Annotated in this window: 47 protein-coding genes and 1 pseudogene (2 of these 48 cut by a window edge); 20 read left to right on the top strand and 28 right to left on the bottom strand. The window is 69.5% G+C overall.

Annotated features, from left to right (window positions below; all coding sequences use genetic code 11):
• Together SACCYDRAFT_RS08405 and SACCYDRAFT_RS08400 are read right to left on the bottom strand one after the other, a co-directional pair.
• A protein-coding gene (locus SACCYDRAFT_RS08405; protein ID WP_005455376.1) for a M20 family metallopeptidase crosses the window boundary here: on the bottom strand, positions 1-136 show its 5' portion. It extends 1,010 nt beyond the left edge of the window; the window shows 136 of its 1,146 coding nt (coding positions 1-136); it begins with the start codon at positions 134-136; the stop codon falls past the left edge of the window.
• 25 nt (positions 137-161) lie between these two features.
• Entirely contained in the window at positions 162-1,718 is a 1,557-nt protein-coding gene (locus tag SACCYDRAFT_RS08400) for an AbgT family transporter (RefSeq protein ID WP_005455374.1), read from the bottom strand.
• A 133-nt stretch (positions 1,719-1,851) separates the two neighbouring features.
• On the opposite strand from SACCYDRAFT_RS08400, the gene SACCYDRAFT_RS08395 reads away from it, so the two are divergent.
• Positions 1,852-2,829: an Lrp/AsnC family transcriptional regulator gene (locus SACCYDRAFT_RS08395; protein ID WP_005455372.1), complete on the top strand. Its 978-nt coding sequence runs from the start codon at positions 1,852-1,854 to the stop codon at positions 2,827-2,829.
• A gap of 22 nt (positions 2,830-2,851) precedes the next feature.
• On the opposite strand, the gene SACCYDRAFT_RS08390 is transcribed toward SACCYDRAFT_RS08395, so the two are convergent.
• On the bottom strand, positions 2,852-3,286 hold the full coding sequence (locus SACCYDRAFT_RS08390) for a hypothetical protein (protein WP_005455370.1): 435 nt from the start codon (positions 3,284-3,286) through the stop codon (positions 2,852-2,854).
• 57 nt (positions 3,287-3,343) lie between these two features.
• A complete protein-coding gene (locus tag SACCYDRAFT_RS08385) occupies positions 3,344-3,973 on the bottom strand; it encodes a hypothetical protein (RefSeq protein WP_005455368.1) in 630 nt (209 codons plus the stop codon).
• A 206-nt stretch (positions 3,974-4,179) separates the two neighbouring features.
• Here SACCYDRAFT_RS08385 and SACCYDRAFT_RS08380 point away from each other — a divergent pair, with 206 nt between their 5' ends.
• Positions 4,180-4,986: an aminotransferase class IV family protein gene (locus SACCYDRAFT_RS08380; RefSeq protein ID WP_005455366.1), complete on the top strand. Its 807-nt coding sequence runs from the start codon at positions 4,180-4,182 to the stop codon at positions 4,984-4,986.
• Between the two features lie 162 nt (positions 4,987-5,148).
• Here SACCYDRAFT_RS08380 and SACCYDRAFT_RS08375 read toward each other — a convergent pair whose 3' ends face one another.
• Positions 5,149-6,516, bottom strand: coding sequence for an MFS transporter (locus SACCYDRAFT_RS08375; RefSeq protein WP_005455364.1), 1,368 nt, complete (start codon positions 6,514-6,516; stop codon positions 5,149-5,151).
• Between the two features lie 73 nt (positions 6,517-6,589).
• Here SACCYDRAFT_RS08375 and SACCYDRAFT_RS08370 point away from each other — a divergent pair, with 73 nt between their 5' ends.
• Positions 6,590-7,564, top strand: a complete 975-nt coding sequence (locus SACCYDRAFT_RS08370) for a saccharopine dehydrogenase NADP-binding domain-containing protein (protein ID WP_005455362.1) — start codon at positions 6,590-6,592, stop codon at positions 7,562-7,564.
• Here SACCYDRAFT_RS08370 and SACCYDRAFT_RS08365 read toward each other — a convergent pair.
• Positions 7,550-8,167: a TetR/AcrR family transcriptional regulator gene (locus SACCYDRAFT_RS08365; RefSeq protein WP_005455360.1), complete on the bottom strand. Its 618-nt coding sequence runs from the start codon at positions 8,165-8,167 to the stop codon at positions 7,550-7,552. The genes SACCYDRAFT_RS08370 and SACCYDRAFT_RS08365 overlap by 15 nt on opposite strands.
• 88 nt (positions 8,168-8,255) lie before the next feature.
• The gene (locus SACCYDRAFT_RS08360; protein ID WP_005455358.1) at positions 8,256-9,131 is read right to left on the bottom strand and encodes an oxidoreductase; all 876 of its coding nucleotides are present in this window, start codon (positions 9,129-9,131) and stop codon (positions 8,256-8,258) included.
• Positions 9,132-9,304: 173 nt separating this feature from the next.
• Between SACCYDRAFT_RS08360 and SACCYDRAFT_RS08355 the strand changes: the two genes are divergently transcribed.
• The gene (locus SACCYDRAFT_RS08355; RefSeq protein ID WP_005455356.1) at positions 9,305-10,498 is read left to right on the top strand and encodes an SGNH/GDSL hydrolase family protein; all 1,194 of its coding nucleotides are present in this window, start codon (positions 9,305-9,307) and stop codon (positions 10,496-10,498) included.
• A gap of 24 nt (positions 10,499-10,522) precedes the next feature.
• Here the strand turns inward: SACCYDRAFT_RS08355 and SACCYDRAFT_RS08350 are convergent, their stop codons facing one another.
• A complete protein-coding gene (locus SACCYDRAFT_RS08350; RefSeq protein WP_052309082.1) occupies positions 10,523-12,460 on the bottom strand; it encodes an N-6 DNA methylase in 1,938 nt (645 codons plus the stop codon).
• A 134-nt stretch (positions 12,461-12,594) separates the two neighbouring features.
• On the opposite strand from SACCYDRAFT_RS08350, the gene shbA reads away from it, so the two are divergent.
• Positions 12,595-13,155: an RNA polymerase sigma factor ShbA gene (gene shbA / locus SACCYDRAFT_RS08345; protein ID WP_005455346.1), complete on the top strand. Its 561-nt coding sequence runs from the start codon at positions 12,595-12,597 to the stop codon at positions 13,153-13,155.
• A gap of 213 nt (positions 13,156-13,368) precedes the next feature.
• Entirely contained in the window at positions 13,369-13,617 is a 249-nt protein-coding gene (locus tag SACCYDRAFT_RS08340) for a hypothetical protein (protein WP_005455344.1), read from the top strand.
• 97 nt (positions 13,618-13,714) lie between these two features.
• Here the strand turns inward: SACCYDRAFT_RS08340 and SACCYDRAFT_RS08335 are convergent, their stop codons facing one another.
• From SACCYDRAFT_RS08335 to SACCYDRAFT_RS08315, 5 genes are all read right to left on the bottom strand, one after another.
• The gene (locus tag SACCYDRAFT_RS08335; RefSeq protein WP_005455342.1) at positions 13,715-15,877 is read right to left on the bottom strand and encodes a UvrD-helicase domain-containing protein; all 2,163 of its coding nucleotides are present in this window, start codon (positions 15,875-15,877) and stop codon (positions 13,715-13,717) included.
• Positions 15,878-16,180: 303 nt separating this feature from the next.
• The gene (locus SACCYDRAFT_RS08330) at positions 16,181-17,389 is read right to left on the bottom strand and encodes an McrC family protein (protein WP_005455340.1); all 1,209 of its coding nucleotides are present in this window, start codon (positions 17,387-17,389) and stop codon (positions 16,181-16,183) included.
• Complete coding sequence (locus tag SACCYDRAFT_RS08325) at positions 17,386-19,164, bottom strand: DUF4357 domain-containing protein (protein ID WP_232283800.1); 1,779 nt, start codon at positions 19,162-19,164, stop codon at positions 17,386-17,388. Before SACCYDRAFT_RS08325 ends, SACCYDRAFT_RS08330 begins: the two co-directional genes overlap by 4 nt.
• 259 nt (positions 19,165-19,423) lie before the next feature.
• The gene (locus tag SACCYDRAFT_RS08320) at positions 19,424-20,146 is read right to left on the bottom strand and encodes a GntR family transcriptional regulator (protein WP_005455337.1); all 723 of its coding nucleotides are present in this window, start codon (positions 20,144-20,146) and stop codon (positions 19,424-19,426) included.
• A 30-nt stretch (positions 20,147-20,176) separates the two neighbouring features.
• Entirely contained in the window at positions 20,177-20,710 is a 534-nt protein-coding gene (locus tag SACCYDRAFT_RS08315) for a UTRA domain-containing protein (RefSeq protein WP_005455335.1), read from the bottom strand.
• Positions 20,711-20,928: 218 nt separating this feature from the next.
• On the opposite strand from SACCYDRAFT_RS08315, the gene SACCYDRAFT_RS25750 reads away from it, so the two are divergent.
• Together SACCYDRAFT_RS25750 and SACCYDRAFT_RS08310 are read left to right on the top strand one after the other, a co-directional pair.
• Positions 20,929-21,186 carry a zinc finger protein gene (locus SACCYDRAFT_RS25750; protein WP_005455325.1) on the top strand — a complete coding sequence of 86 codons (258 nt, stop codon included), beginning with the start codon at positions 20,929-20,931 and terminating at the stop codon, positions 21,184-21,186.
• A complete protein-coding gene (locus SACCYDRAFT_RS08310; RefSeq protein WP_005455323.1) occupies positions 21,183-21,398 on the top strand; it encodes a hypothetical protein in 216 nt (71 codons plus the stop codon). Before SACCYDRAFT_RS25750 ends, SACCYDRAFT_RS08310 begins: the two co-directional genes overlap by 4 nt.
• Before the next feature lie 265 nt (positions 21,399-21,663).
• Here the strand turns inward: SACCYDRAFT_RS08310 and SACCYDRAFT_RS08305 are convergent, their stop codons facing one another.
• A complete protein-coding gene (locus SACCYDRAFT_RS08305; protein WP_043536295.1) occupies positions 21,664-22,299 on the bottom strand; it encodes a DUF3558 domain-containing protein in 636 nt (211 codons plus the stop codon).
• Positions 22,299-22,757 carry a hypothetical protein gene (locus tag SACCYDRAFT_RS25745; protein ID WP_005455319.1) on the bottom strand — a complete coding sequence of 153 codons (459 nt, stop codon included), beginning with the start codon at positions 22,755-22,757 and terminating at the stop codon, positions 22,299-22,301. The genes SACCYDRAFT_RS08305 and SACCYDRAFT_RS25745 overlap by 1 nt, the downstream gene beginning before the upstream one ends.
• Before the next feature lie 366 nt (positions 22,758-23,123).
• Between SACCYDRAFT_RS25745 and SACCYDRAFT_RS08300 the strand changes: the two genes are divergently transcribed.
• Positions 23,124-23,591 (top strand): NUDIX hydrolase, encoded by a 468-nt coding sequence (locus SACCYDRAFT_RS08300; RefSeq protein WP_043537153.1) that lies wholly within the window; start codon positions 23,124-23,126, stop codon positions 23,589-23,591.
• A 59-nt stretch (positions 23,592-23,650) separates the two neighbouring features.
• On the opposite strand, the gene SACCYDRAFT_RS08295 is transcribed toward SACCYDRAFT_RS08300, so the two are convergent.
• The 4 genes from SACCYDRAFT_RS08295 to SACCYDRAFT_RS08280 all read right to left on the bottom strand — a co-directional run bounded on the left by SACCYDRAFT_RS08295 (position 23,651) and on the right by SACCYDRAFT_RS08280 (position 37,506).
• On the bottom strand, positions 23,651-24,121 hold the full coding sequence (locus tag SACCYDRAFT_RS08295; RefSeq protein WP_005455315.1) for an Imm1 family immunity protein: 471 nt from the start codon (positions 24,119-24,121) through the stop codon (positions 23,651-23,653).
• 114 nt (positions 24,122-24,235) lie between these two features.
• A complete protein-coding gene (locus tag SACCYDRAFT_RS08290; protein WP_005455313.1) occupies positions 24,236-28,345 on the bottom strand; it encodes an Eco57I restriction-modification methylase domain-containing protein in 4,110 nt (1,369 codons plus the stop codon).
• A complete protein-coding gene (locus SACCYDRAFT_RS08285; protein ID WP_005455311.1) occupies positions 28,345-31,245 on the bottom strand; it encodes a DEAD/DEAH box helicase in 2,901 nt (966 codons plus the stop codon). Before SACCYDRAFT_RS08285 ends, SACCYDRAFT_RS08290 begins: the two co-directional genes overlap by 1 nt.
• Positions 31,246-31,266: 21 nt before the next feature.
• On the bottom strand, positions 31,267-37,506 hold the full coding sequence (locus SACCYDRAFT_RS08280; protein WP_005455309.1) for a protein kinase domain-containing protein: 6,240 nt from the start codon (positions 37,504-37,506) through the stop codon (positions 31,267-31,269).
• Between the two features lie 225 nt (positions 37,507-37,731).
• On the opposite strand from SACCYDRAFT_RS08280, the gene SACCYDRAFT_RS08275 reads away from it, so the two are divergent.
• Complete coding sequence (locus SACCYDRAFT_RS08275; protein ID WP_005455308.1) at positions 37,732-38,178, top strand: hypothetical protein; 447 nt, start codon at positions 37,732-37,734, stop codon at positions 38,176-38,178.
• 208 nt (positions 38,179-38,386) lie between these two features.
• Positions 38,387-38,860: an SRPBCC family protein gene (locus tag SACCYDRAFT_RS08270; protein ID WP_232283799.1), complete on the top strand. Its 474-nt coding sequence runs from the start codon at positions 38,387-38,389 to the stop codon at positions 38,858-38,860.
• 33 nt (positions 38,861-38,893) lie between these two features.
• Here the strand turns inward: SACCYDRAFT_RS08270 and SACCYDRAFT_RS08265 are convergent, their stop codons facing one another.
• From SACCYDRAFT_RS08265 to benA, 7 genes are all read right to left on the bottom strand, one after another.
• Positions 38,894-39,778: an NAD-dependent protein deacetylase gene (locus tag SACCYDRAFT_RS08265; protein WP_005455302.1), complete on the bottom strand. Its 885-nt coding sequence runs from the start codon at positions 39,776-39,778 to the stop codon at positions 38,894-38,896.
• A gap of 88 nt (positions 39,779-39,866) precedes the next feature.
• Entirely contained in the window at positions 39,867-40,160 is a 294-nt protein-coding gene (locus SACCYDRAFT_RS08260) for a hypothetical protein (RefSeq protein ID WP_043536291.1), read from the bottom strand.
• A 100-nt stretch (positions 40,161-40,260) separates the two neighbouring features.
• Positions 40,261-41,025 (bottom strand): 3-oxoadipate enol-lactonase, encoded by a 765-nt coding sequence (pcaD, locus tag SACCYDRAFT_RS08255; protein ID WP_005455299.1) that lies wholly within the window; start codon positions 41,023-41,025, stop codon positions 40,261-40,263.
• Positions 41,022-43,742: a helix-turn-helix transcriptional regulator gene (locus SACCYDRAFT_RS08250; protein ID WP_005455298.1), complete on the bottom strand. Its 2,721-nt coding sequence runs from the start codon at positions 43,740-43,742 to the stop codon at positions 41,022-41,024. The genes pcaD and SACCYDRAFT_RS08250 overlap by 4 nt, the downstream gene beginning before the upstream one ends.
• Before the next feature lie 146 nt (positions 43,743-43,888).
• Entirely contained in the window at positions 43,889-46,213 is a 2,325-nt protein-coding gene (gene benC / locus SACCYDRAFT_RS27170; protein ID WP_005455297.1) for a benzoate 1,2-dioxygenase electron transfer component BenC, read from the bottom strand.
• 20 nt (positions 46,214-46,233) lie between these two features.
• Positions 46,234-46,767 carry a benzoate 1,2-dioxygenase small subunit gene (gene benB, locus SACCYDRAFT_RS08240; protein WP_005455296.1) on the bottom strand — a complete coding sequence of 178 codons (534 nt, stop codon included), beginning with the start codon at positions 46,765-46,767 and terminating at the stop codon, positions 46,234-46,236.
• Positions 46,768-46,777: 10 nt separating this feature from the next.
• The gene (benA, locus tag SACCYDRAFT_RS08235) at positions 46,778-48,175 is read right to left on the bottom strand and encodes a benzoate 1,2-dioxygenase large subunit (protein ID WP_005455295.1); all 1,398 of its coding nucleotides are present in this window, start codon (positions 48,173-48,175) and stop codon (positions 46,778-46,780) included.
• 313 nt (positions 48,176-48,488) lie between these two features.
• On the opposite strand from benA, the gene SACCYDRAFT_RS08230 reads away from it, so the two are divergent.
• Genes SACCYDRAFT_RS08230 through SACCYDRAFT_RS08210 form a run of 5 tightly spaced genes read left to right on the top strand, consistent with a single transcriptional unit; the run spans position 48,489 to position 53,035 of the window.
• A complete protein-coding gene (locus tag SACCYDRAFT_RS08230) occupies positions 48,489-49,397 on the top strand; it encodes a LysR family transcriptional regulator (RefSeq protein ID WP_005455287.1) in 909 nt (302 codons plus the stop codon).
• On the top strand, positions 49,394-50,497 hold the full coding sequence (locus SACCYDRAFT_RS08225; RefSeq protein ID WP_005455286.1) for a mandelate racemase/muconate lactonizing enzyme family protein: 1,104 nt from the start codon (positions 49,394-49,396) through the stop codon (positions 50,495-50,497). The genes SACCYDRAFT_RS08230 and SACCYDRAFT_RS08225 overlap by 4 nt, the downstream gene beginning before the upstream one ends.
• A 29-nt stretch (positions 50,498-50,526) precedes the next feature.
• Positions 50,527-51,390 (top strand): catechol 1,2-dioxygenase, encoded by an 864-nt coding sequence (catA, locus tag SACCYDRAFT_RS08220; RefSeq protein ID WP_005455284.1) that lies wholly within the window; start codon positions 50,527-50,529, stop codon positions 51,388-51,390.
• 29 nt (positions 51,391-51,419) lie between these two features.
• Complete coding sequence (gene catC, locus SACCYDRAFT_RS08215; protein ID WP_005455282.1) at positions 51,420-51,695, top strand: muconolactone Delta-isomerase; 276 nt, start codon at positions 51,420-51,422, stop codon at positions 51,693-51,695.
• A 50-nt stretch (positions 51,696-51,745) separates the two neighbouring features.
• Complete coding sequence (locus SACCYDRAFT_RS08210) at positions 51,746-53,035, top strand: benzoate/H(+) symporter BenE family transporter (RefSeq protein ID WP_043537151.1); 1,290 nt, start codon at positions 51,746-51,748, stop codon at positions 53,033-53,035.
• 73 nt (positions 53,036-53,108) lie between these two features.
• Here the strand turns inward: SACCYDRAFT_RS08210 and SACCYDRAFT_RS08205 are convergent.
• A pseudogene (locus tag SACCYDRAFT_RS08205) lies at positions 53,109-53,464 on the bottom strand (ArsC/Spx/MgsR family protein).
• Positions 53,465-53,835: 371 nt separating this feature from the next.
• Here SACCYDRAFT_RS08205 and SACCYDRAFT_RS08200 point away from each other — a divergent pair.
• Positions 53,836-55,083, top strand: coding sequence for a PP2C family protein-serine/threonine phosphatase (locus SACCYDRAFT_RS08200; protein ID WP_005455277.1), 1,248 nt, complete (start codon positions 53,836-53,838; stop codon positions 55,081-55,083).
• 229 nt (positions 55,084-55,312) lie between these two features.
• Here the strand turns inward: SACCYDRAFT_RS08200 and SACCYDRAFT_RS08195 are convergent, their stop codons facing one another.
• Entirely contained in the window at positions 55,313-55,954 is a 642-nt protein-coding gene (locus SACCYDRAFT_RS08195) for a hypothetical protein (protein ID WP_005455276.1), read from the bottom strand.
• Positions 55,955-56,314: 360 nt separating this feature from the next.
• On the opposite strand from SACCYDRAFT_RS08195, the gene SACCYDRAFT_RS08190 reads away from it, so the two are divergent.
• The 3 genes from SACCYDRAFT_RS08190 to SACCYDRAFT_RS08180 form a co-directional block, all read left to right on the top strand.
• Entirely contained in the window at positions 56,315-56,680 is a 366-nt protein-coding gene (locus SACCYDRAFT_RS08190) for a nucleotide pyrophosphohydrolase (protein ID WP_043536288.1), read from the top strand.
• Positions 56,681-56,898: 218 nt separating this feature from the next.
• Positions 56,899-57,210: a DUF6403 family protein gene (locus tag SACCYDRAFT_RS08185; protein WP_005455274.1), complete on the top strand. Its 312-nt coding sequence runs from the start codon at positions 56,899-56,901 to the stop codon at positions 57,208-57,210.
• Positions 57,203-57,268, top strand: the 5' portion of a protein-coding gene (locus SACCYDRAFT_RS08180) for a hypothetical protein (protein ID WP_005455273.1). The gene runs 1,293 nt beyond the window's last position; the window shows 66 of its 1,359 coding nt (coding positions 1-66); it begins with the start codon at positions 57,203-57,205; its stop codon lies beyond the right edge, outside the window. Before SACCYDRAFT_RS08185 ends, SACCYDRAFT_RS08180 begins: the two co-directional genes overlap by 8 nt.

Below are 57,268 nucleotides of genomic sequence, written 5' to 3'. Positions count from 1 at the left end.
GTGACAACGCGTCGAGTCCGCGGTCCAGCAACACCTTGTCGTCGCTCGGGGTCTCCAGCTCCACGAGCATCCGCAGGTCGTCGGTCAGTTCGGGCAGCGCCTGCTTGGTCCAGGCGGCGACGGCGTCCAGCGACATCCGCATCCAACTCCTCACTCGAAACTCAACGCACGTCCACGCCCGGACCCAGCGGGACGCCGAGCCCCCACCAGGCGACGAAGAGCAGCGTCCACGACACCAGCACCACGATCGAGATCGGCAGTGTCAGCGACATCAGCGTGCCGATACCCGCCTGCTTGCGGTAGCGCTGCAGGAAGCCCAGCGCGATCACGAAGTACGGGCTCATGGGGCTGATCAGGTTGGTGCTGGAGTCGGCGATGCGGAACGCGGCGAGCGTGGTCTCCGGCGGCACGCTCAGCAACATGAACATCGGCACGAAGACCGGCGCGATGAGGGTCCACTGCGCCGAGCCGCTCGTGACGAAGATGTTCAGCACGCAGACCACGAGGATCATGCCCACGAGCATCACCAGCGGGTGCACGCCGAGGGTCTCCAGCAGGGCCGCGCCGCGGACGGCGAGCACCTCACCCATCGACGTCCACTTGAAGTAGGCGATGAACTGGCTCGCCGCGAAGAACAGCACCATCACCGGGGCCAGGTCGCGCACGCCGACGGCCATCGCCGACGGGACGTCGGCGGCCTTCGGCAGCGTGCCCACCACGCGCCCGTAGACGGTGCCCATCAGCAGGAAAGCGAGTCCGAGCACCACGGCGATGCCGGTGATGACCGGGGAGTCGAGCACACCGCCGTTCTCACCGCGCAGCGGGGACGCCGGCGGGATGAGCGCGGCCGCCACGAGAGCGATCAGCACCAGCAGCGCCAGGCCCGAGTAGCGCAGGCCCTTGCGCTCGCGCGCGGTCAACTCCATCTCGCCGAGGGTCTCGTCGACACCGTCGCCGTCGACCGGCATGGCGGCCGTGCGCTTGTTGAGCACGAACTCGGTGACCAGCGTGATGGCCAGCGCGAGGACGATCGCCGACGTGGCGGTGAAGAAGTAGTTCGCCAGCGGGTTGACCGTGTGGTTGGGGTCGATCATCGCGACGGCGCTCGTGGTGATGCCGGCGAACAGGACGTCGCTCGCGGTGACCAGCAACGACGCGTCGTAGCCCGCGGAGATGGAGCCGAACGCCACCACGGTGCCGAGGATGGGGCTGCGCCCGGCCGCCTTGAACACCAGTGCGCCCAGCGGGATGAGCACCACGTAGGCGGCGTCGGACAGCACGCTGGCGCAGACACCGGTCAGCGCGAGGGCGAAGGTGAGGTACTTCGGCGACACCCTCGTCACGGTGCGGCGCAGCAGCGCGGACAGCATTCCGCTGCGTTCGGCCACCGAGACGCCGAGCATCACCACGATGATCAGAGCCAGCGGCGGGAACGTCGCGAAGTTCTCCACCGCGTCGCCGATCATCATGCGCAGGCCCTCGCCGGAGAGCAGGCTCCTGATCTCGACGCGCTCACCGTCGGCGGGCGAGATGGCGAAGGCGCCCAGCGCGTCGAGGATCGCGCTGAGCGCGACCACGACGCCGGCCATGATCACGAACAGCCAGAAGGGGTGCGGCAGCTTGTTACCCAGCCGCTCGATGCCCGCGAGTACGCGCAGTGTCACGCGCACGGTGCGGGAGGTCTTCTCTGCGGAGACCGTCTCAGTCGTCTCGGCCACGGTGAGTGCATCCGTTCGGTCGTACTGAAGGGAAGTTCCGAGAATTACAAGCGTAATGGGCGGATTAGTCAATAGTAGAGCAGAAATTGCTGCTTTCATTCGCAGAGTGGCGTAAGGGTGCTAGATTCCGTCCATGAGCGTGTCCCTCGACGCGGAGGATCTGGACCTGGTGGCGGCGCTCCAGGTGTCCCCCCGCGCCCCGCTGTCCCGTCTCGCGGAGGTCCTCGGCTGGTCGTCGAGCACCGTGAGCCGCAGGCTCGCCCGCCTGGAGTCGGCCCGCCTGCTGCGGGTGATCGGCCAGCTCGACTGGTCGATCACCGGGCACGGCAACCCGTGGCACGTGTGGGTCGAGACGGCTCCCGGGGAGGCGGACAAGGTCGCGCACGCGCTCAGTGACCTGCCCCAGACCCAGTTCGTGGCGACCACGGCCGGGCGCGCCGACGTCTTCTGCACGATGCAGGCGCTGCGGCAGGGCGGCGTCCACGATCTGCTGGGCCGCGTTCCCGCGATCGACGGGGTGCGCGCCACGCACACCGAACTCGTGTTGCGCGGTGTCACGAAGGCGGACTCGTGGCGGCTGCCCCGGCTCAGCGACGAGCAGGTGGCCGCGCTCGGCCAGGACGGTGGACCGGCTCCCGACGAGCCGACCGAACTCGACGACGACCTCTGGGCGACGCTGCGCCTGCTCCGGCGGAACGGGCGCATCGCGACGGCACAGGTGGCGCGCGAGCTCGGCGTCGGCCAGTCCACCGCCTACCGCATGGTGCAGTCACTGCTGCGCCGCGGTCTCGTCCGCCCCCGGGTGGAGATCGAACCGAGCCTGCTCGGCTACACGCTGGAAGCGATCGTGGCCCTCACCGTCACGCCCGCCTCCGTCAAGCAGGTCTCCGAAGCCCTGGCCGGACACCCCTCCGCCCGCTACGTCACCATCGTCGCGGGCACGTCCTCGGTGGTGCACCACGGCGTCTTCCAGCACGAGGACGCGCTCGCCGAACTGCTGACCGAGGACCTCGCGGACCTGCCCGGCATCGCGTCGTTCGACGTGTCCGTGGTGCGTGAGGTGCGCAAGCGCTACTGGCTCGGCCGCGCCGACGGCCGCCTCGGCGACTGAGCACCCCGAGGCGGCTTCGACGTCAGTCGGCCACCGGAGCGTCCTCCTCCTCCTCGGGCCACGGCTCCAGCCAGTCCGTCGACTCCGGGCGGAACACGTGGAACAGCACGAGGAAGGCCAGCACCAGTCCCACCACGGACTGCGGTGCACCCAGGAGAAGACCGGCGAGGCCGTTGACCATGCCGAACACCTCGACCGCCGCCACGACGGGACGCGCGGCCGAGTTCCGCCTCAGCAGCAGCACGACACACACCAGCAGCACCACGCCGATGATCACGGACACGGCGGCGAGCACGTACGTCAGCGTCGGCACCGTCCTGCCGTGCTCCGCGTCCTCCGCCGCGAAGACCAGCATCAGCACTCCGGCCGCCGTGTTGGCCAGTGTCTGGAACACCATGATGCCCACCGCGGTCCTCAACGCCAGGGGCATTCGCGGCCGACCGTTCTCGTTCCTCATCTCGACTCCCGTTCCCCGTCGGACGACGCCGCCGGACACTCCGGCGGCCTGGCGCCCTCACGATCCCGGGAGCCACATGAGGATTCGATGACACGCCTGAGGCCGGGGTAGCTCCGCCGCGACGTCCGCGACGCCGTCCAGGAAACCGGGGTGGGGATCGCCGCGTAGCGGCTCGACCTCGGCGATCACCACCAGGCTTCCCGAGCGCCTGGAGTCGTAGTACTTCCCGGTCCAGCGGATGTCACCCGCGCCGACGACCGCACCCGGCAACGGCGTGACGTTGCCGGTACCGTCCACATCGGCCAGTCCACGCAGTTCCCGCGCCGCCGCCGGGCCGCGCGTCTCCACCCAGGACACCGACACGGCGATCCGGTTGCCGGCACCGTCTCCCAGGGCGAACAGCATCCGCTTCAACGAGCGGCAGGGCGTGCGCGCGAAGAAGCGCTGGACCTGCCCGTAGGAGTGCAGCGCACAGCGACCGGCCCGATCCAACCGCTCGTCGATCCGCTTCAGGTCGAGTTGCTTCCACGTGGCGTTGCGGTGGCCCTTCGCCACGCTCCGCTTGCCCTTGACGAGCTTGCCGCGCACGACCTGGCTCAGTGCTGCCTGGCTCGACACCGCACCGCTGCTGCCGGACACACCCACCGGCCCGTAGGCCACCGTCACCGCCAACGTCGCCGAGACCACCAGAGCTCCGGACCGTGTCGCGAAGCGGCCCTGCGCATCACGTGGCTGTTCCTGTACCCCATCCGCCGTCCCCCTCTTCCGCAGTCGATCGCGTCGGTCACGGAGTGGGCCGGGCGCGGACGGGGAGGCTCGCTCCGACATCACCGGAACGTGGTGCGCGACCTCGGCTTGACCTTGACATTCATGTCAGGCCCTACGGTCACGCCATGACGTTCTTCACCGTTCAGCGCAGCGGCCGCACCGCGACCGCCGACGATCTGGCGCCGCTCGCCTTCGCGGGCCATGCCCACTTCACCGCCATGCAGGTCCGCGACGGCCGCGTGCGCGGTCTCGACCTGCACCTGCGGCGTCTGCGTGACGCCTCGCTGGAGTTGTTCGGGCGGGCCCTGCCCGACGAGCGGGTGCGGTCGTACCTGCGGACGGCGCTGGAATCCGGTCCCGCCGACGTGTCGCTCACAGCCACGGTGTACTCGGCGGCGGGTGAGTTCACCGCCGCCGAGCACACCGCGAAGGACCTCGACGTGCTCGTCCGCACCGGTCCGGCCGCGTACGCACCGACCGGACCGCTCACCCTGGCGACGGTGGAACACGAACGCTTCCTGCCCGGGGTCAAACACGTCGGCGAGGTGGCGAAGACCCACCTGCTGCGCCGCGCGGTGCGGCGGGGATTCGACGACACCGCCTTCGTCGACCGCCGGGGCAGGCTCAGCGAGGCCACGATCTGGAACCTGGCCTTCGCCGACGGTGACACGGTGGTGTGGCCGCAGGCCGACGTGCTCGGCGGAGTCACGATGGGCGTCGTCCGCAGGCAGCTCGACCGGCTGGGCGTGCCGCAGCGGGTACGGGACGTCACGCTCGCCGACCTGCCTCGGCTCACCGGTGCGGTGGTGCTGAACTCGTGGACCCCGGGTGTTCCCGTGAGCCGGATCGACGCGGTGGAGCTGCCCGACTCGCCGTCGCTGGCCTCGCTCCTGCACGACGCCTACGCGGCCGAACCCCCAGCCGCACCCTGACGACCGCGAGAGGCCGGGCGGCTCCCCCCACCGTCGTTGTCATGAACTCCCTCAGCACAGCGACGAGCAGCGGCACCGGGCGCATGGTCGGGGCTGGTTGCTGTCACCGGCCGCGACCTGGTCGGTCACGCTCTCGGCGGTGCTCCTGGCCGTCGTGCTGGCCTACCGGGCCACCGGACCGGCCTCACGCTGCGGCGTACGCAGCACGGCGAGGGTGAGGACGCAACCCAGCACGGCCAGCCCCGCGCTCGCGGCGAAGGACACCCGCAGCCCCACCGTCCCGCCGACGGACCCGGCCAGGGCGAGCAGCGCGGCGACACCGATGCCGGAGCCCACGCGCTGCGCGGTGTTGACCACACCGCCCACCACTCCCCTGTCGGACTCGGCCACGGCGTTCACCGCGGGTGCCGTGACCCCCACGAACGCCGCGGGCAGGCCGAATCCGAGCAACACGGCGGCGGGAAGCACGTCGACGAGGTAGTCGACGTGCTCCGGCAACCGCGCCAGCCAGCCCATCGCCGCCGCCTGGAGGGCCAACCCGACCGCGAGCGTGCCCGCGTGACCGAACCTTCTCACCATCGCCGGGATGACGGTCCTGGAGGCCGCGATGTTGACCAACGCCACCGGCAGCACCGCCAGCCCGGCCTGGGTCGGCCCGTAGCCCTGGCTGCCCTGCAAATACAGCGCCAGCAGCGCGAACACGGGGACGTGCGCGGCGCCCACCAGCACGTTCACCGCCGTCGAGCCGGACACCTCGCGGACCCGGAAAAGCCGCAACGGCACCAGCGCGTCGTCCGCGAGCCGCCTCTCCAGCACGACGAACACCACGAGCAGCACCACGGCCAGCCCCAGCAGCAGCCACGTCAGCGCCGACTGTCCCGGCTCCGCGAGCCCGCCGAGGGCGTATCCGGCCAGCAGCAGACCCGCCGTCGCGGTGACGGCACCGGAAACGTCGAGGCGTACCACGCGCACCGGTGGGTCCCCGGACAGCACCGCTCCGGTCAGGGCCAGCGCGACCACCCCCACGGGCACGTTGATCAGGAAGATCGAAGGCCATCCGAGGAACTCGGTCAGCGGCCCGCCCGCGGCCGTGCCGATGGCTGCACCCGCCGCTCCCATCGCGCTCCAGACCCCGAACGCCTTCCGGTTGTCCTCGGGATCGGAGTAGGTGCGGGCGATCAGAGCCAGCTGCGCCGGAATCACCACGGCGGCACCGACACCCTGCAGGGCCCTCGCCGCCACGAGCAGCCACGCCGTCTGCGCCAGACCCGCCACGGCGGAGGCGATCGTGAACAGCACCAGCCCGGCCACGAAAGCACGGCGGGCGCCGAACATGTCGGCCGCCCGCCCTCCGACCAGCAGGAACCCTCCGAAGGCCAGCAGGTAGGAGTTGACGACCCAGCCGAGGCCGGCCTCGTCGAGGCCGAGGTCGGCACCGATCGACGGCAGCGCCACGTTGATCACCGTCGTGTCGAGGAACACCACCAGCTCGACCACGGCGAGCAGCCAGATCACTCCGGCGTTGCGCATGTCCCCTCCTTCTTTCACTAGAGTTGAACTACAATCATTTTCACTAGAGTCCAGCTTTAGCCAAGGAGGTTCGATGCCGAACACCGTTCTCGTCGTCGGTGGCTACGGCGCTGTCGGCGACCAGCTCGCGGACGTCCTGCGACGGCGCCACGGCGTTCGGGTCCTGGTCGCGGGACGCACTCCGCCGCCAGGGCCCGACAGCGTGCGCGTCGACGTGCGCGACCGGGACAGCGTGACGCGGGTCCTCGACGGACACCGCATCGACGTCGTCGTGCTCAGCGTCCAGGCGCCGGACGCGACGGTGCTCACCACGTGCGCACAGCGCGGGGTCCACGTGGTGGATCTGGGCGCGGACCCGATCCCCGCCGAGGAACACGCCCGACTCCACGACCTCGCGAGCGACTCGACGTCGACCCTGGTGATCGGTGCCGGCCTCGCCCCCGGGCTGACGAACGTACTGGCACGCAAGGCTTTCGACGCGCTCGGAGGCGCGGACACCGTCGACGTCACCGTGTTGCTCGGCGCGGGCGACCACCACGGCACCCAGGCCGTGCGCTGGACACTGGACCGGCTCGCCGACAAGCCACCGGGCCGCGCGAAGAGCGTCTACCTGCCCGGCCTGGGACACCGGCGCGCCATCCCGTTCGGGTTCGCGGACCAGTACTCCCTGCGCCGCTCTCTCGGGGTGCGGGCGACCACGAGGCTGTGCCTGGACTCCCGTGTCGCGAACGCCGGACTGGCGGCGTTGCGACTGTCCGGAGTGGCCGGTCGCGTGCGTCCGGATCGACTGCCCGGCGGGCTGGGTGGAGACGCCTTCGTCGTACGGGCGGACGCGTGGCAGGGCTCCCGCCACGCCGCCTACGCCGTCGCCGGGCACGGCCAGAGCCGGGCCACCGCCGTCATCACCGCCCACGTGACGGCCGACCTGCTCGCGGGGCGGCTCCCACCGGGGGCCCACTGTCCCGAGCAGCTCACCCGGCTCGCCGACCTGCCCGAACGACTGACCGAGGACGGGATCACGCTCTGGCGCCGATCAGTCGTCCAGTAGCTGAGCGGACAGCGTGTCGAGGGTCCACCGCTGCCATCGGGCCGGTGACCAGCCACGGTCCCGCACCATGACGAGGTAGAGCTCGGGGCTGAGCAGGCCGAAGAGGACGTCGGCGACGTGACGCGCGCTCAGCCCGGCACGAGCGCCCGGCTTGCTCACGAACGCCTTCGCCGCCACCGACTGGACGGTGTGGCGCGCGTCCACGTTGGCGTCCCACAGCTCCGTCAGTTCCGGATCGGTGGCGGCGGCGACCCGCAGCACCTCCACGACGGGGGCGGCTCGGGCCGACACGTCGCGCACTCCCCTGACGTGCGCGGCCAACTGCGCGCGGGCCGTGGGCGCGTCGAGCACGGCACGGAACCACGGGCGTTCCATCGTCGCGGCCGGAGTGTCGTCCCCCGCGACCTCGTGGTCGAGCAACTCCTTGAGTACCGTGCGCTTGTTACCGAAGGTGAAGTAGATCGTCTGCACCGCCACGCCCGCGCGGTCGGCGATCTCCTGCAACCTGGTGGCGCCGTACCCGTGCGCGACGAACTGCTCCCTCGCCGCCTCCAGCATCCGCAGCCGTGTCTGTCGCGCCTTCTCCGCCCGGGTGGTGCTCACGCGAACGAAGCCTAACGGGACCGGCCTCCCCTCACGGCGGAAGCTCCGCGAACCGGGCGTTCGGATCGACGAGGAACGTCGCGGTCCGTCAGCCGGCGATGCCGTCGAGCTCCGCGAGCGCGTCGGAGGGCAGCTCCAGCGACGCCGCCGCGACGTTCTCGCGCAGGTGCGCCACCGAGGAGGTGCCGGGGATCAGCAGGATGTTCGGCGACTGGTGCAGCAGCCAGGCCAGCGCCACAGCCTGCGGCGAGACGCCGAGCCCCTTCGCCACGGTGTCCAGGGTCTCGGACTGGAGGGGGCTGAACCCACCCAGCGGCCAGAACGGCACGTAGGAGACACCCTGCTCCGCCAGCGACGCGATGAGCGGCTCGTCACCCCGGTGCGCGACGTTGTACCAGTTCTGCACGGTCACGATCGGCGCGATCGACTGCGCCTCACGCACCTGGTCGGCGTCGACCACGCTGACCCCGAGGTGCCTGATCAGGCCCTGCTCCCGCATCTCGGCCAGCGCGCCGAACGGCTCGGCGATCGAGCCGGGCACCGGCGAGTGCCCGTCCGGGCCGCCGCCGACCCTCAGGTTGACGACGTCGAGCACGTCCACGCCGAGCGTGCGGAGGTTCGACTCCACCTGCTGACGGAGCTGCTCGGGCGAGCGCGCGTGCGGCCAGCCGCCCTTCTCGTCACGCACGGCCCCGACCTTGGTGACGATGTGCAGGTCCTCACCGTAGGGCGACAGGGCCTCGCGGATCAGCTCGTTGGTCACGTGCGGGCCGTAGAAGTCGGCGGTGTCGATGTGGTCGACGCCGAGCTCGACGGCGGTGCGCAGCACGGCGATCGCCTCGTCGCGGTCCTTCGGCGGACCGAACACGCCCGGCCCCGCCAACTGCATCGCGCCGTATCCCATCCGCGCGACGGTGGGGCCGCCGGCCATCGTGAACGTCCCGCCGGGAGTGTTACTCGCCATGATCTCCGTCCTCTCCAGGCCGGTCCCGCCTCGCGCCCGGACCCGCGGTCGCATTATCCAACCCCGTTGCCCCACCTTCCCCGCCACCCGGTCACGTCCGTGAGCTGGGCCCCACGGCACAGGACGGGGAAACGAGATGCCGGTTCCACACCGGGTCTGACACGCTTGCGGCCATGAACCACAAGCCCGCCTCGCCCACCTGGATCACCACGCCCATCACCGAGGACCTGGTGTGCGGCGCGATCGAGCTGGAGCGCACCGACCACGGGCTGCTGCCCCATCGGCTGCCCGCCCGGGCCCGCGCACAGTGCCCCGACCGGCAGTTGCACCTGGCGGAGACCCAGCCCGCGGGTGTGCGGCTGGTGCTGCGCACCCGCGCCACAGCGGTCGAACTCGACACACTCCCCACCAGGATCGAGTACCGGGGCGCCCCTCCCCGCCCGGAAGGGGTCTACGACCTGCGCGTCGACGGCACCCTCACGGGTCAGGCGAGCGTGTCCGGCGGCAACGTCGTGAGTATCGACCCGAGCACCGGAACCGCCGAGACCCGGCCCGGCCCCGTCGGCACCGTGCGCTTCGCCGACCTGCCCGACCACGCGAAGGACGTGGAGATCTGGTTGCCGCACAACGAGATCACCCGCCTCGTCGCCCTACGCACGGACGCTCCCGTCGAACCCGTACCGAGCGGGAACCGCAGGGTGTGGCTGCACCACGGCAGCTCGATCAGCCAGGGCTCCAACGCCGCGAGTCCCAGCACGACCTGGCCCGCGCTCGCGGCCTCGCTCGGCGACGTGGACCTCGTCAACCTCGGGCTCAGCGGCAGTGCCCTGCTCGATCCGTTCACCGCCCGCACCCTGCGGGACACATCCGCCGACCTGATCAGCCTCGAACTCGGCATCAACGTGGTCAACAGCGACGTGATGCGCCTGCGCGCCTTCACCCCGGCGGTGCACGGCTTCCTCGACACCATCCGCGAGGGACATCCGACCACACCGCTGCTGGTCGTCTCCCCGTTCCTCTGCCCCATCCACGAGGACACTCCCGGCCCCGGCGAGTTCGACCTCGACGCCCTAAGCACGGGAACGGTGAGGTTCCGGGCCACGGGCGAGGTGGCGGAGCGCGCGGCGGGGAAACTCACGCTGAGCGTCATCCGTGACGAGCTCGCCCGCATCGTGACGCAGCGAGCGGTCGACGATCCCCACCTGCACCACCTCGACGGCCGCGACCTCTACGGCGAGCCGGACTTCGCCGAGCTGCCGTTGCCCGACGCGCTGCACCCGGACGCCGAGTCCCACCGCCGCATCGGTGACCGTTTCGCCGCGCTGGCCTTCGGCCCCGGCGGACCGTTCGCCGCCGAACGGGAGTGAGGCGGACTCCGGGGATCGGTACGACTACCCGCCCGGGACGTCGAGCACTCCGTCGGCCAAGCCGTCGACGAGCTGCCTGCCGAGCAGGTCCGCGAGCTCACCCGCTTCCCGCAACCGCTCGTGGAACAGGCGCACGGCGCGGAAGGCCCTGCCCAACCGCCGTTGCTCGGCGACGGGTAGCAGCGGCACGTCGACGCGCCGAACGTCGAGCCGCCGCGCCCCGGACACCGTGGCGCTGCTCGCTTCGGCCGTCCGGCTCGCGGAAAGGTAACCCGCGAGGAACTCGGCGTCGAGGCGGGCGGGGTCGACGCGGAGCAGGTGCAGGTTGGGGCCCAGAAGCAGGCCCGTCTCCCCGATGACTCTCGCCGTGGCGGGCGTGCCGCCCGCGACGAGAGTCGGAACGACGACGTCACCCGGCACGAGGTGCACGAGTTCGGCCTCCACGGGACCCGCCAACCGCAGTGTCGGCCCCACGCCGTCGGCGACGTCCCGCCCGGTCAGTACCAGCTCTCCGACAGCATCCTCCGAATCGGACAGTTCGAGCCTGCCGGTGTGCTGCCGCACCGTCAGCGCTCCGGCCCTGGCGAGTTCGGAGATCGTCAGCGTCGGGTGCGGCTCCGGCGACCGCTCGGTCACAGCGGGCAGTAGTTCGGCCAGCGGCCCCACGAGCTGCCGCAACCGACGATGCCGGGCCTCCAGCTCCGCCGTGTCGACGACCGTGCGCGGCGCGGGCAGATGGCGCGCCGGAGTCAGGTCGACGTCCTCGTCGAGGAGATCGATCGCCTGCACCACGTCGTGGCGGCCTGGCATCGGTTCGAACTCGCCCGCCCGGCACGCCCTCCACGGCTCCAGGACGGCGGAGCGCAGCGCGGGCCAGTCGGCCTCACCGCGCGCGCGGCCGCCGTGGTCGCTCGCGTCCACCAGCAGGACGGACATCGGGGTGTCGTCGTCGGCTGGGGCGCGGAGCAACCACAGGTGCAGCGGTATTCCCGTGGTGGCAAGCAGTCCGGCGGGCAGGGCGAAAACGGCACGGACCACACCACGCCGGACGAGTTCCTTGCGGACGAGCCGCCCGGAACGGCGGGAGGCGACAGCGGCGGGCAGCAGCCCGACCACGAGCCCGCCCGGACGGACGTGTGCCAGACAGTGCTGGAGCCAGGCCAGTTCCGGCTCGTTCTTCACCGGCAACCCGTAGTCCCAGCGCCTGTCGACGCTGAGTTCCTCGTAACCCCAGTCGCGATAACCGAAGGGTGGTTCGCAGAACACCACGTCGGCGCGCACGTCGGCGTGGCCGTCGGCGCGGAGGGCGTCGCCCGCGACCACGGAGGCGGGCGCGTGGAACCGCAACCGCGCCTGGGCGAGCCGTGCGAGGTCCGGGTCGAGTTCCTGGCCCAGCACCCTCTCGGCGCCGCGCTCGGCCGCCACCCGGAGGGCGTTGCCGAGGCCGCACGCCGGGTCGAGCACGACCCCGTGCGGGTCCGACAGTTCCGCCATGAGTTCCGCGAGCTCGACGGTGGTGGCCGAGTGGCGTCGCCTCGCCGTCTCGGTGTGTCGGCGGCAGAGCTGTTCGGCGACGTCGACCCTGGCGGCAGGTTCGATCCGCTCGACCTCGTCCCGCACCGGGCCGGGGAGTTCGACTCCGGGCTGACCGTGCAGGTGTTCGAGCACGTCACCGAGCAGCCGGGTGATCTCCCCTTCGTCGCGGCCGACGGAGACGGCCCGCCACAGGGTGTCCTCCCCGCCCGAGTCGGGGAGCTTGCCCTGGGCCCGCAGCCATCGCTCGACCTCGGTCAGCCGGAACCTGGTCCCCGCCGAACCGCCCACCGGCTCGGGGAAGTCCGGATGGCGACGCCGCCAGTTGCTGACCGCCGCTCTTCCGACGCCTGCCAGTCGCGCCACCTCGGCCGCGCTCACCAGGTGTTCCTCGTCGCTCACCGCGCCCCCTTCCCGAACCGTGAACATACCACACACAAGACAAGTTGTTGACTACGTTCACAGCATATGATTCACTTCGTGCGTTCACAACAGGCCGCAGGTTCACGTCGGCCCACGCCACTCCCACCAGGTCCACGCCGAAAGCTCCACTGGGGATCTCCATGCAGATGAACGAACTCGCGGAACAGGTGTCAGCCGCCCGCTCCGGCGACAAGCACGCCATGAACGATCTCTTCGCGACACTGCGACCGAAGGTCATCCGCTACTGTCGCGCCCGCATCCGCTCGAACGGACCCGACCACACGGCCGCCGACGACGTCGCCCAGGAGGTCTTCGCGGCCGTCCTGACCTCACTGCACCGCTTCCGGGGCCACGAGGCCGCTTTCCAGTCGTTCGTCTTCGGCATCGCAGCCAACAAGGTGGCGGACCACCATCGGGCACGCAGCCGGGACCGCACCCACCTGGCCGCCGAGCCGGTCGACAGCACGGACCCGGGGCCCGGACCGGAGCAGCGGGTGTTGCGCGCCGAACTCGGCGAGCGGATGCGTGAACTGCTCGGACTGCTGACCGAGGCCCAGCGCGAGATCCTCGTGCTCCGTGTGGCCGCGGGCCTGAGTGCAGCCGAGACGGCCGCGATCGTGGGCTCGACCCCGGCGGCGGTGCGGGTGGCGCAGCACCGCGCGCTCCAGAAGCTGCGTCAGCACCTCGGCGGCGAGGGGTGAACGCTGAGGATGTGGGCCGAGGCGGATATCGCATGCGCGTCTAGCCGGGGATTGTCGGCACCCACTCCGTTCTGGTGCGCCGACCGTCGGTGGAAACGTCTTGGAGCGCCACGACGACTCACCATCGGAGTGCGCCGGCGAACGATCGTCTCCGGCCAGGGTGTCCCTACCGGCGCGGGAGACGCCGTGCATTCGACCGTGAGGAGTGAACCTGTGGCACGAACCAAACCCGGCATCAAGTCGGTCAAGATCGAAAACCTGAACATCTGGGCCGACGGCGACGGCATGATTCATCTGACGACCGACGATCCCGACGTCCGGGACGACTTCAAGAACACCTACGTGTCCAACAACCCGGACCACCTCAGGTACCACCCCGCGCTGTACGCGCGGCTGGCGCGCATCCTCCGCCGGTTCGACAAGGAGGTGCCAGGCTGGGAGGACGAACCGGCGGCGAACTAGCACCTCCGAGGCCGGGGAAACGGCCGGAGAGGCGTAGGGGACAGCGCACCGACCCCGACCCACACATGGGCGGCCGATCATCACTCCGCCGCCCGTGTCAACGATCTCCGCCGGTCACCGACGACAGGAACGGGCTGCTCTCGCCGCTCCACGACACCACGAGCCGCTCCCTGGCCCGTGTGCATGCGACGAAGAGCAGGCAGCGTTCCTTCAGCAGGTCGCTGGCGTGCGCGACACTGTCCACCTCCACAGGTGTGACGTCCCTGGTGAAGGGAACGGCGCCCGCGGTAACACCGACGACGGCCACGCAGCGGAACTCCAGGCCTTTCATGGCGTGCATACTCGCCAGCCGCACGCCGTCGACGTGCGCGCCCGGCCGGTCTTTGACCTTGACGGCTGGAATGCCCTCGGCCGCCAACCGATCGCGCACCTTGTCCAGTAGGACGTTGAACCGCGTGCACACGGCGATCTCGTCAGCCCGAACCCCCTGCCTCAGCCAGGCCTGCACATGCTCCACCAGCGCGGTGATCTCGTCCTGCTCGCTCGCGTAACCACCGACCACGGGGCGGGTGCCGCGCAGCAGCGAGCGATAACCGATCAGGGTGTCGTCGCCGTCACCACCCAGATCCTCGACGTTCGTGTCGGCGAGCACCCCGACCGACCAGGACAGGATCTCGGCCGTGCTTCGGTAGTTGATCCGCAAGCGACTACTACGCCCGACCACGGGGACGCCGAGAGCCCGCAGCGACACTCGGGAATCGTAGATGCGCTGGTGGGGGTCGCCGGTGATGAACAGGTCGTCCGGGCCCTCGGCGACGGCGGCGCGCACCACCCGCCACTGCACCGGGTGCAGGTCCTGAGCTTCGTCGACGACGGCGTGGTCGTAGTGGTGCGGGCCGGGCTCGGCTCCGCCGAGCAGATCGGCCGCGTGGGCGCAGATCTGGAGATGCGTGGTCTTGCCTTCCGACCGCAGATCAGTACGGAACTCCTCCACAGCACGCCAGAGCTGCCGCCGCTGCGCCGACCGCAGCGCGGAGCCGCGTCCCCTCCGGGCAGCTCTCAGGTAGTCCTGCTCGCTGGTGATGTTCTGGGCCAGGATGACGTGCCGGAACTCCTGCGCGAGGAACTGATCACCCCACGGAAGGCCGAGGCGCCGACTGATCCGCCGCCAGAGTTGCCGCTCGTCGATGTCGGTGATGGGATTCTGAGCGCGCCCCGTGGAGTCGCGCACGATCCGGTTGGCGAACGCGTCCACAGTGGTCACGTGCACCCGGGCCAACCTCGTCTCGTCGTGGTCGAGCAGCAGCGCCAGGTTCTCACGCAGCATGTCGGCCAGCGCATTGGTGAAGGTGGTCAGCAGGATGCGGCTGTCCGGCGACCGGGACAGCAGATGCTTGACCCGATGCAGGGCGACGACGGTCTTTCCGGTACCCGGACCGCCGCTGACCTGTGCGGGACCGCTGTAGGAGGGGCGGTAGGCAACGCGGCGCTGTGACGGGTGCAGAAACACCCGCCATGCCGCGAACGGCTTGTCGAGGATGTCGGCGAGTTCGTCGGGACCCGTGACGAGGGTGATGCGGCTGGTGGTGTTGCGGATGGCCATTTCGAGGCTGTCCTCGGTACCGGCCTCGGCCGGGACCTCGGCGGGCCGCCGCACGGCGACGACGTCTCGGTAGACCTCCTCGGGCGAGAAGCCCTCGGCGAGGAACTGGAGTACCTCGAACTGGTCCTCGGGAAGTACCCCGCCGAAGGCGTCGAGCTGTGCTGTGTCGGTGATCGCCCTGGCGGCACGCAACACCTGATCGTCGATGCCGAGGTCGCGCAACACGGTGTCGGAGTGGCGGGCGAACAGCCGGGTCGGCACCTGCGCGGAGGCCTCCTCCAGCGAGGGCGTGAGTTGTTCGATGGCGACGACGTTGCGCACTTCCAGCGCGCGGGTTGCGGTGTTGACGGTGTAGAGGCGCTTGGCTGCCCACCCGTAAGCTTCGTCGTGCGGGACGACGCTGAGCAGCAGGAAGGTATCGCTGCCGTCGTCCGGAGCGAGAACGACGCCACGCCAGAACTGGGTGACTCGAATGGTCCGCATCCGCGGATCGCGAGCATTCTCCACTGTTTCCAGGTGCAGGCCCTTGTCCGCGTTCAGCTGCGCGATCGAGAGCTGCTGGAATTTGGCCATCGCCTTCCGGACGCCGGCCTTGACCTGCTTGTCGAGTACGTCGTAGGTCTCCCAGAAGCTGCTGGCGAACGCGAGTGCGGGCATGGTTGCCGATCATATTGGCTCATTGATCAGCAGGGCTAGCTTTCGGTGCCACTCGTCCGGATGGCCATCCACAGTGCCGGTCAGCGAGGTGCCGCGACAGCCTGCGGCGCTAACAGCACAGCGCCACGAGGTCCCACTCGTTGGTCGAACCAGCTCACGCGCCTACAAGGCGGCAACCGTCATCGTCTATCCGCACAGCAGTCACAGTGCACCGAACTGATCTCTCCGAGAGATTCTTCAGAGGCATCGGAAAACATATCCATCGTGCGACTATTCGTTCACATGCCCCGGTTACAGCAATTCCTATGTCACGGTCAGTCGTTCCACCAACCGCCGTGCCACCGCCCGTACATCGGCGAGTAACCCCGCGGGCGGCTGGTCGAGGTCGAGAGCGTGTTGGTGGAGGGTGATGCCCGCGTGTTTCACGCGGTGGGACCCGTGTGGTGCATTCCCTTTCGCGTAGACGAGATGCCCTTCGGACAGGTTCAGCGCCGTGCAGTAGGCCAGCATCTGATACAGGTCGGCGTCGGGGAAACCCGCCGGTTTCTCGGCCTTGTACTTGGCGTCGGCCACGGCCACCGGCGTGCCGCCGTCGGTGTAGGCGACGAGGTCGGGGACCATGCGGATCGTCTCGCGCTCGTCCAGGTGGTGCGTGGCCTGCCGGACGCAATGGCCCCCGAAGTCGTCGGTCCCGGCGAGTGCGTCGCGCAACGCGAGGGTGACGAAGTCCTCGAACACCTTCGCCAGGTCGAACAGGAAACCGTGCACGGTCACCTCGCCGGGCCGGTGTTCGATCGACGCCCCGCGCAACACGAGATCGGCCAGCCGGAGCGCGTCGTGGTAGCGGACGTTGAGCCGGCTGGGCCGCCACGCGGGCAGGCGATCGCCGTGTCGAACCAGGGTGACCTCGCCGAGTCTCACGCGCAGCCGCAGCAGCCGCCCGCGCACGTCGACGGGGATGCCGGGCAACCGGAGCAAGGCTTCGCAGGCGGTGCGCAGTAACCGGTTCTCCGCGATGTCGGTGGTGTACTCGTCGTGGGCGAGCTCCAGCGGAACGAGTCTGCCGTGGTGTCGGCGGACCTGCTCGGCGTGCCGGATACGGCCGCGCACGACGAGTGCGGTGTCCTCGGTCTCGCGGTAGCCCTTGAGCAGTCCCTGGCGCAACGCTCGCTCGGCCTGCCGCGTGAACAGCCGGGCGAACGCGGGCAGCAGGTGTTCGTCCTCGTCCACGCGCACGTTCTCGGTGTGCCACCGGCCCTGCCCGTAGCCGGCGAGGAACAGCAGCCGGGCGATCGGAAGCTTGGGCGCTATCCGCACGGTGATCACTTGGCCACCGCCGAAGCGGACCGCCACGGCGCCGACCAGGTTCTTCGCCCGCAGCCGCCACGTCCCCGGCACGTCCGCGTCCGGGGCCGCGTCCACGACGCCGGAGTGCGCCAGCGCCCGCCCGGCGGCGTCGTCCAGTGGCACCGGCAGCGCCGGGCCGTGTTCGGTGAGTTCGACGGCCGTCATCGCGGTGTCGACTGCTGTGACGCGGCGACGGCGGCGCGCAGTGCCCGCAGCCCGTAGTGTTGTTCGACGTCGAGTCCCTCGCCGTAGTGGTGCTCCTCCAGCAGCGGGAGGATCTTCGTGCGCCAGGTGCGCTCCAACCCACCGTCCCGGTAGACGCCCTTGCGCATGAGGTAGGAGGGGCCGACCTGGAAGTCCGGGTCGTCGATCCGTGCGTTGAGTGCGTCGAGCAGGTCGGCGGGTTCGGGATCGCGGCCTTCGCGGGCCAGCCAGCGGCGCAGCAGCCCGGCGGTGGGTTCGGTGCGCGGGGAGAGTTCGACGAACGAGAAGCGCCTCCGCATGGCCGCGTCCACGAGCGCGATGGACCGGTCGGCGGTGTTCATGGTGCCGATGACGAACAGGTTCGGTGGCAGCGCGAAGTCGTCGCCGGAGTAGGTCAGCCGCACCGAGCGGTTGCGGTATTCCAGCAGGAAGTACAGCTCACCGAACACCTTCGCGAGATTGGCGCGGTTGATCTCGTCGATCACGAGGAAGTGCGGGATGTGCCTGTTGCCCTCCTTGGCCGCGGTGTCGGCGAGTTCCCGCAGCGGGCCGTCGGTGATCCGGAACGCGACCTCGCGGGTGACCGGGTCCTCCTGCGGCCGGAAGCCCTCGAAGAAGTCCTCGTAGGAGTAGGAGGGGTGGAACTGCACGAGCTTGACCTGCTCCGGCCCACCACCGAAGTACTCGGCGAGTTTGAGCGCCAGGTAGGTCTTGCCGGTGCCGGGCGGGCCGTAGAAGACGAGCTGGCGCTCGTCCCAGAGCAGGTCGCGCACTTCCCGCAACCACGCGACGTCGTGGACGAGCAGCTCGACGGCGAGTTGCTCCGTCGGTTCGGGCAGCTCCAGCTCGCGGCGGGCGAGTGCGGCCAGCTCGGCGCTGGAGTCTCCTTCCGACTCGTGCACCTCGTCGGCCAGTTCCTCATCGCTGCGCCCCAACCCGGCGACCAGGCTCGCAACGGCGGTGAGGTCTACCACGTCGTGTTGGACGGACAACTTCTGTTGCAGTTCTTCGGGAAGCTCGTGGTAGTCGTAGGCGATGGCCTGCCACTCGACCGGACGGCGCAGATTCGAGCGGCCTCCCTCCGAGGTCGACTGCTCCGCGTCACCGGTGATCTCTCCGACGTAGAGCCGGCTGTTGGAGATCGAGCAGACAGTGTCTCCAGGCTTCATCCTGGACAGGAAAATGTGCAGGTCCTCGATCAACTGGCTTCGCTGGCTGTACGTGAGAATGGACGCGTAGTCCTCCTCCACGGCCGTGCGCAGCTCGTCTTTACTGATGCCTTGCTGAATGCCGTCGCGGAGATGACCGGCCGCGACGCTCACCTGCCCTGCGGGAAGCCACAATCGCTGCACGAGATCGAGGCCGGAAACGTTGGAACCACGCACCAACCACGTGCGGTTCGGGCCGTGCCAGGACGCTGGGAGGTAATCGGACAGTGGGTGCCCCTCCGAGCTCTTCCACTCCTGCCACCCGTTGGAACTGCGCCCAACCAAGATCTCCGCGGCGGCCGAGGGCGAATTGCAGGTGATGTCCTCGGTCGTCTCCAGGTACCCGGGGTAGGTCGACGACTGGACGATCCGACCCTCGCTGATCAACTGCTCGCGAAGCGCGTAGGAGGAGCGCATCCGGTCGGGAAACGACGGCACGATCTCGGGCCGAACCGGGGACCCAGCACATACCATGAACTGCTGACTGCCGTTGGTCCCCTTCTCCTCCAGCAGATGTCCACGCGCCATGGGACCGCCATAGGGCAAGCGGAGCCGGAACTCAGGATATGCGCTGGACATCGAACTCCCTCGCTATCTGCGTGGCTGACTGGAACCACCCGTTCGCCATGATCTTCCACTCACATGGTCGCTCGCAGCTCGGCGAGTGTTTCAGGCTGCCGTAGCCTGGTTCGGACCACTGTGCCGTCTCCCCCGTCATCGACGACGTTGGCGATGAGCGTCGCAGGCTCTCCTCGACACTGAGATCGGCGCTTCTGTGGTCCAAGCTCTACTCATCCTCGACTGTTTGGCGATACAGCAGTTCGTAGAGGTGCCCGCCTTTGATGAGAACAGAGGCTTCGACGGGGCGTTCGTTGTCGCTGTAGACGACACGCAACTGTCGGATCACCGGCGTTCCGGCAGGAAGCTCCAGCGTTTCGAGTTCGTCCACGGTCGGGGCACGTACCGAAATCCGGTCGACGAAATTCCGTTGCGGAAATCCGAGGTCGGCGAGCACTCGGGGTGCTCCGCCGGTGATTTTCGCTGCTTTCGCCAGGCTGCTGCCTGCGGCGATCCCGGCGGGATAGTAGGACGCGGACAGTTCCACCGGCTGTTCGTCGTGGAAGAGGATCCTGGTGCGGACGATCGCGGTCGAGCCTGGTTCCAGTTGTAGTCCGTCGGCGATGTCCGCGGGCGGGGTGACGGTGTCGACGCTGAGTAGCTGGTAACGGAACCGGCCTGGCGTGGGCGTGATGTAGGCGGCGGCGTCGATGACGAACGGCTGCCGGTCGCGAACATAGACGCCTTTGCCGACGCGGCTGTCGAGGAAGCCTTCGTCCTTCAACGCCTTCAGAGCTTGCTGGATCGTGGCGTTCGCCGCGCCGTACCGCGCTACGAGTTCTGCGGTGGACGGCAGTTGCGTACCTGCGCTCAGTTCGCCCCGCATGATGAGATCGCGCAGTTCTGCGGCTATCTGCTGATGCCGGGGCCGGGTGTCACGTGCGCGGGGCAAAATCGGCTCCTGGGGACGTCGTCAGGGTGATCACAGTGTCAGCTCGTAGCGCAGCCGTCGATTGTCGGACACCATCGTCATCACGCTGGCTTCGACAGGCAGATCGTTGTCGGTGCTGAGGGTGCGCGAGAGCAGCAACACGCAGGACGGGTCGCTGAGCTGTAGCACTGTCCGTTCGTACGGGGCGGCCAGACGCGCGCTGACGTCTTCACGAACGCGACGAGGCGGATAGCCAAGGTCCGCCAGGAAAGCGACGGCACCACCGGGGATCTTCCGAGGATCGGCCAACCTGGTGTTCCGAGCGATCCCCGCCGGATAGTACGAGTCGACGAGTTCGACCGGACGGTCGTCGAACAGCATGAGGCGACGCCTCACCACCACGGGTTCACCGGAGGCCAGGCCGAGCGCGTCGGCGACCGCCGCGGAAGCGGCCACCTCGTCCACACCCAGCATCCGCTGGGTTCCGGTGCCGCCGTGCGCTGCCGCCTCAGCGCTCCAGGCGTCAGCGCGGTGACCACTCACATACGGCATCGACACGCTTGTCCACGGGCTGGCGCTGGTCATCGCTGGCCTCCTCGTGTCTCGCGGCAGATGAGTACGCCCTCGTGACCTTAACCGTAAGACAGCAAGGCCACCCAAATCTCATCTCCTTGATGCCTTATTAATATTGCAGTAAGGTTCCGCGTCAGTGGAACTACTGCACATCACCGCCGGGCCATCGCTGGAGAACTCGCTGGCTCCGGCGCCAAGGGCTGACCCGACCAAGCGTCACGGAGACAACGATGCAGCGATATCTATGGCAGCAGGCCGAGGGGCGGCGACACGCGTATGACACAGCCCGGAACCCGTCACCGAGGGCGGGAGAGTCGTTCACCGCCTTGTGCGGGCAGACCGTCGCCCCCGCACCCGAGGACATGATCGCCGGGCTGTGGCTCGCCCCCACCTGCCATGCCTGTGAATTCCAGCTCGCTGCCCGCGTGGGTTGGAGTCGTAGCGAGCTCCACCGACTCCGCATCAGCCAGGAGGGATCAACGGCGTGATCGAGAAGGACCGGATACTGCTCACCCGCGCCGGCCAGGTGAACCGCAACCTCGGCCACATTCTCGTCGAGGTCATGTGCCGCCAAAGCTGCGGTGAACTCCCCGCCGGGCCGCTACGCGAAGCCGGGCAGGCGCTCCGCACCCTCGCCGACGACATGATCGCCCGCGCCGACGAACTCGACGCCGTTCCCGCCGAGGTGACCGATGTATGACTCGCCCGCCGCCCTCCTCGATCCCCTCACCGACGAGCACCCCACCACCCAGCTCACCGCCATCGACCTCACCGACCTACCGCCCTGGCCCGTCATGACCGCGACCCGCCTGTCGCACCCGGCGATCAGCGTCTCGACACCAGAACCGGCGTTCCGGCACCTGTCCCCGATCGCTGGGCACCTGTCTCACGCTCGACCTCCTGCGCGAAGTCCTCGACGGGCTACGCCGCCTCCGATAGTCGCCGATCGGCACGCTTCGCCGAGTTCAGTTCCCCGCCTTCAGATTCTCGATCACGTCAGCAGCGACTTCGACGGCCACCTCACAGGCCTTCTGCGGGTTCTCCCGGAAAGAGACCGCCGAGACCCCGAAGGTCATGTCGTCGGCGATTCCCACCGCGAGATCACAGTCTCCCTCATGGCGAGCATCCCTAACCCCCATGTAAACAGCGGGGTAGCCCGCGATCGAAGTTTCCTCCCACAACTTGTATCGACCTTGATCACGAGCGATCTCAAGCCCTCGCAGTCCCCCTACTCCGCGTTCTTTGTTTCCCGAATCAATGCCGATACCGACGCTTCCCTCATTCTCCCCCGTCCAGCTACAACCCGGACCGGTCTGGGCGGTGATCTTGTCGTCCTCAGGCAGGCGCGGAGTCGCCTCACTCGGCGAAGTCCCCAATCTTTCGAGCATCTCCGGGGAAACAAGATCGCAAGGCCGAGACAGATACGGGGCGACGTCCAACGGATCACTGACCCGACGTTCCGGAGCCGCACTCGGCTTCGACGCACTCAACTCGCCTGTCGCGGGCTGAGCCACACCATCCGTGTCCGCCGAGCAGGAAACACCAACAGCAGCCACGGCAAGCACGGGGACGATTCGAAACCAGAAAGGATGATTACGCATCAGACTTGCTTCTTCCCGAACGACTCAGCATGAACATCATCCGACTCAGTGATCGACTTTTTGGCAGCTTCCAACTTACTCACAAAATCTGCAACATAGTCACGCATTGAATTGTTAAATTCTTCGAGCGCCGACATTTCTTCATGTAACGAATTCATAAACCCGATAGACGGCTGGTCACCAGAGGGAGCATCGGATACTCGCTGCGCCGAGGAGAAAATTTTTCGATCTTCTTCGAGTTCTTCAGCCAACGCCTTCCAGTCCGCGATGACGGCGTCGATCTCTTCTCTGTCGAAAGACCACGATCCGCCGTTTCCCTCTCCGATCATGCGCGCTGCCGTCGACATACCCAACTTCGCCATACCGGCAGGGCCACCCAGCACCGCGCCGACCGCATCGGTGGCACTGACGCCGTTGGCCATCTCATCGGAAAGAGCCTCGTACCAGTCCTCAGCCATCGTCACCCTCCCGTACTGCGTCCCCAGATCACCACGAGCGTAACCAACGCTCCACAGCGGGTCAGCGACTTCCGGCGACACACCTGCCCACCAACCGTCCTTGGCCCCTCCTCGCCCGCAGCCACCCGGCGATCAGCGTCTCAACCAGAGCCGGCACCCCGGCATAAGTCGCCAATGACTGGGCGAAGGTAACGCTCGACCTTCTCCAGAAGGTCCTCGACGGACTATGCCGACTCCCCTAGCCAGTGGTGGACGCCACTGTCAAGGAAGAATGCGACGATGTTGGTACGGCACCAATGTCGTGGTCTCGGAGAGCAGGCGGAGGCGCGCATGACCAGCGGCAAGAGATGCAACGGTGACTCGTCGATGACCGTCTCTCACGTGGACCGCCACATCGTTGACGTTCACGTTCTCCTGACCCGCCACACCAAACTGCTGCTCACCAGACGCCGGGGCGGAGCTTTCGACGGCAGGTGGCACCTGCCCTCCGGCAAGCTCGACGCGGGCGAGGACGTGCTCACCGCCGCCGCACGTGAGGCCGAAGAAGAGGTCGGCGTGCTGATCGACCCTGACGACCTCACCCACGTCCACACCATTCACGTCAACGGTTCCGGTCCCGAACCTCGCCTCGGCCTGTTCTTCGCCGCGACCAGATGGGCCGGTGAGCCGTCGAACCGCGAGCAGGGAAAGTGCTCCGGCCTCGGCTGGTTCGACCTGCACCACCTGCCGGATAACCTCATCGAGTACCCGGCCGCCGGTATCGACGCCTACCGCCAGGGAGTTTCGTTCTCGGTGCTGGGCTGGAGCGAGCGGGCACCTGCGCGCGACACCTGACCCCGCCGAGCCCCGTTCCGCGTAGTGACGACGTCCCGAGAGCTCATAGCCGAACGTCGCTACGTCGGGTCCACACCCGGCTGCCACGTGATCGACAATGGTCGTGCCGCCGTCTCCAGGAACTCGATCAGCGCCTGGGTCACCGACTCGACAGGGAGTTCACAGCGGGGCGGGAACTCGTCGGTCTCGTATACGACGGGGTGATCGGGTTCCTCACCATGGCTGTACAGGTGCACGGGCTCGGCATGATGACCGTCCGCTCCCCGGTAACTGATCGCGCCTCTCCGACCGTGAACGCCCACGATCACCGAGTGATCCGGCGTGGTGAGGAACTGGCCGGGGCTGTCCTCGTCGGGGATCAGCGTCTCGACACGGGGCCGCCGGGTGTGAGTGAGGAGGGCGTCGCCGACCTGCTCATCAGCCAACGTCTTGATGAACGCGCGTACATCATCGGCGTCAGCGAGTTCCACGGTCTGTTCACGTGGCGGTTGCCCCTGCTCGTGGACCCAGAACTGGGCTTGCAACGTCACGACGTGCCCCCACGGCGGCGATGAGCCAAAGCCCCACTCGCCCCGAAGCCCGGCCGTAGGCGAGATGCCTGCTGCCGGGCAAGTGCCACCAGAACGGCAAGCGCCCGCCGGGCATCAGGCGTTTCCAGCATTCGGTGCGGGGGCGTGGCGGGGGCCGTGGCCGGGAGGTGGGGTGAGGGTGGAGGTGTAGTTCTCCCCGTCGACAAGCGGGTTGTCGAGGCTCACTCCGGCTTCGGCCATACGGTCGTACTCGGCGAGGATCAGGTCCTTGGTGCGGTAGGTGCCGTACTTGGCCTCGTCTTTACGCTTGACGATCGGGAATGTGTCGAGGATGTAGTCAGCGTCCTCGCGGGAGATGCCGTAGAGGTGGAAGAACAGCGCGTCCAACTCCGCACGGATGACAGCCCGGCGCTCCTCGTCCCACCGGAACGGGGCGCCCATGTCGCCGAGGTCCCGCGCGAACGGCTCCATGTCGTAGGCGGTGTAGGTCAGTTCGAGAATTCGCAGGGCGATAAATGTTTTGAAAATCGCGAGCGCATCAGTGGCCGGAACTGGAATTTGCTGGAAATAGTTGAAGGTAAGATTGGTGCCCCCTAGCTTCTGCCGAAGAACGTAGTCACACGCTACCGAAGTCAGAGCTGCCTGAAGTAACGGCGATTCGTCACTTATTAACAGCGGCATGCTGTGCCCTACGGCAGATCGGCGAAAACATCCGGCAATGATCGTGCGCTCATCCGTACTTCTACACACGTTGCGGAACCCAAGGAGCCAATCGTGCTCCCAGTGCTTGTTCGCGAGCCGGGTGGCTACACCAGCTTCGTAGATGCGGTTGCCGTTCTTGTCGAAACGGTCGGTGGGTACGTCGGCTTCGGAAACCCAGTAGCGGGGGAGGACGACCGCGCTCGGGTCTTGCTTCTCCTCCAGGGTGAGGTCGTGGACGTCGCCCTTTTCGTCGTAGGTGGCCCAGCGGTGGTCGTAGTGGTGCAGCATCTTCGCCTCGTACAGCGGCAGCATGCGTTGGGCCCCCTTGGTGAAGACGTTGCCGGACAGTGTCCAGCCGTCGGCTTCCAGGTCCTCGCGGGTGCGGAAGAGGTGGGAGTCGTTGGACATGTGGAACATCGTCATGAACGACACGCCCCACGGGTTGCTGCCGCCCTGGCCGCGCTCGTCCGGTTCCTTGACCAGGACCGGAACGCGGCGGTAGATGCCGAGGGTGATCTCTGCGTCGCGGCGGGAGCGGAATACCGGGCAGGTGCCGGTGTTGGGGTTGAGGAGGGTGATCTCCTCCGGTGTCAGCGCGAACGCCTTGTCGGCCTCGTCCAGCTCTGTCGGGTCGTGCAGGAAGAACGCGAAACGTGCGGCGGGTTCACGCACCGCACGGCCCGCGAGCGACAGGATGCAGAACTTCATGCGCGAGTCCACGGCGGGGAAGAGACCGCTACGGTTCTCGAAGTCGTAGAGCGCCGCCAGCGAACCGTGCTCGACCAGATCCTTGAAGAAGTACTGCGTCGTGGCGTCGGTGGCGATACCGGTCGGCACGATCACGCCCATCCGACCTCGTGGGCCGGTCAGCATACGGTCGGCCTCCGCGAAGACCGCGTAGGTGTTGATGTCACCCCGGCCCGTGAGCGGGTAGCGACCGCCGAGGCGCAGGAAGTGACTTTCGCCCTCGGCCTTGCGCTTGGCCGCCTCGAACTCCGCATACAGCGCACTGCGGTCGGGATCGTCCTTCAACGCGGCGATGAGTTTCTTGCGAGCGGCGGCGTTTCTCGCTTTGGCGATCTCCTCGTCGCGCTGGGCGAAGAACTCCTGTTCCTGAAGCTTGATGCGCTCCCACGGCGGGTTCCCCAGCACACACGAGAAGCCGCCCGACCAGCCGCTGTCCTCGGCCACGTCCGCGCCGTTGTCCGGCACGGTGAACACGTCCGGGAACTCCAGGTGCCAGTGGAAGAACTTGTACGCCTCGCGCAGGTGCGTGATCTCGTCGTGGGTGCTCTGCGGGGCCGCGTCGGCGTCCGGGTCCTGGAGGTTGCGGAAGACCTCCTCGGTGACCGCGAGCGGCGCGTCGGGCGTCTTGCGCCACAGGAACGCCGCACACCACGCGTCGGCCACGTGCAGCGCCTGCCGGTACTCCGGTGACTCGGCGAACTCGCGGTAGGCCGACTCCTGGCGGCGCACGTCCGCCAGCACGTCCGCGCGCGCCTCGGTGATGCGGCGCACGCCCGTGGCGAACGCCGTGTTCGCCACCTTCGCCTCGCTCGCCAGATCGAACAGGCTGTGCTGGCCCACGCGTTCAGCCTTGTTCTGCTTCTCCAGCGCCCTGGCGAACTTCTTGTCGTCGCCCTCGATCGACTTGAACGCCTCGTCCGGGATGCCTTTCCGCAGCAGCTTCGGGGTCGCGCCGAGCAGGGCGTTACCGCACTTGACGTGCGCGTCGAGGAAGCTCAGCGGCTTACCCGGTTCCAGCGCCTCCAGCCACAGCGACACCTTCGTCAGCTCCACGGCCATCGGGTTGAGGTCCACGCCGTAGATGCAGCGGGCGATCACCTCGTGCAGCGCATGGCGCACGGCGTCCACCGTCGGCTCCGGGTTGCGCTCCCGCACCGCCGCCACCCGCTTGGCGATACGCCGAGCCGCCGCCACGAGGAAATGCCCGGAGCCGCAAGCCGGGTCGCACACCGTCAGCGACAGCAGCTCACGGGTGATCGCCTCCGTGGCGTCCGCCTGGCCCGCGGTCGAGGCCGCCTGCTCGCCGCGCTTCACCGCGTCGTCGATCACCGGGTCCAATGTGGAGTTCAGCAGGCACTCGATGAGCGGGGCCGGGGTGTAGTAGGAGCCGGTGGTCTTGCGGTCGTTGCCCGCCAGCTCCTCCAGCGTGAACTCGCGGTCGATGGCGCTGTGCTTCGGCACGAGTTCCAGCAGCGACTCGTAGATGGAACCCAGCTCCTCGGCGCCGAGGTGCTGGTAGTCCACCGGGCGCACCCGGCGGGAGCCGACATCGCGGATCTGCGCCAGGTGCCGCACGGCCGCCAGTAGGTACTCGTTCGACAACGACAGACTCCGCAGCGGGGCGTCGGCGTCGGTGTCGTCGAAGATGCCACCGAGGCCGGGCAGAGCGAGTTCGGGGCGGCCGTGCTCGTCGCCGAGCGCGTCCAGCACGATCCGCAGCGCCCGATACAGGTCGTCGTGCGCGGTGCCCCGGCGGCGTCGCGCGTGCGCGCGCAGCCGCGCCGTCGAGAAGTACTTCGCGTAGCGCTGCTTGGCCATCTCGTCCGCGTCCTGCGGGTGCAGGGCTTTGCGGTCCTCGGCGACGAACACGAACAGCAGCCGATACACCAGTCGCAGCAGGGCGGCGTGCAGCGCCTGCACGTCGACGTTCTCGCGCAGCCGGGTGTTGTCCGGGTGCCGCAGGAACCCCGTGCCGAGCGTGGTGATGGCCTGCCGCACGCTCTCCCGGAGCTGGTCCAGCGCCCGCGTGCCCGAGGTGATGGCGTCGAGTCGCCAGCGTTCCAGCCAGCACGTCGCCGGGGACGCGCCGTCGGCGACGGCGAAGCGGGAGACGTGCAGCAGCCGATACAGCAGCACGAACTCGCTGAACAGCTCGCCGTCGAAGATGGCTTCCAGGTCGAACTCGACGTAGGAGGCGGTGGCCAGGGCGCTGGAGTCGCGCAACAACCGCAACTGGCGGCCGTTGGTGACCACACCCCACAAATGGTTCTCCGTGCGGTTGAGGCATTCCTGCACCAGCGACTGCGGCGGCACCGTGCCCGCGCCGCCGGGTCTGCGGTCCAGCGAGTGGTGCCACGCCGCCAGGTGCACGGGCACGTGGTTCCAGCGGTGGCTGACGGGGAAGGTCTTGCCCGTGGTGGCGTGGTCGTCGGCGGGGATGCCGGACGATCCGAGCGAGGTGAGTTCCCCGAAGCCGAGTTCGGAGAACAGCGGCGCCAGCCACTGCGAGCCGGCCAGGCCGGTGACGTCCTGCGGGGTCTCCGACTCCGGGGCGCGCGGCAGCTTCCGCCGCAGCTCCACCCACACCGAGCGCAGGTAGTCCCAGTGACGTTCCGCCTCGTCGCTCACCGAGCGCGAACCCACCACGCGGTAGTCCGACGGCAGGCTGCCGCTGACGTCCTTGCCCTCGGAGATGCGCGCCAGCATGTCGGCGGGCAGCAGGCCGCCCACAGTGTGGACGGCGGAGAAAACCTGGTTACGGGTGACAGCGGACATCAGGCGTTCACTCCCGAAGCGGGCAGGTAGACGTAGGCGCCGAGGACATCGGCGGGTTTCTGGGCGGTGACGCTCACGCCACGCACGATCTCGCCGGAGGCACTGCGCACGCGGCGATGCGAGGCCAGCAGCTCCGCGGCCAGCTCGTCGCCGTAGCCGGAAAGGTGCGCGGTGGTGGCGTCCAGGTCGTCGAGCACACGTTGCATGGTGCGCTCCGCGAAAGCCGGATCGGTGTTCTCGTCGGCGGAGGCCTCCAGCAGCGCCACGGCGTCGTCGCCCGCCAGCCACGTCGCGTTCGACGGCGAACCCTGGAAGGCGAGCAGGCGGGCGTCCTCGGCCACGAGCTGCCGCTCGCCCGTCCGCGACGGCAACGTGAGATGGAAGCGGTAACGCACCAGCAGCAGCGTCGTGCGGGTGTCCACGGCCCTCGTGCGGATCACGCCGCAGCGGCGGGCGGGGCGGGGGCCGCTCGCCTTCTCGTCGAGCGCGGCGTTGAGCACGTATCCCGCGACGGCGCCGACCACGGGATCGGTGCGCACCAGGGCGGCCTCACCCCGCGCCACCGCCGCCGTGTCCCGGAACGGCACCGGTTTGCCCGTCTCCACCACGTCACCGCCCAGCAGCGGGGCGAGCGCGTCGCGCAACCCGGCCGGCGTGCCGCTGAGGTCCGCGGTGAACCCGCCCGCACCGTCGTCGCGCAGCACGGCCTCCAGCGCCGACAGCGCGTGCCGGACGAAACCACGCACCTCGGCCGCGCGGCCCAGCACGTCGCGCACCGCGGCGACCTCGCGGGCCACCTCCTCCGGGTGGATGGCGCGCTGGGCGAACCGCGAACGCGACGTCTTCTCGCGCTCGGCGGCCGACTTCCAGTCGGCCTCCAACTCCGCCGCCTTGCTCTGCAACGCCTCCGCCTCGAACAAGCCCGCCTGCTCCGGCTGTTGCTTGCGCATCAACAGCCACTCCACGATCGCGTCGGTCACCCCCGCGGAGGCGGCGTCCGGGACCGACACGGAGATGCCCAGGTCCTTCTGGATCTGCCGGTGCTTCTTGATCAGGACTTCGAGCACCTTGCCGTCGATACCGTTGTCGCTGCCGTAAAGCGTGATCACCCTGACGGTGTCCCGCTTCTGGCCGTAACGGTCGACGCGGCCCTCCCGCTGGTCGTGTCGCGTGGGGTTCCAGGCCAGGTCGTAGTGCACGACGGCGTCGAAGTGGTGCTGGAGGTTCACGCCCTCCGACAGGCAGTCCGTGGCGACGAGCACCCTCCGGGCGGCGGGATCCTCCCCCGCCTCGGCGGCCAGTTCCTCGATGCGTTGCAGCCGCTGCTGCGGCGACAGGGTGCCGGTGACCGCGCGCACCAGGGTGCGCTTGCCGAGCTTGTCGTCCAGGTGCTCGGCGACGTATTCGGCCGTGGGGATGTAGCGGCAGAAGACGATCGGGTGATAGCCGTCGGCAAGCAGCGCCTTGACGTGCTTGACCAGGGCGGCGAGCTTGCGGTCCTGCTCGGGGCCCTCCAACCCGGCCGCCCGGTCAGCCAGCTCCGCCAGCCGTGCGCCCGCCTGCTCGGTCTCCGCGCCGGGGACGACGTCCAACCCCTCCAGAGCGTCACTGTCAGCCGAGTCCCTGGTCAGCGGGGCGGCGAGCCGGTCGGCCTCCTCGGCCGTGGCGGCCAGCGCCGCCGCCGAGCGGGTGCGCAGGGTCTGCGCGGCCGCCCTCGGTGACGACACCAGCGAGCGCAGCAGCGCGATCGCCGACCACCAGGCGATGCGTGCCTCCCGCTTGCCCTCCTCGCCCGCCGCGGTCACGCGCTCGCTCGCATAGGCGATGGCGTCGTCCAGCAGGGCGCGGTAGGCGGGGGTGAGCTTGTAGGTCTCGTCCTTGAAGTGGCGGTCGGAAGGGAACGCGGTGTCCTCGCGCAGGCTGTCGTCGGCCAGCCCGTCCTTCTCCCTGGTGAGGAACTGCCGCACGTCGGCCCGCCTGCGGTGCACGAAGTGCGCGGCGAGCATCCGGCGGCCCGCCTCGGTGTCCAGGTCCACTGTGGCCAGTTCGGGCCGCACCAGGCCCAGCAACGCGCGGAAGGCGCTCTCCTTGCCGCTGTGGGGCGTGGCGGTGACCAGCAGCAAGTGCCGCTCGGCGTCGGCGGCGATCTTCTCCAACAGCTCGTGCCGGAGCTGACTGGCCGTGGAAGCCCTCTCGTCCGCGGCGACACAGGTGTGAGCCTCGTCGACGATCACCAGGTCCGGGCAGTGCTTGACGAAGTCGTCACGGTGCCGCGTGGACTTGATGAAGTCCGTGGACACCACCACGTGCGGATGGCGGTCGAACAGCGACTGCCCCAGTTCGAGATTGCGCTCCAGTTTGGACACTGTGGAGGCCAGTACCAGTTCGGCGTCGATGCCGAACTTCGTGCGCAGCTCGTCCTGCCACTGCTCGGCCAGCGCGGGCGAGCACAGCACCGCCAGCCCGCGCGCGCTGCCCTGCGCCAGCAGCTCACTGGCGATCAGGCCCGCCTCGACGGTCTTGCCGATACCGACGTCGTCGGAGATCAGCATGCGCACCACCCGCTGCCGCAACGCCATCAGCAGCGGCACGAGCTGGTAGGCGCGGGGCTCCACGGCGATACCCGCCAGCGACCGGAACGGCCCCGCCCCGGAGCGGAACCCGATCCGCAACGCCGAACGCAACAAGCCCGCCGCGAGTGCGTCACCGAGATCGTCCGGCGACGGCGGGGTGAACTCGGCGTGGCGGACCTCCTCGAACGCGGGGAACACGGCCGCGACGTCGTCGTCGCCACCGCCCAGCGGGCGCAGGACCAGCATGTCGTCGGCGCTGTCCGGCAGGACGACCCACTCGCGCCCGCGTGCGGACACCAAGGATCCTGCGGTGAAGGTGGTGCTCATGTGCTGTGTTTCTCTCCCTCGTCAGGCGCCCACGCCGGGGCCGAAGTAGCGCTGGAACTGGCCAGCGATGGCCTCCCAGTCCCCGTCGTGCGGGAACCGGACCACGTCCCAGCCCTTGTCGAGCAGACGGTCCTCCGCCTCGCGGTCACGTTCGGCGACCACGGGATACTCGTGCACGGGGCCGTCGACGAACACCGCCACGTTCACCCCGCGGAGGCGGTAGACGTAGTCGGGGCGGGCCAGTGCTTCGGAGACGAAGGTCTGAGCCTCGTCGGGCAGGCGCAGACCTCGTTCCTTCAGGAACGTGATGAGCCTGGCCTCCAGTCCCGTGTCCGACTGCGCGGTCAGCCGTGCCAACTGCTCCGTGCGCGACTCGCCCCGCCCGGCGGTGAGCACCCTGACCCCGGCGAACCGGACGAGCAGGTCGCGCACCGAGTGCCGGTCGATGGCCCCGTGGTCGGGCTGGTTGCCGTAGGTGAGCAGGCACTCGTAGCAGCCACGGGCGCACGGCCGGTCGGGGTGCGGGCCGCCCAGGTCGGTGCCGTCCTCGGTGAAGTGACAGATAGCGAGCGCTTCCCTGACCGCCTGCCGCAGCGCCGTCGGGTCCGCCTGCAGCAGCCGCAGCACCCCGGCACCGCCCTCGGCGGCCTCGGTGAACAGCATCCGGTCGCGGTCGCCCTCGTCCGGGGGCAGCAGCTCGCTGGTCAGCTCGGCGTCCTCCAGCTCGAACGCCGCCTCGATACCGCGTTCCAGCGCGTACATCAGCGACAACGCCGTCGCCTCCGGCAGCGCCTCGGCGAGCTTGACCACCAGGATGTTGCGGCGGTCCTCCACATATGGGATCACCCGCTTCTTGCGGCGCTTCTCGTTGCCGTCGGCGTCCACCACGGGCAGCTCGCTGGAGTCACCGGAGGCCTCGGCGGCGTCGCGCTCGTTCATCCACCGGCCGTCGGCCGGATCGAGCCAGAACCCCGGCGGTTCGTTCTCGGCGGCCCGCAGGCGGCCGACGTTCGTGATGCGCACGGTGGCGGAGTCGCCGTAGGTGAGGGTGGCGAGCGTTCCACGGTCGTCGGACACGGTGGCGTCCCGGCGGCCGGGCCGCGCCCCGTGGTCGTGGAAGCGGTAGGAGGTGACCAGCCGGAACCCGGCCCGCCTGCGTTCCTCCTCGTCGGAGGAGATCCGCTGCCGGCGCAGGGTGTAGACGGTGTGTAGGTGCAGCAACCCCGAGGTCGTCTCCCGCAGCGGCGCGTCACACATCTCGCACCTGTCGGCGTTGTCCCTCTCCTCGTGGTGGTAGCCGCAGGAAGAACACCGTTTGGCGGTGGTGGTGACCACGTCACCGGTGGCGTCCGGCGGCAACTGGATACGCGTCACCTGGTAGCGCGCGCCTTCGTGGTAGATGAGCGCGCCGGGGCCGAACTCGCGAATCGCGAGGAAACGGGGCCGCTGCAGGTAGTCGCCGTCGTCGAACCGGCGACCGCTCGTGGGGATGTAGGCGGCCAGCGGCAGCCGGGGGAACGAGTAACCCGGCAGGAAACCCTCACTCGCCAGATAGCGGTACGGGTAGAAGTCCGACAGCACCGACTTCGCGTCCGCGGTCTCGTTCTTCAGCAGGTTGAGCTGGGTCTCCGCCTCCCTGCGGCGCCGCACGGCCGCCTTGCGGTCGTTCTCGGACAACGTGTGGTCGAGCACCCTGCGGTTCTGCTCCGCCTGATCCACCAGCGCGGCGCGGAACAGATCCCGCCAACGGTCCAGCGCGCGGTCGAACTGCTCCCCAGCGGCCCGCACCGTGTCGTCGATCCACGACTCGTGCCACCACGCGCTGTCGGCCAGCTCGTCCACCATCCCGGCGAGCACCTCGCGCGCGGCGGCAACGGCACGGCGGCGCGCGGCGGCGTCGTGCAGTGATGTACGGACGTGGTCGTGCAGGGGCAGTTTCGGCTTCGCCTCCCGGGCCTCCTCGGCGTGGCCGATGTCGATGATGTCGGGAATCGAGCGTCCGAGCTTGAGGCCCGACTCGGCCAGCCAGATCGCGTGGACGTGCGAGCGCACCAGGTCCTCGTTGGCGAGGTCGAGCCGGGGCGGGGCCACCGCGCCCGCGACCATGCGGTCGGAACGGCGGAAGTAGTACTGGTCGTGGCTGTTGCCCGTCGCGCAGTACGTGGTGACGAGCGCGGGCTGCCCCGACCGGCCCGCCCGGCCGCTGCGCTGGGCGTAGTTCGCGGGCGTGGGCGGCACGTTGCGCATCATCACGGCGTTGAGCTCGGAGATGTCGACACCCAGCTCCATCGTCGGCGAGCAGTAGAGCAGGCTCAGCGCGCCGTTGCGGAACAACTCCTCGCGCCGCTCCCGCTCCGCCGGATCCACCTGGGCGGTGTGTTCCTTGGCCCCCAGCCCACCGAGCACTCCGGCCGCGTTGCGGTAGAGCTCCCGGAAGAACCGGTTGACCCGAGGCCCCTCCCCACTGGCGTAGGTGCGGGTCAGCGGGTCGTGGGTGCCCCGCTCACCCGTGCCCGCCCGCCAGATCAGAGCCCGGGCCGCAATGCGGTAGCCCGTCATGGGCGGCCCCGCCGACCGCCGGAATCGGCCTCCGCGCTGCGGCGTCGTCTCGACCCGGTGCACCAGTTGCGCTTCGGCCAGCACCTCAAGCAGATCGGCGATCACCTGCTGGGCGTCGTCGGCCGACAGCTTCGAGAAGTGGACCCTGCGCAGGTACTTGCCGAACTTGCCGCGCCCGGACAGGAACAGCCCCGAGCGGTCCATCCCCGGCTTGGAGCCGCGTGGATAAGCCGTGCCGACGTTCGGCTTATCGTTCGTGGACAGCACCCACGGCTCGACAAGCCTTTCCTCGCTCGCGCGCTGGAGGCTGTCGAACTCGTCACGGAAGTACTGCACGTCCACGGCGAGTGCTCGGCGCATCTCGTCCAGCAGCACCCGCATCATGTCGATCCGCAGACCGGGCTCGGCGTCCCGCAACTCCGGCTGCGTCTTCGTCCAGCGGTCCTCGTGCGCGGCCAGCCAGTCCAGGTCCTCGTAGTCGATCCGCAGCAGGCCGGTCTGCTCCAGGTTGGGCATGGTGACCCGCCAACCGCGTTGCAGGTCGAGATACAGCCGGAACGCGATCACGTCGCGCAACGTCTTGGCCGCGTTGCGAGCCAGCGACGGCGGCAGGTCGGAGGCACCCGCGTAGTCAGTGGGCTTCAGCCCGAGAGCGTCGGTGACACGGGAGGCCAGTTCCTCGTGCCGGATGCCGTCCTCGCCCGCGTCGACCACCGCCTGGTACAGCGCCGCCCGAAGCTGCGTGATCTGCACGAAGTCGTTGAAGTGACCGGCCTGCAGCGAGGCGTCCTGCCGATTGTCCACGAACGTCAGCAGCTTGCGGGCCTTTTCGTCGAGCGCACCCTCGGGGGCCTGCTTGAGCGAACGCACGATGGACGCGGACACCAGCGAGGTCGCCGACGAGCGCCCCTCCTGGTCGAGCGTCGCCAGCTTGGCGAAGTCCTTGCCGCGCACCTGCTCGTAACTCACCGCGCAGTGCAGGCAGAACCCGAACGGCGCCGGGATGAAAGCGGCAGACAGGTCCCCTTTGCCCTCATTCCCGTAGGCGTCCACGGTGACGGCCTGCGGCAGCCGTTTGCGGTAGGAGTCACGCACCGTCTCGTAGCCATGGTCGTCGATGTCCAACCACGACTCAGGCAGACGCCGATCGGCAATCGCCTCCTCGGTCGTGGTCGGCCACGGACGGTCGGGATCGATGTAGAGGTAGCCGTCACCCTCCCGACCACCGGTCGCGGTGGTGTCCCGGCGCGGCTCGTAGACGGTGCCCTCGGGGCCGCTCCTGCGCCACACCGTGAGGTACTCCTGCCCGCACTCGCGGCAGAAAGCCAGAGGCAACAGGATCTTGCCGTCCGAGCCCGGCTGGACCCGCTGGTAGTCGCGGGTCAGGTAGCGAGTCTCCTTGTCCTCCAAGGTGACGTAGACGGTGTCGCCCTTGGACAGGAACTGGTGCAGCCGGAACGCGAACAGCGGGCGGTCGGTCACCGGGTGCCTCGCCTGCGAACCCGCTTCGAGCGTCCGGCGGATGGCCTCGGCGCAGACGTCCTCGGGAACCCCGCTGTCGGCCGCCAACTCGGCCGCCGCGTCCTCGATCTTCGCGGGCCGCTGCCGGACCAGCCTGCCGGTGCCCTCCTCTGTGGCCAGCCCGAAACGGGTCTCAATCCAGCGCGCCAGTGGGTCGGTCACCAGCTCCGCGTAGGCGCGGGGCGAGTCGAGCGCGCGGAGTCGCTCGGCGGGCACGGTCGCGGGTGCCTCGCCGGTCGCGCGCACCAGAGTTTCCCCGATGACATGCTCGGGGCGTACCGTCGTGCCGAACAGGGTGGAGGCCACTCGGGCGACCACCGCGCGGCGATCTTCCTCGGTGCCCTCGCTGGACATGGTGGCCGACGTGCCCACGCACTGCAGGCTCTCGGCCCGGCAGGCCTCCCGGACCCGGCGGATCAGCAACGCCACGTCCGCGCCCTGGCGGCCGCGGTAGGTGTGCAGCTCGTCGAAGACGAGGAACTCCAGGCCGGTGGCCATCCTGATCAGCGAACGCCGGTCGTCGGGCCGGGTGAGCATCAGCTCCAGCATCACGTAGTTGGTGAGCAGGATGTCCGGCGGGTTGTTCTGGATCTCCCTGCGCCGTTCCTCGCCCTCCTGACCGGTGTAGCGGGCGTAGGTGACCGGCTGCCTGCCGGGGCCGTAGCCGTCGAGCAGGAACTTGTCCAACTCCTTGAGCTGGCTGTTGGCCAGCGCGTTCATCGGGTAGACGATGATCGCGCGAACCCGCTTCGGCGCACTCGGTCCCTCTTGCTCGCGGGCCCGGAGCACGGTGTCGACGATGGGCACGAGGTAGGACAGCGACTTGCCCGAGCCGGTTCCCGTGGTGAGGACGTAGGACTCGCCGGTGCGTGCCACGTCGATCGCCTCGCGCTGGTGCAGGTGGAACGCGAGAGGCCGTCCGTTACACACCGTGCCGCCCTCGGTCTTGCCGGTCTGGAAGATCCGCGTGCACTCGTCGTGGAGCACGCCGTCCCTGGCGAGTTCCAGCACCGTGCCGCCCGAGGCGAAGAACGGGTTCAGCGACAGCCACGGGTCGGGCCACTGCGACTTGGCATCGAGATCGTCACGGACGAACGCGGCGATCCGCTGATCACGGATCACCGTGCCGCCCTCGGTGAAGGCCCGGTAGTCGTCGATCAACCTACGATGCACTCCGAAGACGTCCATCCCCGCCCCTGGGGCGGGCTTCGCCTCCGCCGCCGGGTTCGTCACCGGAGTACCGGCCGAGCGCAGCTCGGTGAGCCGGGTCACCGGGTTGAACGCCTCCCACCCCGGCACGGTTTCTTCGTCCGCGTCCGCGCTCCGCGCCACGAGGGCGTCACGGACGGCGCCCGCGTCCACCGGCCGGTCCGCCGGGTCCTTCGCCAGCAGGCTGTCGATCAGCCTGGCCACTTCCACCGGCACGTCAGGCCGCAGGGGAAGCAGCGGTGGCGGCGCTTCGGTCAGGTGCTTGTGTCCGAGTTCGTGCGCCGACTCGCTGTGGAACGGCGGGACGCCGGTGAGCAACTCGAACAGCACGCACCCCAGCGCGTACAGGTCGGCCGCCGGGCCGACCGCCGAGGCGCGGAACTGCTCGGGCGCCATGTAGCGGGCTGTTCCCACCGTGACGCCGGTGCTGGTGAGCCGTGCCGCGTCGGTGTCGTCGGCCATACGCCCCATGCCGAAGTCGAGGACCTTGACCACGCCACCGCGCACCACCATCACGTTCGAGGGCTTGAGGTCACGGTGCACGACGTTCTCGGCGTGTGCCGCCGCCAGTCCATCGGCGATCTGCGCACCCAGAGCCACGACCCAGGAGACGGGCGACTGCGCGCGTTCGGAGACCAGATCACGCAGGGTACGCCCGTCTAGGAACTCCATCGCCAGGTAGGGCAAGCCCTCGGCGTCCACACCACCGTCGACGAGGCGAGGCAGGTTCGGGTGGTCGAGCCTGCGCATGATCCGCACTTCCCGCTGGAAGCGCTCGCCGGCCTTCGTCCCCGCGAGCGAGTCGATGTGCGAGCCGGAACGAGTACGGAGGACGAGCTTCACAGCGACCACGCGATCGTCGGCGTCCCCAGCAGCTTGGTCCTCGGCGCGATGCACCTCGCCCATGTTGCCCTTGCCGATAGGGCCAAGCAGGCGGAAGCGATCCGCCACGATCTCCGGTCGCGTTGACAACAAGCCCTCCTACGACGTCATCCGGGCACTCCCCGGCTACATCGGGCGCAACCGAACGTCCGCAACAGTGCGAACCACTCGGCAACCCGATCGTTGCATTAGGTGTTGACATGGTCAACAAGCACCCGCGGTGCTCGGTGCCCCCTGCAGGTCGATGTAACACCCGGCTCCGTAACACAGACCCACGAGGGACGTCCGGAACCGACCCCGCCGGAAGGAAGTGGCATGACCACCCCACCCCCAGGCCAGCCGATGCCGCCACAGCCGATCCAGTACCCACAGGCACCGCCGCTCCACGGACACCACTATCCGCCCCCACCACAGCACTATGCCTATCCACCCGCCTACCCGGTGCCGCCACAACCGGCGAAACGCACCCCGTGGCACCACTACGTCACGTGGCCCGCGGTGGGTCTGACCGCGCTCACCGAGGTCTACACCGGCATCGCGCGCATCGCCGACTACCAGTCCGTCATCGTCCTCGCCTTCCTGGCGACAGCGGCCTCGATCACCGCGCTGGCCGTCTCCGTTCGCGCCCGGCACGCCGTCACGATCGTCTTCGCCGTGCTGTCACTTCTCGCCGCGCTGTACCTGCTCGGCACCGGCTACGACGCGATGGAGCAGTACCAGCACATCCTGGACGAGACACTGCGTGAACTCGACGACTTCTGACGCGCGACGAGCAAGGTGACGACCAGTTCGCCGAGGCCCACGTAGCCGGTCATCGTTGCCTGCGCTGGTCGTCGTGGCTCGTCGGGGAGAGCCGCACCAGGTGCGTTCGAATCCAGCCCGATTCGCCGGACGAAGCAGACGAACCCACACCGGCGGCGAGCACGTCCAGTCCCGGCGCCGGCATCGCGGTGCTTGGCCTTCCGCCGGGATGCGTGCCACGATGCCCGGTGGAGACGACTTCCGGTCGGGGGCGATCATGCGATACACGGCGACGGTGTCGATCGACGCGGCCCCTCAGCGGGTGTGGGACGTTCTCAGCGCCGTGGAGTCGTGGCCCGCCTGGACGCCCACCGTCACCGCGGCACGCAGGCTGGACGAGGGGCCGTTGCGGGTCGGCAGCCGGACCGAGCTGCGCCAGCCGAGACAGCCTTCTCGCGTGTGGACGGTGACGGAGCTGGCGCCCGGGGAGTTCTTCGACTGGACGAGCGGCACGCCCGGCCTGCGTCTCACCGCAGGCCACCGGCTCCGCCCGGACGGCGACGGCACCGTCGTGACGCTCGACTTCGCCGTCAGGGGAGCGTTGGCGCTGTTGATCCGCCCCGTCGCGGGAGTCATCCGGGACTTCGTCGACACCGAGGCGCGCTCGCTGAAAACCCACTGCGAGCGGCACCCGCGCTCCTGAGCTCCACGGAACGCAGCACGTCACCGGCAGCGGTCACCGCGCGACGCGCTGACCGAGCCGGTCGGCCAGTTCGGTCAGCGCGGAACCCAGCGGGCGGTCAACCCGGACCAGGGCGTGGACGTCGCCTCGGGTCTCGCCCTGGTTGATGATCAGCACCGGCTTGCCCGCCCTGGCGGCGTGGCGGACGAACCGCAACCCGGACATGACGGCCAGGGAGGAGCCGAGCACGAGCACGGCGCTCGCGTCGTCGACCAGCCGCCTGCACTCCTCGACCCGGCCACGCGGCACGTTGTCGCCGAAGAACACCACGTCCGGCTTCAGCACCCCGTCCCCGCAGGCCGAACACGACACCACGCGGAAGTCACGCACGACATGCTCGGGCAGGTCCACGTCGCCGTCGGGGTTGAGGCGGATGGCCTCGGCGCGGAAGGTGGGGTTCGCCGCCCGCAGTCGCTGTTCGAGCACCCACCGGGAAGTGGCGTGTCCGCAGTCCAGGCACACCACGCGGCCGAGGTTGCCGTGCAGCTCGACCACTCCCCTGGCGCCCGCCGCCTGGTGCAGCCCGTCGACGTTCTGCGTGATCATCCCGGAGAGGAGACCCCCGTGTTGCAGCGCCGCCACCGCGTCATGGCCCGCGTTCGGCCGGGCTCGCGAGAAGGCGGCCCAGCCGAGGTGACTGCGAGCCCAGTACCGGCGCCTGCCCGCCTCGCTGCCGACGAACTCCTGGTGGGTCATCGGCACATGCCGCCGAAGCGTCCCGTCGGCGCCACGGTAGTCCGGGATGCCGGACTCGGTCGACAATCCCGCCCCGCTCAGCACGACGACACCGCCCTCGCCGACCACCCGCACGACCTCGGTCAGCTCCGTCGTGCGGGCCACGCCCACGCCGGAGGGCGTCCAGCTCACGGTCGGTCGCATACGCACCTGTCCCAGCGTACGGAGTCGACACCGCGCAGACCCGCTGCCGGTGGCGGGCGACCTGTTCACCGGCCGGGCACCCCGGCGGTCAGGGCCGGGGGTTGACGCGGGTCCAGCGGGGCCGGTCTCGGCGGCCGCCCGCCGCGCCCACGCAGCGGGAGCAGACGGCGATCCGCTGGTCGCTGGTGTCGGCCAGCCACAGCGCGTCCACCCACAGGACGTGGTGGAAACGCGCGAGTCGCGTCCGATGCAGCGGCAGTCCGCACAGGGTCTGGTTGGTTCCGGGGATCCAGGCGTGCGTGTCGCCGCGGGGTTGGCGGATGCCGTCCTCGTCGACCCAGTCGCTCGACGCCGCCACCTTCGGTTCCTGTCGTCTCGGCATGCGGATCGAGTGCCCGCCGTGTCGCCGGGTCAACCGGCAGCGGTGCTCCGCCGGACGGTCACGGCGCTCACCCGCCTCGAACGAGGCTTCGCGGGCCCTCTCACCTCGCCGTGAGGTGCTTGGTGATGAGGTCGCCGAAGGTCTCCGGCTGTTCGACGTTGCCCAGGTGTGCGGCGTCGTCGACGATCTCCAGGCGCGCGTCCGGGATCCGCTCGGCGATCAACCGGGCGTGCTCGGGTGGCGTGGCGGGGTCGTCGGCACCGGCGACGACGAGGGTGGGTGCCGTGATCGAGGGCAGCGCGTCCCGCAGGTCCATCCCGCCGATGGCGGCGCAGCACGACGCGTAGCCCCGGGCGGGCACGGTGGCCGTCATGTGGTGGAACTCCTTGGCCAGGCCCGGATTCGCCTGGATCCAGCCGGGCGTGAACCACCGGGTGATGCTGCCGTCGGCGATGCTGACCATCCCCTTGGTCGTCGCCTGCGTCGCCCGCTCCCGCCACGTCTGCGGGGTGCCGAGCTTGGCCGACGTGCAGCACAGCACCAGCCGGTCGATCCTCGACGGCCGGTGGGCGCCGAGCCACATCCCGATCATCCCGCCCAGGGAGAGCCCCACGAGGTGCGCGCGCTCGACCTCCAGGGTGTCGAGCAGCTCCACGACGTCACCGCCGAGGTCGGCCAGCGAGCTGGGTCCGTCGGGCACGGGAGTGCGGCCGTGCCCGCGGTTGTCGAACCGGACCACCCGGAAACCCGCGTCCACGAGCCGCGGCACCTGTGGGTCCCACATGCTGAGGTTGCTGCCGATCGACCCGGCGAGCACGACGACCTCGCCGGTGTCCGGGCCGGTGATCTGGTGATGGAGCTTCATCCGATCTCCTGTCGAGTCGAGGGGGCGGGACTGCCGCTCGACGAGCGGCGGGCGGCGAGCTCCGCGCGGGAACGGACGCCGAGCTTCGCGTAGACGCGGGTCAGGTGGTACTGGACGGTCTTGGTGGCCAGGAACAGTTCGGCGGCGACCTCACGATTGGAGAGGCCACGGGCCACCAGCTCGGCGACGGCCTCCTCCTGGGGCGTCAGTTCGCCCGCCTCACGGCCCGACCGGGCAGCGTGCATCCCACCTGCCTTGAGTTCACGATCACAGCGCGCCACGTACGTCGTGGCCCCCAGACTGGCGAAGATCTCCCGCGCTGTCGAGATCACGGTGTCCGCCCTGCGGCGCTTGCCCGCCCGGCGCAGTGTCTGCCCGTACGCGAAATTGACGCGGGCCCGGTCGTAGCGCAGCGGCAGGGTTTCGAGCGTCTCGAGTGCCTGTTCGAAGGCGGTGGTCGAGCCCGCCAGATCGCCCTGGGCTCCGAGGAGGCGCCCCCGGGCGGCTGCCAGGCGCGCGACGGCCGACGCGCACCCGCGGTCGGCGGCGAGCCGCTCGTGCCGTCGCAGGAAGGTGCCGGCCTCGGCGTACCGGCCCTCGACCACGAGCGCGTGCGCGTACATGTCGTGCCAGGGCCAGTGGCCCGGTTCGTCGATGCTGCCGCCCGCCCACGGTTGGGTGAGCGGGTGCAGTGCGCGCAGCACGCCCGAGGAGTCCGCTCGCGCCTCGGCCAGGTGCGCGTGCGCCAGGTAGGAGGCGACGCGCATCAACTCGTAGTCCTGCGGGCCCGCGTCGCACCGGCGCAGAGCCTCGTCGGCCGCCTCCCATTCACCGCGCAGGGCGTGCACGGCCACCGCGGTCCAGTGCAGCAGCGGAGCCGCGAGCACGATCCCGCTGCGTTCGAGCAGCGGATTCGCCTCGCGGACGGTGCGCACGGCCTCGTCCCACTCCCCGGCGAGGAACTGGGCCCGCGCCAGCCACGCCCGCGCCCACAGGGAGATCCGGGTGGAGCCACCGAGGAACGTGGTGGGCACCGCGCTCGCGAGGTCGGCTCGCGCGTCGTCGATCGCGTCGACCGTCAGGTTGAGCCAGCCGCGCGCCATCACGACCCGTTGCGCCTGGGCACCGCGCCGGACCCGCTCACCGAGATCCGCGTAGTCGGCCATCGCCTGCCGCGCGCGTCCCGTCCCCGCGAGCCCCAGACCTCGGATGGCCGCGGCTTCGACGGCCGCCGGCGCCTCCGGGCCCGCCAGGGCGACGGCGCGGTCCGCCCAGGTGACCAGCTCCTCCCCTCGCCCCCGCATGAGTGCGTGGAGCACGTACCGCTGGCAGATCTGGGCCGCGACGTCCGGGTCGCGTTCGGCGTTCACCAGAGCCCAGGCCCGGCCCAGCCGGGACTCGGCCTCCACCGCCCGTCCGCGCACGATCGCCAGGTATCCCAGGACCGCGTTGCGCAGTGGTGTCTCGCGCAGGCTCTCCACCTCGGGAACGAGGGCCGCCGCGGCGAAGACGTCGCCCGCCCCGATGGAGGCGTCGACGGCCCGCGTCAGGCGGCTCTCACGCTGCAACCGGTCGTCGGTGAGCCGGCTCGAGTCGTGGAGCAACGACGCCGCGGTCCCCCACGCCCCGACGGCCGCGTGCTCGGCGGCCAACGTGTCGAGCTGGTCGGCGACCGCGGGATCGGGCACCGGCGACGCGGCGACGAGCAACCGGAGTCTCCGCGCCGGATCGTCCATCAGGTCCGCGGCGCGCCGGTGCGCCGCGGCGGCCGCCGCGGGCCCCATCGCGGCCAGGACCGCGGCCCGCACCATCGAATCGCGAGGAGCCACCTCGGTGAGCCCTCGCGGCGCGAACTCGACGAGCCCGGTGGTGTACGCCTCGTCGAGCACGGACAGCAGATCGCCCTCGATCCCGGCGAGGCGAGCGACGTCCCGCGCCGCGGTGCCCGGCCCCAGCACGGCCGCCGCCTCGGCGAGCGCTCGGGCTGCGGGTGAGCACCGGCTCAACCGCTCACGCACGCGGGCGGCGACGGCCGCGGGGGCGGGGAGGGTCGGGTCGAACCGTGCCCACGTCGAGTGGGGCACCTCGGCGAGCAGTTGCACGACGGGGCGTGGCCTGCCGTGCGTGTGCCGCCACAGCGATTCCGCCATCGACGGATGCAGGAACACCCCCCGCGCCGCCGCCAACCGGCTCACCTCGGGGGCGCTCAGCGGTGCCAGCGTGATCTCGGCGGTGGCGATGCGCGGCAGCAGGTCGAGTACGTCCGCGGGCAGGGTCGGGTCGTCCGTCACGGCCGTCGCCATGACGAGCAACCGGGCCTGCGGATGATGCCGCACCGCCGACGCGAGGACCTGCAGTGATCGCCGATCGGCGAGGTGGGCGTCGTCGACGACGGCGAGCGTGGTGTCCTCACTCGTGGCGAGTCCCGCCGTGAAGCGGGCCGCCACCTCGACCGGATCACCCGCCACGTCCAGAGCCGGCATCAGCTGGGCCAGCACCCCGTAGTCGTTCCGCGCCTCCCACGGCATCCCCGTGGCCCGCAGCACCGGCCCGCCGTGCCGGTCGGCCAACCGTTCGACCAGCGCGGTCCTGCCGACACCCGCCGGTCCGCTGACCACGACGACGTGTGCGCGGCCCTCACCGGCCTGCGACAGCCGTCGTTCCAGCTCCGCCAGGTCGCCGTCGCGACCGATCAGCGGGGTGGCGGCTTCCGTCATCCGCCCACAGTAAACGCCGCCGCTCCCCGACCGCGCCGCCGCTGCCGCGTTCCGTCGCCGAGTCCGGTCCGGTCGCCGGGCGGGGCGGGGAACGGCACCGCCGACCTCGGCGGTGACGGCGTCACCGGGCCCCGCCCACAGCGACGTCAACCCAGGTCACCGCCCGCGACGGGCAACACGGTGCCGGTGATGTAGGAGGCCTCGTCCGAGGCGAGGAACGTGATCGCCGCGGCCTGCTCGTCGAGGGTGCCGTACCGCTTGAGCAGCGAGGAGCCGATCGTCTGGTCGATGTGCGCCTGGAACCAGGCCCGTTCCTGCTCGGTCTCCAGCGCGGAGCCGCCCCGGGAGACGCGCCTCGGCGGGGCCTCGGTGCCGCCCGGTGCCGTCGCGACCACCCTGATGCCCGCGTCTGCGTACTCGAACGCCAGCGACGCGGTGATCGCGTTGATGCCGCCCTTGGCCGCGGAGTACGGGATGCGGTGCACCCCGCGCGTGGCCGCGGACGACACGTTCACCACCACGCCGCCGCCCCGCTCCACCATCGACGGCAGCGCCGCGCGGCAGCACCACAGCGTCGTCATCAGCGAGCGGTTGATCTCCGCCTGGATCTCGGCTTGCGTGAACTCCGTGAACGGCTTGAACCAGATCGCGCCGCCGACGTTGTTGATCAGCACGTCGATCCGGCCGAACCGGGTCAGCGCCGCCTCGACCACCTTCCGGGCGCCGTCCCAGGTTTCGAGGTCGGCGGTGACAGCCGTGGTCTCCGTGCCCTCCCGGGTCAGCTCGTCGGTGAGTTCGGTGACGAGGTCGGACCGATCGGCGAGGACCAGGGTGCCGCCCTCGGCGGCGATGCGCCGAGCGGTGTGCTCCCCGATGCCCTGGGCCGCGCCGGTCACCACGACGACCTTGCCGTCGAAGCGGCCGGGACTGACGAAGCGGGGCCGTCTCGTGGCGCTGTCGGTCGTGGGCGGGGCCGCCGGTGGCGCCGTGAGCGGAGCGAGACCGTCGAGGGGAGGCAACATCTCCTGCCCGGCGATCGCCCGAGCCGTGCCGGTGGCATGCGGTGTGTCACCGGGATCCAGGCCACGGCCGCCGGTACCGTCGCCTTTTCCGTCGCCGGACCAGATCACCTGGCCCGCGACCGCGCGCAGGGCCGCGCTCTCCGCAGCGGGGTCGGTCCGCGACCCACCACGAGGTGGCCGGATGTCCGCGGTGGGGAAGACCGGTCGGCCCGCGAGGTCGCGTCCCTCGCCCACGGCGAGTGCCGGGGTGGCCGGCTCGGGATCCGGAACCGGCTCCGGCTCGACCCGGTCGCCCGGGCTGGTCACGGCCTGCGCGGCGGGTCGGGTTTCCGGCTCGGCGGGCTCCACCTCCGCCTCCACGACCTCCGCCGCAGCGGCCTCGGCCGTTGTGACTCCGGCCGGGTCCGAGGCGGCCGAGGCGTTGGAGGAGGCGCTGGAGGAGGCGCTGGAGGAGGCGAACTTCTCGTAGTGGAAACCGGCCGGTTGCACACCCAGGTCCGCGAAGTGCTTGCGCACGGCCTCCACCATGGGCGGAGGCCCGCACAGGTACACCTCGACGTCGCCGCCGTGCAGGTGCTCGTCACCGATCAGGCTCGTCACGAACCCCTTGTTCGGCGCCGAACTCCCCGGATCGGCGACGCAGTAGTCCCACGTCAGCCGGGGCAACTGCCGGGCCAGTTCACGCAGCGTGTCCAGCTCGACGACGTCGTCGTCGGTGGTGGCGCCGTAGAGCAGGTGCGCGGGCCGGGTCGACCCCGACGCCCGGAGCGCGCGCAGGATCGACAGGATCGGCGCCAATCCGGTGCCGCCGGCCAGCAACAGCAACGGCTGGTCGGTGTCGCGCAGGAAGAAACTCCCGTTCGGTCCCGTGAACGTGAGCTCGTCACCCACCGCGGCACGGTCGGTCAGGTAGTCGGACATCACGCCGCCGGGCGTCAGCTTCACCAGGAACGTCAACCGCTCGTCGTCCGGCGCGTTGCTGAACGAGTAGGAACGGCTCTGCCCGGTGCCGGGGACGGTGACGTTGACGTACTGACCGGGCAGGAAGGCCAGCTGATCGCGCTGGGGCGTCTCCACGGTCACCGCGACGGTCGTCGGCGAGAGCCGGTCGAGCTCCGTCAGTGTTCCGGTGAACGTCGCCGCCCGCGTCTTGGCGACGGCCGAGGTACTGGCGATGCGCAGGACGAGGTCGGACCTCGGCTTCATGCTGCACGGCAGCACGTATCCGGCCGCCGCCTCGTCGGGCGACAGCGCGTCCGCGATGTAGTCGCCGCCGTCGTAGGTGCCCGACTCGCAGAACGCCTTGCACGTGCCACACGCCCCGTCCCGGCAGTCCAGCGGGATGTTGATGCGCTGGCGGTAGGACGCGTCCGCCACGGTCTGGTCGTCGCCGCAGGTGATGAAACGGGTGACACCGTCCTCGAAGGACAAGGCAACCTGGTAGCTCATCGTCGAAGACTCCGGACGGCTCAGATGTGGTAGATGTCGACGACGTGGTGGATGTAGTCGTTCTTCAGCACCACCGTCTTCCGCCGGATCAGCGGCGCCTCTCCGGAGAAGTCGATCGTGTAGAACGAGGTCCCGTAGTACGGATCGACGGTCTTGTACCGGAAGTACATGGTGTGCCAGTTGAACCGCACGTCCACGAGGTCGCCGCGCCGCTCGATGAGCTCGACGTTGCTGATGTTGTGGCTCGTGCGGGGCTCGGGGATCGAGGTGGCGCTGGAACGCTCCGTCCGGATGCGGAAGACCCGGTCGGCCAGCCCGCCCTTGTTGGGGTAGTAGATCAGGGAGATCTCGGTGTGCGGGTCCTCGGTCAGCAGGTCGTCGTCACCCCAGGACGGCATCCAGAAGACGACGTCGTCGGCGTAGCAGTCGAGCCACTTCTCGAACTCGCGGTCGTCGAGGTAGCGCGCCTCGCGGTAGAGGAACTGCTCGATGTCGTTCTGGGTGATGGTCTTCGTGGCCGTGCCGGCGGTGGCGTGGTCGGTGGTGACTGTCATCGCGGTCTCCTCAGGCGTCGGTCGTGGCCGGCTGCGGCGCTGCCGTTTCGGTCTGCTGGGCCCGTTCCCGCGCGACCGCTTCCCGCATGGTCCGCAGCCAGTAGCCGTGCTGCACCGGGTAGAGCCCCTCGTCCTCGTTCTTCTGACCCGCGGAGATGACGCCGTCCATTCCCAGGGACTTCGCGACCTCGTCCGGCCCGGTCAGCCAGTGCTCCGCGCCTCGGCTCATGTCGTTCCAGGGAGCGGCGGTGGCGCGGAAGGTCAACTGGCAGGACCGGAACTCCTCGAGATCGTCTGGGGTCGCCATCCCGGACGCGTTGAAGAAGTCCTCGTACTGCCGGATGCGGTGTGCCCGCGCCTCGGCGCTCTCGCCCTTCGGGGCGATGCAGTAGATCGTCACCTCGGTCTTGTCGGGCGCGATGGGCCGGAAGTGCCGGATCTGGGTGCTGAACTGGTCCATCAGGTAGACGTTGGGGTACAGGCACAGGTTGCGGGATCCGCGAACCATGAACTCGCCCTTGGCATCGCCGAACTCCTGCTTCAGTTCCTCCATGCGATTCCACAAAGGACGGTCCTGCGGGTTGGCGGCCCACGTCCAGAGGCACAGGTGCCCGTGCGGGAACGACCAGTAGCCGCCGCCCGACTTGCCCCAACCGCCCGCGTCGAGGGCCTTCGTGTCGTTCGCCGACTCGCCCGTGCTGCGGCGCGCGGTCGTGGCCGCGTAGTTCCAGTGGGTCGCCGTGACGTGATAGCCGTCGGCGCCGTTCTCGGCCTGCACCTTCCAGTTGCCGTCGTAGGTGTAGGTCGAGGCGCCCCGCAGCACCTCCAGCCCTTCCGGCGACTGGTCCACGAGCATGTCGATGACCTTCGTGGTGTCGCCGAGATGCTCGGCGAGGCTCGGCACGTCGGGGTTGAGGCTGCCGAACAGGAACCCTCGGTAGCTGTCGAACCGCGCCACCTTCGTGAGGTCGTGGGAGCCGTCCGTGTCGAACGACGCCGGGTAGCCCGCACCGTCGGGGTCCTTCACCTTCAGCAGCTTGCCGTCGTTGCGGAAGGTCCAGCCGTGGAAGGGACAGGTCAGCGTCAGCCGGTTGTCGGTCTTGCGGCGGCAGAGCATCGCACCGCGGTGCGCGCACGCGTTGACCAGGCAGTGCAGCCGTCCGGATTTGTCCCGGGTGATGACGACCGGCTGCCTGCCGATGTAGGTCGTGAAGTAGTCCCCGGGATTCGGTAGCTGGCTCTCGTGAGCCAGATAGACCCAGTTGCCCTCGAAGATGTGCTTCATCTCGAGTTCGAAGATCTCCTCGTCGGTGAAGATCCGACGGTTCGCCCGGTAGACACCGGCGTCGCGGTCCTCCACGACGGCGTCCGCGAGGACGGCGGAAACGTGGTCCAAATCCTGGGTCACGACATCCTCCATGCCCGGCCACGCTCGGCCGGACGGGCTGCGCTCCGCAGTCTCGCCTGGTGAGCCTCGCGATGGCCTTGATCGACTCTGATCGGCCTGGCGACCGAAGATCGCTGTGGCGTTCCGACGACCATGGCAAACCCACCCCGCCCGTTACACCAGGCAAATACCCAGTCCTGACCCAGGGGGTGATTGATCGGTGTCACTTATCAATCCCCCGCAAAGTTCTCTTTGTGTTCACTCAATGTCAGTACCTACCGTGTTCCCACGGACCGCCCGGGATGCCGGTGTGGGCCGGAAAGGAGGTTCGGCGATGGAGCTTCGTCACCTGCGCTACTTCGTCGCGGTGGCACAGACCTGCCACTTCGGTAGGGCCGCCGAGCAGCTGCACATCGCACAGCCCGCGCTCTCGCAGGCCATCAGGCAGCTGGAGGCGGAGCTCGGGGCCACGCTGTTCACCCGCACCACCCGGCAGGTCCGGCTCACTCCCGCAGGGGAGTTCTTCCTCGTCGAGGCTCAGCGTGTCCTGGGAGGCCTGGAGGACGGCGTGCGCGGGGTGCGGCGCATCGCAGGCGGGTCTCTCGGCGTCGTCCGGGTCGCGTTGACCGGGACCGCGGCCTTCTCCCACCTACCAGGCATCGCGCGCACCGTGAAACGCGCGCTACCCGGAGTGGCCCTGGAGATCCACTCCGACCTGCTCACTCCGGCGCAGTGTGACGGGTTGCGTGAGGGGCAGTTCGACATCGGGATCCTGCGTCCCCCGGCTCAGGGGGAAGGGATCGAGCTGCGCACCGTCGAGGTCGAACCGTTGGTCCTCGCGGTCCCCGCCGATCACCGCCTCGCGGTCGAGCCCGTCGTCTCGATGGGAGACCTCCGCGCCGAGGACTTCGTCGTCTACGCGAGCAAGGACTCCACGGTGAACGACGCCGTGCTGCGGTCCTGCCACGCCGCCGGCTTCAGTCCGCGCGCGGAACTCGAGGCGGCCGGTACGGGTGTGCTGCTCGCGCTGGTCGCGGGCGGGCTCGGAATCGGAGTGGTTCCGGCCTCGGCCCGTGCGCTGCCGCTCGCCGACGTGGTGTTCCGGGACCTCACCGACGCCGGTTCCGTGGAGCTCGCGCTCGCCTGGCGGCACGGCGACGACTCGCCCCTCGTCCGGTCGGTGGTCGACACTCTCGCGACCGCCCTTCCCACCCCATCCCGCCCCTGGAGAGCCAGCACGTGAAAATCACTCGGATCGAGGCGATCCCGTTCGCCATCCCGTACCGCAAACCGCTCAAGTTCGCCTCCGGCGAGGTCCACGTCGCCGAACACGTCCTCGTCCGCGTGCACACCGACGAGGGGGTCACCGGCATCGCCGAGGCGCCACCGCGGCCGTTCACCTACGGCGAGACGCAGGCCGGGATCATCGCCGTGATCGAGAAACTCTTCGCGCCGCAGCTCGTCGGGTCGAGCCTGCTCGAACGGGAGACCATGGTGGCCCTGCTGGGTCGCACCGTCGGCAACCCCGTCGCCAAGGCCGCGATCGACATGGCGGCGTGGGACGCGCTGGGACGCACGCTCGGCCTCCCGGTCACCGAGTTGCTGGGCGGCTACACCGACCGGATGCGCGTGTCGCACATGCTCGGTTTCGACGAACCCGCCGCCATGGTGGCCGAGGCGGAGCGGATGCGCGAGACGTACGGCATCACGACGTTCAAGGTGAAGGTGGGCCGCCGCCCGGTCGAACTCGACACCGCCGTGGTGCGGGCGCTCCGCGAAGCGCTCGGCGCGGACGTCGAACTCTACGTCGACGGCAACCGGGGCTGGACCGCCTCGGAGGCCGCCCGTGCGATGAAGGAGATGGCCGACCTCGACCTGCTCTTCGCCGAGGAGCTGTGCCCGGCCGACGACGTGCTGGGCCGCCGATGGCTGGTCTCCCACCTCGACGTGCCGTTCATCGCCGACGAGTCCGCGGTCGTACCGGCCGACGTGACCCGCGAGGTGCTGGGCGGATCGGCGACCGCGATCAGCATCAAGGTCGCCCGCACCGGGTTCACACACTCGCAGCGCGTGCACCACCTGGCAGAGGGCCTCGGTCTCGAAGTCGTGATGGGCAACCAGATCGACGGTCAGCTCGGTTCGATGTGCACCGTCGCGTTCGGATCCGCCTACCGGCTCACCTCCCGGCGCGCGGGTGAGCTGTCCAACTTCCTCGACATGGCCGACGACCTGCTCACCGAACCACTGGAAATCCGGGACGGCGAGCTGGTCGTCCGCCCCGGCTCCGGTATCGGCGTCGAGGTGGACGCCGACAAGCTCGCCCACTACCGCCAGGACACCTGAGAAGGAACAGCGAAATCAAGGAGGATTTCATGACGGCTCTGCACGACGGCCCCGCCCCGACCGCGGCCGACTCCGGCGCCAACGCCACGGAACGCTTCAAGGCCGACAAGCTCGGCGGCGTCGCGAACACGCCGAAGGAGCGCGTCGACCTGCTGGCACGCGAGGTGCTCGGTGCCGTTCACGACACGATCCGCAGGCACAAGGTGACCTACGAGGAGTACAACGCGCTGAAGGCCTGGCTGATCAGCGTGGGTGAGGACGGCGAGTGGCCGTTGTTCCTCGACGTGTGGGTGGAACACGTCGTCGAGGAGGTCGCGACCGAGCACCGGGAGGGCAACAAGGGCACCATCGAGGGCCCGTACTACGTGCCCGGCGCTCCCGAACGCGGCTCGCACGGCTCGGTGCCGATGCGGGAGAACGAGCCGGGAACGCCCCTGGTGTGGACCGGCCGGGTCACCTCCACCGACGGCAGCGTCCTCGACCAGGCGAAGGTCGAGCTCTGGCACGCCGACGACGAGGGTCTCTACTCGCAGTTCGCACCCGGCATCCCCGAGTGGAACCTGCGGGGCACGTTCTCCGTCGACGCGGGCGGTGAGTTCGAGATCCGCACCGTGCGGCCCGCCCCGTACCGGATTCCCACGGACGGCGCCTGCGGCAAGCTGATCGCCGCCGCGGGCTGGCACGCCTGGCGCCCGGCCCACCTGCACGTCAAGGTCTCCGCACCGGGGCACGAGCTGCTCACCGCGCAGCTGTACTTCCCCGGCGACGAGCACAACGACGACGACATCGCCTCGGCGGTGAAACCGGAGCTCATCCTCGATCCGAAGCCCGCCGCCGACGGCCACGGCGAGACCGTGGTCTACGACTTCGTCCTCGACCCCGTCCCGGCCTGAACCCGCCTGCGCTTTCAGGAGGCTCGCCCATGTTGTTCCACGTTCGGATGGACGTACACCTGCCCCACGACATGGACCCCGACGTCCGCGCGGAGACCGTGGCCCGGGAGAAGGACTACAGCCAGCGGCTGCAACGGTCCGGCAAGTGGCCCCACCTGTGGCGCATCGTGGGTGAGTACTCCAACATCTCGGTCTTCGACGTCGAGTCGACCGACGAGTTGCACGAGCTGTTGTCGAGTCTGCCCCTCTTCCCGTACATGACCATCAAGGTCACGCCGTTGGCGACGCACCCGTCGAAGGTGTGACGGCACCGGGCGACGGAGACGACCGGGTGCGGGCCGCCGAGGAGGACTTCGTGACCACGACCGACACCGACAGCCGGCACGCGACACCCGAGTCGGCACCGCGGTTCGAGCGACCGCTCCGGCCGCTGCCCGATCCCCGTCGTGTGGTGCGGGACGCCGACGGCTCAACGGTCACGAACGGCGTGATCGGGCTGGTGTTCTCCGCCACCGGCCCGATCGCCGTCATCCTCACGGTCGGTGTCCAGGGCGGGCTGAGCCCCACACAACTCGCCTCCTGGATCTTCGGCGTGTTCTTCCTCAACGGCATCCTCACCGTGCTGGCCTCCTGGCTCTACCGGCAGCCCCTGGCGTTCTTCTGGACCATCCCGGGCACCGTGGTCGTCGGCGGGTCCCTCGACCACCTCGCGTGGCCGGAGGTCGTCGGCGCGTTCGTGGTCACGGCGGCGCTGGTGCTCGTCGTCGGGCTCACCGGATGGGTCCGCACGGCGATGGCCGCGCTGCCCATGCCGATCGTCATGGCGATGGTCGCGGCGGTCTTCCTGCGCTTCGGTCTCGACCTGATCGCTTCGCTCGGCGCGGACCCCCTGGTCGCGGTCCCGATGGTGGCCGCCTTCCTGTTGCTCAGCGGTCTTCCCTCACTCGGTCGCCGGGTACCGCCGATCCTCGGAGCGCTGGTCGTCGGCGCGGTCACCGTCGTCGCCGCCGACCGGTTCGCGCCGGTCGCCTCCGGCACGGGATGGTTCGCGCAGCCGGTGCTCCAGCTTCCCCAGTGGTCCTGGCAGGCCGTCGTCGAGCTCGTGGTCCCGCTGGCGGTGACGGTGCTGGTCGTGCAGAACGGTCAGGGCGTGGCGGTGCTCAGGCAAGCCGGCCACGCGCCGCCCGTCAACGTCGCCACCGTCGCTTGTGGAATCTGGTCCGCTGTCGCGGCACTGGTCGGCGCCGTGTCCACCTGCCTGACCGGACCCACCAACGCGTTGCTCACCGCCTCCGGGGAACGCCGCAGGCAGTACACCGCCGGGATCGTGTGTGGCCTGCTCGCCGCCGTGACCGGCCTGCTCGCCCCGGCCTTCGTACGCCTCATGCTCGCGACCCCCGAGGCCTTCGTCGCCGTACTCGGCGGTCTGGCGATGCTGCGGGCACTGCAGAACGCGTTCGTCACCGCGTTCCGTACGCACTTCACGCTGGGCGCGCTCGTCGCGTTCCTGGTGACCTTGTCCGACGTGACGCCCCTCAACATCAGCTCCGCCTTCTGGGGACTCGTCGCCGGTGTCGCGGTGTCCGCCCTGCTGGAGCGAGCCGACTTCGTCAGGACACGGCGATCGGCGGGGACCGGCGCCTGAGGCCGTCCGTCGAGGTCGCTGCCGAGGGCCGTGTGGTGGCGGTGATGTCCGGGGCCGGCCGTGCGGTGTGCCGCTACGGCAGGACGGAGCGGACCGCTTCCGGCGAGCGAGCGATCACCGCGGTCCCGTCGTCCGCGGTGATGATGGGGCGCTGGATGAGGGTGGGAGGGCGGCCAGGGCTTCCAGCCACCGAACCCGATGGGCATCGTCACGGGCCCACGAGGCCAGGCCCACGGCGTCGGCCGCGGGCTCGCCGAGACGAGCGATGTCCCAGGGCTCCAACCCGAGCCTGGTCAGGACCTCGTCGAGCTCCTCCACGGTGGGCGGTTCCTCCAGGTAGTACCGGAGCGTGTACCGGGCCCCTTCGGCGTCCAACAGCGACAGCGCGCCACGGCACTTCGAGCAGGCCGGGTTGATCCAGACCTCCATGTCCTCGGCTCCTCCTGTCGAGTCGAGCGCTCCTTCGAAGAACGACTGCCCACCCTACGGGTCCCGTGCCGGGTCGGTGCGCGTCGGGCATCGCCATGGCACCAATCGCGGCACCAGTCGTCGACGCACCGTGCGCCGAGCGCTTCACCCGGTCACGACTCCCGCCTCGTCCGTCGGGAGGCCGGCATGGCGGTGTTCGGTTCGACTGGCTCGGGCCGGGTCGTGGTGGGAGCACCACCCGGTGGCGATCCCCTCGGCGTCCGACCGACCACCGTGTGACGGCTCGCCCGGTGCGATGTCCTACCGCCGAGGTGCAGGCCGTTTGCGGGAACGGCTAGTTTCCCCGAGTTCGCGGTGGGTAAGCGGGTCAGGTGGCGGCTGAATCGAACGCGTGGTGGGACGTGGTGGCCGACATCGTCGAGCAGACGCACAGCGCTTCCGGGCCGGACGTGGGCCGCGTGGCCGATCGCGCGGTACGTCGGCTGGGGATGACCGCGGAGCTCTATCTCGTCGACCGTGGCCAACGGATCCTCACGCCGATCGCTTCCGGCGACCGTGCCCCGGTGACGATCGAGGGCACCCTCGCGGGTCGCGCGTTCCAGCTGGAGGAACCCGTCTGGCGGCCCGCCCGCGAGCGGGCCGCGGAGCTGTGGGTACCGATGGTCGACGGCACGGAACGTCTCGGGGTGCTGTGCTTCGGGCTGTCCGACGAGCTCAGTCCGGAGGACGCGGACCTCCGCGCTCGGTGCACCGTGCTCGCGGGCCTGCTCGGACACATCGTCGCCACGAAGTTCGCCTATGGTGACGCCCTGCACGTAGCGCGCCGGGCGAGGCCCTTCACGTCGGACGCGGAGCTGCTGTGGCAACTGCTGCCGCCACTGACCTTCGCGTCCAAGGACCTCGTGATCAGTGTGGTTCTCGAACCACACCAGCGGGTCGGCGGTGACGCGTTCGACTACGCGGTCAACGAGGAAGCCGCGTTCTGCGCGCTGTTCGACAGCGTCGGGCACGACATGCAGTCGGGGCTGACCACGGCGGTCGCGCTGGCCGCGATCCGCAACGCGCGCCGCGGCGGCGAACACGACCTCGGCGAACTGGCCCGGATCGCGGACAAGCTGATCATCGAGAACCGGCCGCCCGGCGCCCGGTACGTGACCGCGGTCCTCAGCTGGCTCGACATCGCCACGGGCGAGCTGACATACGTGTTGGCGGGGCACCCACCACCACTGCTCCTGCGGGCGAACACGGCTGTGAAGTGTCTGGAGACCGCTCCTCGGATCCCGCTCGGGGTGTCCGAAAGTCCCGCCGCGGCGACGGCAGGACGCGAACAACTCGAACCGGGTGATCGGCTCCTCCTCTACACCGACGGCATTCCCGAGGCGCGCGACGAGGAGGACCGCTTGTTCGGCATCGAGCGTCTGGTCGGGCTCATCGAGCGCGACTCGGCCGCCGCTCTCTCCGCACCCGAGACGCTGCGCAGGGTGATGCACGGTGTTCTGGAGTACCAGCGGGGCCGGATCCAGGACGACGCGACGCTGATGATGGTCGACTGGCGCCCACCACCCGGAACAGGCCCGCAGGAGACCCCGCACCACGAGCGCACGGCTGCGCGGCGGTAGCCGGGTGGCAGCGCACCGGGCCACCACGAGCCGACCTCCGCACTCGCCGGGTCACCGAGGGTCAGCGAGCTGCTCCGTCACCCCGCGTCAGGTTCGACGAGCCCGACCCGGTCGACGGCACGTAGGAGAACCGGCGGATCACCGGTGCCCAGCTCCACCCCGTCGAAGGCAGGCCGGGCCGGTCGAGCACAGCGCCGCACTCGCCGTGCCCGACCGGCCTTCGGACGTCTCACGCCGCGAGCGACCACTGCCACTCGTATGCGACGGCCAACCCCCGCACGCAGGCGTCGATGTTGCCGCGGTTGGTGTTCGCGCGGAGCTTGTAGAGCTTGCCGTGCCGGCTGTCGAGCACGACCGGTGTGGCACCCGGCAGGACGAGGTCGGCGAACGACTCCATCATCTGCAACACGATGTCCGCACTGCCCTGGTTGAGCGCCGCGGACTTGCAGTACGGAAGGACGAGCCACCGCGTGTCGTTCCTGTCGTGCAGGCGCACGCCGAGCATGTGGCGAAAAACGACACGCAGGTTTCCCTCGGCCCAGGTGGCTTCACCGACGTGAATTCCGGTGGCCCGCTTCGGTATCGTTTCCAAAAACCCGTCGGCGGCGTCCCGATACGCGGATTCCCGCCAGTCGTCCTTTTCCCCGGCTTGAGCGATGACGCGTTCGAATTCGCGTTCCCGGTCGGGAGAGTTCAGTGCCCGCCGAAAAGCCGCCAACAGCGGCCCGTAGGCGGACCAGGCGTATCGGCCGGGATCGAGGTAGCGGCGTTTCTGTTCCACCACCATCGACATGGCCTTACGTGGACCGGCGTGGACGTAGTCCAACCACTGGAGTCCACCGATGAAAACGGTACGGGCAGCGGTATTCACCAAACCAGCTCCGTTCGCCGTACGGAGCACCGCAGGTGCCGAACCCGAGACCGAGGAAAAACCGCACCACACCCATCGAGAGCACGGTAGCGGTTTGACGAATCCCCAGTCGGCCGAGTAACGTCGATGTCGTCGAATTGAACGGTACCCATGCGGTGCTGAACTGCCTGCCTACCGCACCATTCTAGCAGAAAAGCACGTCGAAGATCGGCTGTCCGGCGGCCTCTTTCATCACGAAACCACACCTCACGGCCTTCGACGTACGAACGAACGGAAAGCCCGTTTCCCTCGGTCGCAGCCCGAGGGAAACGAGTGCGCACCCTGCGACGGCCGCCCGTCCACGACCGTAGTGTGACCCGCATGGAACTAGCCGATCTGCAACGCCGCCTTCGGGACTTCGCGGACGAGCGTGACTGGAACCGGTTCCACACGCCGAAGAACCTGGCGATGGCTCTCGCCGGTGAGGCCGGGGAGCTGGTGGAGATCTTCCAGTGGCTGACGCCCGAGCAGTCGCGGGACGTCATGCGTGACGCGCGGACCGCCGAGCACGTGCGGCACGAACTGGCGGACGTACTCGCCTACCTCCTGCGCCTCGCGGACGTGCTCGACGTCGACCTGCTGGCGGCGTCGGCGGAGAAGATCCGGCTCAACGAGGCCAAGTACCCCGTCGAGCTGGCCAGAGGCAGCGCCGAGAAGTACGACCGGCTACATGGGAAGGGCGAGTGATTCCCCGAGCGGGCACGCGGGTCGGTGTCCGTTCGGAGTCTCACCACAGACCTGGCGACCGCGCCACGGAGCGCGACAGGTCCGGCACATGCTGTGACCAGCCTCGGAGGCGAGGGCGGAACTCGTGGAAAGGTGATCTCCGCGCCCCGTGATCGGGCAGAATCTACAGTCACCGCAGCGCTCGCCCCGAGCGCTGCGACGCTTGGAAGCGGAGACACGTGTCCTCGTCCTGGTTGATCTGGCTCGTCGGCGGCCTCCTACTCGTCGCCGCGGGTGTCGCGAGCACCCTGGTGCCTCGGCTGCGCGCTCGCGACGTGCGACGTCGTACGGCGTGGTCCACCGCCCGGGCGGCGATCGACAGCGCCGCCGTCAGCCGGGACGCGTGCCCGGCTCCGGTCGCCGAGGCCGAACAGCTGCTCGCCCGCGCGGAGACGATCGCCGCCGAGCGGGGTGGTGTCGCCGCGGCCGAGGAGGCGACCAGGTGCGCCGAGCGGGCCGACCGGCTCTGGCGGGAGGTCCGCCATGGCTGAGCGCACGGCACGCCGGACGAGGGAATGGGTGCGCTGGACGCTGCTCGGTGTGGCCGTG

The sequence above is a fragment of the Saccharomonospora cyanea NA-134 genome, from assembly GCF_000244975.1.
Classification (GTDB): Bacteria; Actinomycetota; Actinomycetes; order Mycobacteriales; family Pseudonocardiaceae; genus Saccharomonospora; species Saccharomonospora cyanea.
This window is presented reverse-complemented; position numbering and strand designations above follow the sequence as displayed.

Excerpts from the sequence above, each read along its gene's own strand:
- SACCYDRAFT_RS25745 (WP_005455319.1), bottom strand. The coding sequence starts at position 22,757 with ATGGCTGAGGACTGGTACGAGGCTCTTTCCGATGAGATGGCCAACGGC.
- SACCYDRAFT_RS08330 (WP_005455340.1), bottom strand. The coding sequence starts at position 17,389 with ATGACGGCCGTCGAACTCACCGAACACGGCCCGGCGCTGCCGGTGCCA.
- SACCYDRAFT_RS08300 (WP_043537153.1), top strand. The coding sequence starts at position 23,124 with ATGACCGTCTCTCACGTGGACCGCCACATCGTTGACGTTCACGTTCTC.
- SACCYDRAFT_RS25750 (WP_005455325.1), top strand. The coding sequence starts at position 20,929 with ATGCAGCGATATCTATGGCAGCAGGCCGAGGGGCGGCGACACGCGTAT.
- SACCYDRAFT_RS08370 (WP_005455362.1), top strand. The coding sequence starts at position 6,590 with ATGCCGAACACCGTTCTCGTCGTCGGTGGCTACGGCGCTGTCGGCGAC.
- catC (WP_005455282.1), top strand. The coding sequence starts at position 51,420 with ATGTTGTTCCACGTTCGGATGGACGTACACCTGCCCCACGACATGGAC.
- SACCYDRAFT_RS08260 (WP_043536291.1), bottom strand. The coding sequence starts at position 40,160 with ATGCCGAGACGACAGGAACCGAAGGTGGCGGCGTCGAGCGACTGGGTC.
- SACCYDRAFT_RS08190 (WP_043536288.1), top strand. The coding sequence starts at position 56,315 with ATGGAACTAGCCGATCTGCAACGCCGCCTTCGGGACTTCGCGGACGAG.
- catA (WP_005455284.1), top strand. The coding sequence starts at position 50,527 with ATGACGGCTCTGCACGACGGCCCCGCCCCGACCGCGGCCGACTCCGGC.
- SACCYDRAFT_RS08305 (WP_043536295.1), bottom strand. The coding sequence starts at position 22,299 with ATGCGTAATCATCCTTTCTGGTTTCGAATCGTCCCCGTGCTTGCCGTG.
- SACCYDRAFT_RS08375 (WP_005455364.1), bottom strand. The coding sequence starts at position 6,516 with ATGCGCAACGCCGGAGTGATCTGGCTGCTCGCCGTGGTCGAGCTGGTG.
- SACCYDRAFT_RS08325 (WP_232283800.1), bottom strand. The coding sequence starts at position 19,164 with ATGGCGCGTGGACATCTGCTGGAGGAGAAGGGGACCAACGGCAGTCAG.
- SACCYDRAFT_RS08395 (WP_005455372.1), top strand. The coding sequence starts at position 1,852 with ATGAGCGTGTCCCTCGACGCGGAGGATCTGGACCTGGTGGCGGCGCTC.
- SACCYDRAFT_RS08270 (WP_232283799.1), top strand. The coding sequence starts at position 38,387 with ATGCGTGCCACGATGCCCGGTGGAGACGACTTCCGGTCGGGGGCGATC.
- SACCYDRAFT_RS08285 (WP_005455311.1), bottom strand. The coding sequence starts at position 31,245 with ATGAGCACCACCTTCACCGCAGGATCCTTGGTGTCCGCACGCGGGCGC.
- pcaD (WP_005455299.1), bottom strand. The coding sequence starts at position 41,025 with ATGAAGCTCCATCACCAGATCACCGGCCCGGACACCGGCGAGGTCGTC.
- SACCYDRAFT_RS08380 (WP_005455366.1), top strand. The coding sequence starts at position 4,180 with ATGACGTTCTTCACCGTTCAGCGCAGCGGCCGCACCGCGACCGCCGAC.
- SACCYDRAFT_RS08230 (WP_005455287.1), top strand. The coding sequence starts at position 48,489 with ATGGAGCTTCGTCACCTGCGCTACTTCGTCGCGGTGGCACAGACCTGC.
- SACCYDRAFT_RS08390 (WP_005455370.1), bottom strand. The coding sequence starts at position 3,286 with ATGAGGAACGAGAACGGTCGGCCGCGAATGCCCCTGGCGTTGAGGACC.
- shbA (WP_005455346.1), top strand. The coding sequence starts at position 12,595 with ATGCAGATGAACGAACTCGCGGAACAGGTGTCAGCCGCCCGCTCCGGC.
- benC (WP_005455297.1), bottom strand. The coding sequence starts at position 46,213 with ATGAGCTACCAGGTTGCCTTGTCCTTCGAGGACGGTGTCACCCGTTTC.
- SACCYDRAFT_RS08315 (WP_005455335.1), bottom strand. The coding sequence starts at position 20,710 with ATGACCAGCGCCAGCCCGTGGACAAGCGTGTCGATGCCGTATGTGAGT.
- SACCYDRAFT_RS08360 (WP_005455358.1), bottom strand. The coding sequence starts at position 9,131 with ATGGCGAGTAACACTCCCGGCGGGACGTTCACGATGGCCGGCGGCCCC.
- SACCYDRAFT_RS08335 (WP_005455342.1), bottom strand. The coding sequence starts at position 15,877 with ATGCCCGCACTCGCGTTCGCCAGCAGCTTCTGGGAGACCTACGACGTA.
- SACCYDRAFT_RS08350 (WP_052309082.1), bottom strand. The coding sequence starts at position 12,460 with ATGTTCACGGTTCGGGAAGGGGGCGCGGTGAGCGACGAGGAACACCTG.
- SACCYDRAFT_RS08250 (WP_005455298.1), bottom strand. The coding sequence starts at position 43,742 with ATGACGGAAGCCGCCACCCCGCTGATCGGTCGCGACGGCGACCTGGCG.
- SACCYDRAFT_RS08355 (WP_005455356.1), top strand. The coding sequence starts at position 9,305 with ATGAACCACAAGCCCGCCTCGCCCACCTGGATCACCACGCCCATCACC.
- SACCYDRAFT_RS08290 (WP_005455313.1), bottom strand. The coding sequence starts at position 28,345 with ATGTCCGCTGTCACCCGTAACCAGGTTTTCTCCGCCGTCCACACTGTG.
- SACCYDRAFT_RS08265 (WP_005455302.1), bottom strand. The coding sequence starts at position 39,778 with ATGCGACCGACCGTGAGCTGGACGCCCTCCGGCGTGGGCGTGGCCCGC.
- SACCYDRAFT_RS08275 (WP_005455308.1), top strand. The coding sequence starts at position 37,732 with ATGACCACCCCACCCCCAGGCCAGCCGATGCCGCCACAGCCGATCCAG.
- benB (WP_005455296.1), bottom strand. The coding sequence starts at position 46,767 with ATGACAGTCACCACCGACCACGCCACCGCCGGCACGGCCACGAAGACC.